This is a genomic window from Microbacterium sp. NPDC055502 (genome assembly GCF_053643635.1).
This window is the reverse complement of the sequence record NZ_JBSHKJ010000001.1, coordinates 1,730,631-1,786,362: the sequence shown is the minus strand read 5'-3', so window position 1 is coordinate 1,786,362 and position 55,732 is coordinate 1,730,631. Positions and strand designations below refer to the sequence as shown.

53 protein-coding genes (2 of these 53 only partly in view) are annotated in these 55,732 nt (G+C 71.9%); 18 read left to right on the top strand and 35 right to left on the bottom strand.

Translation table 11 applies throughout. The annotated features are described in order from the left end of the window. Positions 1-145 carry the end of a uracil phosphoribosyltransferase gene (upp, locus tag ACWH95_RS08715; protein WP_136032000.1) on the top strand. Its footprint begins 488 nt before the window's first position, so 145 of the gene's 633 nt are visible here — the last part of the coding sequence; the start codon falls outside the window, past its left edge; the stop codon is at positions 143-145. A gap of 115 nt (positions 146-260) precedes the next feature. Here the strand turns inward: upp and ACWH95_RS08710 are convergent, their stop codons facing one another. The 3 genes from ACWH95_RS08710 to nadE all read right to left on the bottom strand — a co-directional run bounded on the left by ACWH95_RS08710 (position 261) and on the right by nadE (position 5,448). Next, a complete protein-coding gene (locus ACWH95_RS08710; RefSeq protein WP_454120544.1) occupies positions 261-1,064 on the bottom strand; it encodes a GNAT family N-acetyltransferase in 804 nt (267 codons plus the stop codon). Then, a complete protein-coding gene (locus ACWH95_RS08705) occupies positions 1,061-4,540 on the bottom strand; it encodes a TM0106 family RecB-like putative nuclease (RefSeq protein WP_454120543.1) in 3,480 nt (1,159 codons plus the stop codon). The genes ACWH95_RS08710 and ACWH95_RS08705 overlap by 4 nt, the downstream gene beginning before the upstream one ends. Positions 4,541-4,629: 89 nt before the next feature. Further along, a complete protein-coding gene (nadE, locus tag ACWH95_RS08700; protein WP_136045442.1) occupies positions 4,630-5,448 on the bottom strand; it encodes an ammonia-dependent NAD(+) synthetase in 819 nt (272 codons plus the stop codon). Positions 5,449-5,557: 109 nt separating this feature from the next. Here nadE and ACWH95_RS08695 point away from each other — a divergent pair, with 109 nt between their 5' ends. After that, complete coding sequence (locus ACWH95_RS08695; RefSeq protein WP_136032007.1) at positions 5,558-6,115, top strand: phosphorylase family protein; 558 nt, start codon at positions 5,558-5,560, stop codon at positions 6,113-6,115. A gap of 6 nt (positions 6,116-6,121) precedes the next feature. Here ACWH95_RS08695 and ACWH95_RS08690 read toward each other — a convergent pair whose 3' ends face one another. From ACWH95_RS08690 to ACWH95_RS08680, 3 genes are all read right to left on the bottom strand, one after another. Beyond that, positions 6,122-9,118 (bottom strand): AAA family ATPase, encoded by a 2,997-nt coding sequence (locus tag ACWH95_RS08690; protein WP_378822487.1) that lies wholly within the window; start codon positions 9,116-9,118, stop codon positions 6,122-6,124. Then, complete coding sequence (locus tag ACWH95_RS08685; RefSeq protein ID WP_378803396.1) at positions 9,119-10,288, bottom strand: exonuclease SbcCD subunit D; 1,170 nt, start codon at positions 10,286-10,288, stop codon at positions 9,119-9,121. It lies immediately after the preceding gene. A gap of 110 nt (positions 10,289-10,398) precedes the next feature. Beyond that, complete coding sequence (locus ACWH95_RS08680; RefSeq protein ID WP_136030613.1) at positions 10,399-10,707, bottom strand: GNAT family N-acetyltransferase; 309 nt, start codon at positions 10,705-10,707, stop codon at positions 10,399-10,401. 330 nt (positions 10,708-11,037) lie between these two features. Here ACWH95_RS08680 and ACWH95_RS08675 point away from each other — a divergent pair, with 330 nt between their 5' ends. The 3 genes from ACWH95_RS08675 (at position 11,038) to ACWH95_RS08665 (ending at position 13,053) form a co-directional block, all read left to right on the top strand. Then, a complete protein-coding gene (locus ACWH95_RS08675) occupies positions 11,038-11,745 on the top strand; it encodes a winged helix-turn-helix domain-containing protein (protein ID WP_378822486.1) in 708 nt (235 codons plus the stop codon). Between the two features lie 100 nt (positions 11,746-11,845). Then, the gene (locus ACWH95_RS08670; RefSeq protein WP_378822484.1) at positions 11,846-12,805 is read left to right on the top strand and encodes a DNA-3-methyladenine glycosylase family protein; all 960 of its coding nucleotides are present in this window, start codon (positions 11,846-11,848) and stop codon (positions 12,803-12,805) included. 50 nt (positions 12,806-12,855) lie between these two features. Beyond that, the gene (locus ACWH95_RS08665; RefSeq protein WP_136030607.1) at positions 12,856-13,053 is read left to right on the top strand and encodes a hypothetical protein; all 198 of its coding nucleotides are present in this window, start codon (positions 12,856-12,858) and stop codon (positions 13,051-13,053) included. Here ACWH95_RS08665 and ACWH95_RS08660 read toward each other — a convergent pair. The 4 genes from ACWH95_RS08660 to ACWH95_RS08645 are packed head-to-tail and all read right to left on the bottom strand — an operon-like array spanning position 13,050 to position 16,869. Further along, complete coding sequence (locus ACWH95_RS08660) at positions 13,050-13,805, bottom strand: iron ABC transporter ATP-binding protein (RefSeq protein ID WP_454120542.1); 756 nt, start codon at positions 13,803-13,805, stop codon at positions 13,050-13,052. The two genes, ACWH95_RS08665 and ACWH95_RS08660, sit on opposite strands and share 4 nt — an antisense overlap. After that, on the bottom strand, positions 13,802-14,845 hold the full coding sequence (locus tag ACWH95_RS08655) for an iron chelate uptake ABC transporter family permease subunit (protein WP_454120541.1): 1,044 nt from the start codon (positions 14,843-14,845) through the stop codon (positions 13,802-13,804). Before ACWH95_RS08655 ends, ACWH95_RS08660 begins: the two co-directional genes overlap by 4 nt. Further along, on the bottom strand, positions 14,838-15,824 hold the full coding sequence (locus ACWH95_RS08650; RefSeq protein ID WP_136036048.1) for an iron chelate uptake ABC transporter family permease subunit: 987 nt from the start codon (positions 15,822-15,824) through the stop codon (positions 14,838-14,840). The genes ACWH95_RS08655 and ACWH95_RS08650 overlap by 8 nt, the downstream gene beginning before the upstream one ends. Positions 15,825-15,873: 49 nt before the next feature. Further along, positions 15,874-16,869 (bottom strand): siderophore ABC transporter substrate-binding protein, encoded by a 996-nt coding sequence (locus tag ACWH95_RS08645; RefSeq protein WP_454120540.1) that lies wholly within the window; start codon positions 16,867-16,869, stop codon positions 15,874-15,876. Between the two features lie 105 nt (positions 16,870-16,974). On the opposite strand from ACWH95_RS08645, the gene ACWH95_RS08640 reads away from it, so the two are divergent. The 3 genes from ACWH95_RS08640 to ACWH95_RS08630 all read left to right on the top strand — a co-directional run bounded on the left by ACWH95_RS08640 (position 16,975) and on the right by ACWH95_RS08630 (position 18,606). Next, positions 16,975-17,742 carry a siderophore-interacting protein gene (locus tag ACWH95_RS08640; RefSeq protein ID WP_206251754.1) on the top strand — a complete coding sequence of 256 codons (768 nt, stop codon included), beginning with the start codon at positions 16,975-16,977 and terminating at the stop codon, positions 17,740-17,742. Positions 17,743-17,773: 31 nt separating this feature from the next. After that, complete coding sequence (locus tag ACWH95_RS08635; protein ID WP_136030594.1) at positions 17,774-18,175, top strand: VOC family protein; 402 nt, start codon at positions 17,774-17,776, stop codon at positions 18,173-18,175. 140 nt (positions 18,176-18,315) lie between these two features. Next, positions 18,316-18,606, top strand: a complete 291-nt coding sequence (locus ACWH95_RS08630; RefSeq protein WP_206251755.1) for a hypothetical protein — start codon at positions 18,316-18,318, stop codon at positions 18,604-18,606. 38 nt (positions 18,607-18,644) lie between these two features. On the opposite strand, the gene ACWH95_RS08625 is transcribed toward ACWH95_RS08630, so the two are convergent. The 3 genes from ACWH95_RS08625 to sigJ are packed head-to-tail and all read right to left on the bottom strand — an operon-like array spanning position 18,645 to position 22,411. Continuing rightward, positions 18,645-20,108, bottom strand: a complete 1,464-nt coding sequence (locus ACWH95_RS08625) for an MFS transporter (protein WP_454120539.1) — start codon at positions 20,106-20,108, stop codon at positions 18,645-18,647. Positions 20,109-20,163: 55 nt separating this feature from the next. Continuing rightward, on the bottom strand, positions 20,164-21,513 hold the full coding sequence (locus tag ACWH95_RS08620; RefSeq protein WP_454120538.1) for a M20/M25/M40 family metallo-hydrolase: 1,350 nt from the start codon (positions 21,511-21,513) through the stop codon (positions 20,164-20,166). A gap of 1 nt (position 21,514) precedes the next feature. Beyond that, positions 21,515-22,411: an RNA polymerase sigma factor SigJ gene (gene sigJ, locus ACWH95_RS08615; RefSeq protein ID WP_454120537.1), complete on the bottom strand. Its 897-nt coding sequence runs from the start codon at positions 22,409-22,411 to the stop codon at positions 21,515-21,517. Between the two features lie 124 nt (positions 22,412-22,535). On the opposite strand from sigJ, the gene ACWH95_RS08610 reads away from it, so the two are divergent. Together ACWH95_RS08610 and ACWH95_RS08605 are read left to right on the top strand one after the other, a co-directional pair. Further along, complete coding sequence (locus tag ACWH95_RS08610; protein WP_454120536.1) at positions 22,536-23,285, top strand: SDR family oxidoreductase; 750 nt, start codon at positions 22,536-22,538, stop codon at positions 23,283-23,285. A 135-nt stretch (positions 23,286-23,420) separates the two neighbouring features. Then, on the top strand, positions 23,421-23,831 hold the full coding sequence (locus tag ACWH95_RS08605) for a VOC family protein (protein WP_206251759.1): 411 nt from the start codon (positions 23,421-23,423) through the stop codon (positions 23,829-23,831). 12 nt (positions 23,832-23,843) lie between these two features. On the opposite strand, the gene ACWH95_RS08600 is transcribed toward ACWH95_RS08605, so the two are convergent. The 13 genes from ACWH95_RS08600 to ACWH95_RS08540 form a co-directional block, all read right to left on the bottom strand. After that, on the bottom strand, positions 23,844-25,358 hold the full coding sequence (locus ACWH95_RS08600; RefSeq protein ID WP_454120535.1) for a PucR family transcriptional regulator: 1,515 nt from the start codon (positions 25,356-25,358) through the stop codon (positions 23,844-23,846). Next, positions 25,355-26,383 carry an S-methyl thiohydantoin desulfurase domain-containing protein gene (locus tag ACWH95_RS08595; RefSeq protein ID WP_136031746.1) on the bottom strand — a complete coding sequence of 343 codons (1,029 nt, stop codon included), beginning with the start codon at positions 26,381-26,383 and terminating at the stop codon, positions 25,355-25,357. The genes ACWH95_RS08600 and ACWH95_RS08595 overlap by 4 nt, the downstream gene beginning before the upstream one ends. A 10-nt stretch (positions 26,384-26,393) precedes the next feature. Beyond that, positions 26,394-27,494, bottom strand: a complete 1,101-nt coding sequence (locus ACWH95_RS08590; RefSeq protein WP_247638361.1) for a DUF917 domain-containing protein — start codon at positions 27,492-27,494, stop codon at positions 26,394-26,396. After that, positions 27,491-28,591 (bottom strand): DUF917 domain-containing protein, encoded by a 1,101-nt coding sequence (locus ACWH95_RS08585; RefSeq protein ID WP_454120534.1) that lies wholly within the window; start codon positions 28,589-28,591, stop codon positions 27,491-27,493. The genes ACWH95_RS08590 and ACWH95_RS08585 overlap by 4 nt, the downstream gene beginning before the upstream one ends. A gap of 1 nt (position 28,592) precedes the next feature. Next, the gene (locus ACWH95_RS08580) at positions 28,593-30,140 is read right to left on the bottom strand and encodes a hydantoinase/oxoprolinase family protein (RefSeq protein ID WP_241115047.1); all 1,548 of its coding nucleotides are present in this window, start codon (positions 30,138-30,140) and stop codon (positions 28,593-28,595) included. 39 nt (positions 30,141-30,179) lie between these two features. Then, positions 30,180-31,520 (bottom strand): purine-cytosine permease family protein, encoded by a 1,341-nt coding sequence (locus tag ACWH95_RS08575; protein ID WP_136031737.1) that lies wholly within the window; start codon positions 31,518-31,520, stop codon positions 30,180-30,182. A 118-nt stretch (positions 31,521-31,638) separates the two neighbouring features. After that, the gene (locus ACWH95_RS08570; RefSeq protein WP_378803382.1) at positions 31,639-32,229 is read right to left on the bottom strand and encodes a TetR/AcrR family transcriptional regulator; all 591 of its coding nucleotides are present in this window, start codon (positions 32,227-32,229) and stop codon (positions 31,639-31,641) included. Positions 32,230-32,232: 3 nt separating this feature from the next. Continuing rightward, positions 32,233-33,516 carry an ABC transporter permease gene (locus tag ACWH95_RS08565; protein ID WP_454120532.1) on the bottom strand — a complete coding sequence of 428 codons (1,284 nt, stop codon included), beginning with the start codon at positions 33,514-33,516 and terminating at the stop codon, positions 32,233-32,235. Continuing rightward, positions 33,513-34,226 (bottom strand): ABC transporter ATP-binding protein, encoded by a 714-nt coding sequence (locus tag ACWH95_RS08560; RefSeq protein WP_136031731.1) that lies wholly within the window; start codon positions 34,224-34,226, stop codon positions 33,513-33,515. Before ACWH95_RS08560 ends, ACWH95_RS08565 begins: the two co-directional genes overlap by 4 nt. A gap of 112 nt (positions 34,227-34,338) precedes the next feature. After that, the gene (gene thrC / locus ACWH95_RS08555) at positions 34,339-35,742 is read right to left on the bottom strand and encodes a threonine synthase (RefSeq protein WP_454120531.1); all 1,404 of its coding nucleotides are present in this window, start codon (positions 35,740-35,742) and stop codon (positions 34,339-34,341) included. A gap of 90 nt (positions 35,743-35,832) precedes the next feature. Further along, positions 35,833-36,612: a 23S ribosomal RNA methyltransferase Erm gene (erm, locus tag ACWH95_RS08550; RefSeq protein WP_136031727.1), complete on the bottom strand. Its 780-nt coding sequence runs from the start codon at positions 36,610-36,612 to the stop codon at positions 35,833-35,835. Between the two features lie 221 nt (positions 36,613-36,833). Beyond that, on the bottom strand, positions 36,834-37,436 hold the full coding sequence (locus tag ACWH95_RS08545) for a response regulator transcription factor (protein WP_136031725.1): 603 nt from the start codon (positions 37,434-37,436) through the stop codon (positions 36,834-36,836). Next, a complete protein-coding gene (locus ACWH95_RS08540; protein ID WP_454120530.1) occupies positions 37,433-38,650 on the bottom strand; it encodes a sensor histidine kinase in 1,218 nt (405 codons plus the stop codon). The genes ACWH95_RS08545 and ACWH95_RS08540 overlap by 4 nt, the downstream gene beginning before the upstream one ends. Positions 38,651-38,808: 158 nt before the next feature. Between ACWH95_RS08540 and ACWH95_RS08535 the strand changes: the two genes are divergently transcribed. From ACWH95_RS08535 to ACWH95_RS08520, 4 genes are all read left to right on the top strand, one after another. After that, on the top strand, positions 38,809-39,360 hold the full coding sequence (locus ACWH95_RS08535) for a small multidrug efflux protein (RefSeq protein ID WP_136031721.1): 552 nt from the start codon (positions 38,809-38,811) through the stop codon (positions 39,358-39,360). A gap of 84 nt (positions 39,361-39,444) precedes the next feature. Beyond that, positions 39,445-39,780 carry an ArsR/SmtB family transcription factor gene (locus ACWH95_RS08530; protein ID WP_136031719.1) on the top strand — a complete coding sequence of 112 codons (336 nt, stop codon included), beginning with the start codon at positions 39,445-39,447 and terminating at the stop codon, positions 39,778-39,780. After that, entirely contained in the window at positions 39,780-40,463 is a 684-nt protein-coding gene (locus tag ACWH95_RS08525; RefSeq protein WP_454120529.1) for a cation transporter, read from the top strand. The genes ACWH95_RS08530 and ACWH95_RS08525 overlap by 1 nt, the downstream gene beginning before the upstream one ends. Before the next feature lie 58 nt (positions 40,464-40,521). Continuing rightward, positions 40,522-41,427, top strand: coding sequence for an arginase family protein (locus tag ACWH95_RS08520; RefSeq protein WP_454120528.1), 906 nt, complete (start codon positions 40,522-40,524; stop codon positions 41,425-41,427). Between the two features lie 24 nt (positions 41,428-41,451). Here the strand turns inward: ACWH95_RS08520 and ACWH95_RS08515 are convergent, their stop codons facing one another. Both ACWH95_RS08515 and ACWH95_RS08510 read right to left on the bottom strand, forming a co-directional pair. Then, entirely contained in the window at positions 41,452-42,738 is a 1,287-nt protein-coding gene (locus ACWH95_RS08515; RefSeq protein ID WP_454120527.1) for a hemolysin family protein, read from the bottom strand. Positions 42,739-42,832: 94 nt separating this feature from the next. Beyond that, positions 42,833-43,846, bottom strand: coding sequence for a TerC family protein (locus ACWH95_RS08510; protein ID WP_136036781.1), 1,014 nt, complete (start codon positions 43,844-43,846; stop codon positions 42,833-42,835). Positions 43,847-44,203: 357 nt separating this feature from the next. Here ACWH95_RS08510 and aspS point away from each other — a divergent pair, with 357 nt between their 5' ends. Next, positions 44,204-45,505, top strand: a complete 1,302-nt coding sequence (aspS, locus tag ACWH95_RS08505; RefSeq protein WP_454120526.1) for an aspartate--tRNA(Asn) ligase — start codon at positions 44,204-44,206, stop codon at positions 45,503-45,505. A gap of 64 nt (positions 45,506-45,569) precedes the next feature. Here the strand turns inward: aspS and ACWH95_RS08500 are convergent, their stop codons facing one another. Together ACWH95_RS08500 and ACWH95_RS08495 are read right to left on the bottom strand one after the other, a co-directional pair. Further along, a complete protein-coding gene (locus ACWH95_RS08500; protein WP_136031707.1) occupies positions 45,570-46,220 on the bottom strand; it encodes a GntR family transcriptional regulator in 651 nt (216 codons plus the stop codon). 154 nt (positions 46,221-46,374) lie between these two features. After that, a complete protein-coding gene (locus ACWH95_RS08495; protein ID WP_206251770.1) occupies positions 46,375-46,776 on the bottom strand; it encodes an arsenate reductase ArsC in 402 nt (133 codons plus the stop codon). A 325-nt stretch (positions 46,777-47,101) separates the two neighbouring features. Here ACWH95_RS08495 and ACWH95_RS08490 point away from each other — a divergent pair, with 325 nt between their 5' ends. The 3 genes from ACWH95_RS08490 (at position 47,102) to hrpB (ending at position 52,069) form a co-directional block, all read left to right on the top strand. After that, on the top strand, positions 47,102-47,530 hold the full coding sequence (locus ACWH95_RS08490) for a MarR family winged helix-turn-helix transcriptional regulator (protein ID WP_136031703.1): 429 nt from the start codon (positions 47,102-47,104) through the stop codon (positions 47,528-47,530). A 190-nt stretch (positions 47,531-47,720) separates the two neighbouring features. After that, positions 47,721-49,331 carry a flotillin family protein gene (locus tag ACWH95_RS08485; RefSeq protein WP_206251771.1) on the top strand — a complete coding sequence of 537 codons (1,611 nt, stop codon included), beginning with the start codon at positions 47,721-47,723 and terminating at the stop codon, positions 49,329-49,331. A gap of 188 nt (positions 49,332-49,519) precedes the next feature. Further along, positions 49,520-52,069, top strand: a complete 2,550-nt coding sequence (hrpB, locus tag ACWH95_RS08480; protein WP_454120525.1) for an ATP-dependent helicase HrpB — start codon at positions 49,520-49,522, stop codon at positions 52,067-52,069. A gap of 15 nt (positions 52,070-52,084) precedes the next feature. Here hrpB and ACWH95_RS08475 read toward each other — a convergent pair whose 3' ends face one another. The 5 genes from ACWH95_RS08475 to ACWH95_RS08455 all read right to left on the bottom strand — a co-directional run. Then, the gene (locus ACWH95_RS08475; protein WP_136028994.1) at positions 52,085-52,819 is read right to left on the bottom strand and encodes an ABC transporter permease; all 735 of its coding nucleotides are present in this window, start codon (positions 52,817-52,819) and stop codon (positions 52,085-52,087) included. Beyond that, positions 52,816-53,598, bottom strand: coding sequence for an ABC transporter ATP-binding protein (locus ACWH95_RS08470; protein WP_247982796.1), 783 nt, complete (start codon positions 53,596-53,598; stop codon positions 52,816-52,818). The genes ACWH95_RS08475 and ACWH95_RS08470 overlap by 4 nt, the downstream gene beginning before the upstream one ends. A gap of 55 nt (positions 53,599-53,653) precedes the next feature. After that, positions 53,654-54,250 (bottom strand): TetR/AcrR family transcriptional regulator, encoded by a 597-nt coding sequence (locus ACWH95_RS08465; protein WP_136028991.1) that lies wholly within the window; start codon positions 54,248-54,250, stop codon positions 53,654-53,656. A 49-nt stretch (positions 54,251-54,299) separates the two neighbouring features. After that, positions 54,300-55,055 (bottom strand): AAA family ATPase, encoded by a 756-nt coding sequence (locus tag ACWH95_RS08460; RefSeq protein WP_454120524.1) that lies wholly within the window; start codon positions 55,053-55,055, stop codon positions 54,300-54,302. A gap of 108 nt (positions 55,056-55,163) precedes the next feature. Then, positions 55,164-55,732, bottom strand: partial view of an L-serine ammonia-lyase, iron-sulfur-dependent, subunit alpha gene (locus ACWH95_RS08455; protein ID WP_454120523.1) — the 3' end only. The gene runs 928 nt beyond the window's last position; only the last 569 of its 1,497 coding nucleotides appear in the window; the start codon falls outside the window, past its right edge — the gene reads right to left on this strand; its stop codon occupies positions 55,164-55,166.

Genomic DNA, 55,732 nt, shown 5'->3' with positions numbered 1-55,732 from the left:
CGAGGGCGTCGCCGCGATCGAGGCGATGGCCGGCGACCGCGATGTGACCCTGGTGCTGGGTGCCCTCGACGAACGCCTGAACGAGAAGGGCTACATCGTGCCCGGCCTCGGCGACGCGGGCGACCGCCTGTACGGCACCGTCTGACCCGGGCGGCCCGACCCCGGGGGGCCCGAGGCTACGTCAGCGCGTGAGCATGGCAGCACGGCAGCGCGTCAGCACGGCAGCGCGTCAGCACGGCAACGCGTGACGGGTCACCGCGTCAGCGCGTCAGGCGGTACGCGCGCTCGTCTCCGTACCGCGTGAATCCGGCCCTGGCGAGGATCGGCGCCGAGGTCGCGACGCGGCCCTTGACCAGCGCGGTCGCCGCACCGCGCGCCGCGCTCTCCCGCAGCCGCTCCGCGAGCACGGCCCGATAGGCACCACGCCCTCGGTCGCCGTCGAGGGTCGCCGCACCCCACAGTCGCGTGAATCCGTCGACGATCGTGCACCCGCCCGTGCTCACCGCGCGACCGTCGATGCGACCCAGCACCCGGAACCCGGTGCCCGCATCGAGGGCGGCCGTCAGCTCCGCGAACTCGGCGCGAAGCTCGTCGCCGTCGAGCGGCCGTTGCTCCCAGACGGGGACGTTGATCTCATCCACCTCCCGAAGCTGGTCGACCGTGCGCACGACCTCGACCGAGACGCCCGGCGGCACATCGACCGCGCCCTCAGTCGTCGGACGGGCGAACACCGTGACGGTGTCGACGTGCTCGGCCCCGCGGCCCACCAGCTCCTCTTCGAGGTCGGGCTCGTCGGCCGGGTTCGTCCAGAACGTGAAGACGGTCTCGCCCCAGGCCTCCACGCGCTCCAGCGCCCGCTCCACGACCTCCGCGGCGGAACGCGTCGACGACACCTGCGAGCCACGCACCCCGCCCCCGAAGCGCTCCGGGTAGCGCACGAGGAGCAGGTCGTCGCGGACGTGCTCGCTTCCCCGCGGGAACCACGCCCACCCGGCGGCGGCACGGAGGACGTCTTCTGCCGCGGGTATGCCGTCGGCACTCGGCCGCGCATCGGCCGGCGTCACGAGTCCTCCTCCGCCGCACCCACGAGCCGCGCGAAGGCGCTCAGCCGCGCGACGCCCTCGGGCGTGTAGGGCAGATCGTCGAGCAGCGCGGGCGAGTGGATGAGGTAGGCCAGCACCTGGGCGCGCGAGATCGCGACGTTCAGCCGGTTCTGCAGCAGCAGGAACTCCGGCCCCCGGGGCGCGTCGCGGCCGCTCGACGCCGCGAGTGAGGTGATGGAGACCACGGCCTCCTTGCCCTGGAAGTTGTCGACCGTGCCCACCGGCACCTCACCGAAGCCCGCCGCCTCGAGCGCGTCGTGCACCAGCTGACGCTGGGCGTTGTACGGCGCGACCACGATGATGTCCGCCGGGGTGAGCGGCCGCGCGGAGCCCGCCGGATCGTTGTCGCGGAAGGGGCGACCGACCAGGTCCCGCACGATGCGGACGACCTCCGCAGCCTCCTCGGGCGACTGGGTCGCGTTGCCGCGATGGCGCAGGGGGACGATGTGCAGCCCCGGGTCGACGCCCTCGATCGACCGCCGCTCCGTACCTGGCGCGGACGCGAGCTTGCCGGCGTACGCGAGCTGCGACACCGGGGCGGCCACGAACGGATGCATGCGCCACGACTGCGCCAGGAAGTAGCCGTACTCCGGTCGCACGACGGGATCGCCGTCCATCACCCATCCGAGCGCGGACGTGTCGACCGGCTCGGGGTGCGCCCCCTGACTCACCTGCGGAAGCTGCTGCGGATCGCCCAGGAGAAGCAGCCGTTGCGCTGCCGCTGCGACCGCGATCGTCGACGCGAGCGAGAACTGTCCCGCCTCATCGATCACCAGGAGGTCGAGGCCCCCGCGCGCCACGCGCTGCGTGTTGCTGAAGTCCCACGCCGTCCCGCCGACCACGGCCCCCTCATGCTCGTGCTCGGCGAGGAACGCCGCCATGCCGTTCTTGGGGATGACGGTGTACGAGGGATCGCCGCTGTCGTCTTTCGGGGCCTTCGCGACCTGAGCGGGCGCGACGCCGTCGGCCACGATCCGCTCCAACAGCGTCTCGATGATGGCGTGCGACTGCGCCACCACGCCGACCCGGAAGCCGTGCTCGTTCACCAGACGCGCGATGACCCGCGATCCCGTGTACGTCTTGCCCGTACCGGGAGGGCCCTGCACGGCGAGGTAGCTGCGATCGAGGTCGAGGACCCCGCGGACGATCGCGTCGATCGTGTCGCTCCCCGGCTCCGGCAGCGGAGCCCCGGAGACCGTGCGAGGCGGGCGCCGCCGGATGATGTCGGTCGCCGCATCGTCGGGGAACCCCGGGGCGGCCGCATGCACCGCATCGGCCCACTCGTCGATCGCCTGTTGCAGCGACACCACCCGCGGGGGCGCGGCCGGGGTGAGGGCGACCGGCAGCTCGTCCCACGTCTGCCCCTGCACCGCCGACTCGACGATCAGATAGCCGTCGTCGAGCACCTCCCGCACGCTCACGGTGTGCGGCACGTGCACGGCACGCGACGGCACCTCGGTGTCGAACGGCGCCGGCGCGTCGTACAGCGCGAACGGCTGAGCGCCGGGGCCGAGGGTCGTGCCCGGTGACACCTCACCCCGGATCTCGACCTCGCGCGACATGACCCTCCGGCCCTCGCCGATGCTCCAGTCGCTCCGCACGCGCGAGGATGGCGCATCGACCTTGACCACGTCGCGCGTGCCATCCCACATGGTCACGGGCTCGCGGAGTCGCTGGAAGTGCGACACCCAGAAGCTCTTCGCCTCCCGGGGGAAGTAGTCGATCGCCGCCGCCGCGATCCGATGCACGAGCCCGTCGCCGCCGGCCTCCACGTCCCTCTCGGCATCCCCGAGCAGGGCCAGCGAGCGAGGCGACGGCTCGTAGATCACCTCGTCGGCGTCGTCCGGAGGCGCGGGCGTCACCCCCTCTCGGCGCGCGATCTCGATCAGCCAGTTGCGCAGCCGCCTCGTCGACACGCAGTCGTAGCGGTTGTAGTCGGCGAGGTCGGCGAACACCGCGTCGGCCTCCGCCTGCGCGCCCGCCGCCGCCAGCTCCCGCGCGGCCACGTACTGCACGATCGAGTCGTCGCCCTTCTGCACGTCGCTCGTGCGCACGTCGTCGCCCATGTAGAGCGGCTCGAGCTTCTTGATCGAGTAGGAGCGCGACCCCACGCGGACCGTGCGCAGCACCAGCGGATACAGATCGACGAACACGCCCTCGCGCAGCAACCGGTCCACCTCGCCCTCGCGGACTCCGTGGCGGGCGGCCATCGCGACCAGGTGCGACGTCTCGTACGGCGCGTAGTGGTAGATGTGCATGCCCGGGTGCGCGGCCCTGCGGAGCTTCACGAAATCGAGGAACGTCTCCAGCGCCCGGCGCTCCTCGGCGAACGTGTGCGCCCACAGCGCGGTGTACTGATCGGCGTTGTCGACCCACCCGAACAGGTAGTCGATGCCCCACTCCGACTCTCCGTCTGGCGCGGGTTCGGTGTACAGCGGGTCTCCCTCGAAGTCGAAGAAGATGTCGCCGTGGCTCGGTACCGGCAGCGTGTGGATCGCAGCGGCGTAGTGCACGTCGTACGTCGGTGCGCCCTCGACATCGGCGCGGAGCTGGAGCTTCGCCTGCGACCGGAGGTTCTCGAACGTGTCGACGTTCATACCCTCCGGGGCCCCGGACGCCGCGGCCAGGTCGTCGATCGTCTCGATGCCCGCCGCGCGCAGCCGCGCGCGCTGGACGGGCCGCATCCGCGCGACCATCAGCAGGTCGCGGTGGGCGATCACCTGCTCCTCGCACGTCGCACAGCGTCCGCACGCCACGATGCGGAGATCGCCGCGGTCGTCGCCCCACGCCAGCGGCTCTCCCTCCTGTCCCTCGGCCACGGCCCGATCCGCGATGAGCGCGCGCAGCCGCGCCCGACGCACCCGGAACAGCGGCAGCAGATCGTCAACCGCGTGCGTGCTGACGCTGTGGTCGCCCAGGATGAGGTCGACCTCGTCGGCCCGGGGGATGCCGAGGCGATCGAGCTGATCGACATATGCCGCGAGCTGCATGAGCGCCGTGACGCGGGCTTTCCGCGCCAGCTTGGAGTCCTGCACGCGCCACCGCCCGTCGGCGTCTTTACGCAGGAAGTCCGCGAAGCCGACGAAGTCCTCCGTCGCGAACGCCGCCTGGAACACCACCAGCGCGTCGGAGCGCAGGGCCTCGATCGTCTCGCCGACGGCCGCGGCCAGAGCTTCAGGATCGTTCGAGCGGATCTTGTCGACGCGGTGCACCCGCTCCGGCCCGAGCTCGCTCAGGTACCGGTCGAGCACGTTCTGCTCGTGCACGTCTCCCAGCTGCGCGGCCCGCTGCAGCGTCGCATCCTCCGGCTCCTCGACCACCGGCACGCGGCCGAGCTTCGCGTCGATCGCCCGACACCAGGCGAACTCGCACTCCGCCGCCGCCTTGAGGTCGCTCGCGCTCCAGACGACCCGCTGCGCCTCCGTGTCGATCCGCACGATTCTCCCGTTCTCTCGGATGCTTCGACACTATCCGCGGCATCCGACACGGGCGAAAGCGAGCGCGACCGCGCCCTTCCCTCGACGCCTCAGCGCCACCAGGTGTCGTCGGGAGTGACGGGGAGGTGGCGCTTGTGCTGGGTCGCGAGGTAGCGCGACTCGATGCGACCGGCGACGTCAGGGTCGACCTCCTCCCCCTCCAGGAACGCGTCGATCTGCTCGTACGTCAGCCCCAGCTCGTCCTCGTCGGCTCGTCCGGGCTGGCCATCGAGGAGGTCGGCCGTGGGCACCTTGAGCGCCAACCGGTCGGGCGCGTCGAGGAACTGCAGCAGCGAGCGGCCCTGTCGCTTCGTGAGGCCCGACAGCGGCAGCACGTCCGCGGCGCCGTCGCCGAACTTCGTGTAGAACCCCGTCACGGCCTCGGCCGCGTGGTCGGTGCCGATCACGATCAGGCCGTCGTGTCCCGCGAGGGCGTACTGCGTCACCATGCGCAGTCGCGCCTTGATGTTGCCGCGGTTGAAGTCGGTGATGTCGCCGGAGACCGCCGCCTCGATGTCGCGCTCCACGCCGTCGACGCCGTTCTGGATGTTCACCTCGACCGAGGAGTCCGGGGCGATGTAGTCGAGCGCGGCCTGCGCATCGTCCGCGTCGTGCTGCACGCGATAGGGCAGCCGTACCGCCAGGAACGTGGCCTCGCCGCCTTCGGCCCGCACGCGCTCGACCGCGAGCTGCGCGAGCCGGCCGGCGAGGGTCGAGTCCTGACCGCCGGAGATGCCGAGCACGTACCCCCTGGCACCCGTCGTGCGCAGGTAGTCCGCAAGGAAGCCGACCCTCCGCTCCACCTCCGACTCGGGGTCGATGTCGGGCCGGACACCCAGGTCTTCCGCGATCTGCTTCTGCAACGACACGTGATCCTCCGCTCTTCGCCTGGCCCCAGTATCCTCCCTCCGCGCAGCGGCGGGGCGGCGGCGCGGCGCTCGCACGCGGCATCCAGCCGAGACCTGAGAGAATGAGGCAGTGAAACTCCTCGTCGCCGCGCTCGCGTCCGAACTGTCCGCCTTCCCCGACGAGCTCGACGGCTTCGACCGGCTGGTCACCGGCCCCGGCAAGCTGCAGGCCACCTACGCGCTCACCCGCGCCCTCGACGCCCGGCGCTACGACGAGGTCGTCGTCGTCGGAACGGCGGGGGCCATCGAGCCGGGGCTCGAGGCCACCGTCCACGAGATCGGCTCCGCATTCCAGCACGACGTGACCGACCTCGACGGCGTCTCCGGCCAGCACGTTTCGCTTCCCGCACGCGTGAGCACCGGCCGTGACGGCGTGCTGATCGCGACCGGAGACCACTTCGTGGAGGACGCCGAGGTGACCGCGGTCATCCGGCCCACCGGTGCCGCCCTCGTCGACATGGAGACCTACGCGTACATCTGGGTGGCCGGGCAGTTCGGGGTGCCGATCCGCGCGTTCCGTGCCGTCTCCGATCAGGCCGAAGACGGCGCCCTCACCGACTGGCGCGCCGCGGTCGCGCGATGCAGCGTCCAGCTGCGCGACGTCATCCGCGCCGAGTACGGGGTCTGACCCGCGTCAGCGCGCCTCGATCACGCTCGGACCGTTCGCCAGCGCCCGCACGGTGAGCTGTGCGGGGATCTGCTCCTGCATGGCCTCCACGTGACTGATCACCCCCACCGTGCGACCGCCCTGGCGCAGTTCGTCGAGTGTGCGCATGGCGATGTCGAGCGTGTCGCCGTCGAGCGAGCCGAAGCCCTCGTCGATGAACAGCGTGTCGAGGCGGATCCCTCCGGCGCGCGCTGTGACGACCTCGGCGAGTCCGAGCGCGAGGGCGAGCGACGTGAGGAACGTCTCGCCGCCGGACAGCGACTGCGGAGGTCGGGTCTGGCCGGTGAAGGCGTCGGCCACCACGATCCCGAGGCCCGACGCGGCCCCTCGCGCCGCCAGTGCGTCGGAGTGGCGCAGCTGGTAACGCCCCTCCGACATGTCGTGCAGGCGACGGTTGGCCGCCTCGACGATCTCCTCCAGCTCCGCGGCGAGCACGAAGGTCTCGAGCGTCATCTTGCGGGTGTTCGCGCCGCGCCCGGCGATCGTGTCGGCGAGGTTCTTCAGCACCTCGAACTCCGCCGCGTCCTCGGCCGTGCGCGCGTGCTCGTCCCCGGCCGCGGCGAGGAGTCCGGACAACCGGGCGGCGTCTCCAGCGGCGACGGTCGCGGCGTCGACGGCGGCCGACCAGAGCGCCCGGGCCTCGCTCGACACGCGTTCTGCGGCCGCGGTGTCGATCGGCTCCTCGGGCAGCGTCTTCAGCTCGAGGTCGAACAGGATCTCCCGTTCTTTCTCCCGCTGCACCGTGTGCTGGGTGATGCGGGCGTCGAGCGCCTCCTGCTCCGCCGACGAGCGGAGAGCCTCCTCCGCATCCGTGACCTCGGCGAACACCGAGGCGAGCAGCGCGGCATCGCGCTCCCGGTCGGCCTCGACGACCGCCCTCTCTCGACGAGAGCGCTCCGCGCGCGCGCCCGCCAGCCGCCGGGCGACCTCGGTGCGGGCGGTGGTCTCGGCGATCCGCTCGGCGACCGATGCCGCGTCGCCACGGGCCTGCGCGATCTGCTCGTCCGCGTCGCCGTTCCGTTGCACCAGCAGCGCCAGGTGCTCGCGCGCCTGGGCCAGCGCCGCTGCGGCCGTCGCGACCTCGGAGTCCTGACGCTCCTTCCGAGCAAGAAGGTCGGCGCGCACGGCCTCGAGCTCTGCCGCTCGCTGCTCCGCCTCGACCGCGGCGGTGTGCTCGTCCTCGGCGGTCCGGTACTCGCGCTCGGCGCGCTCAGGATCGCGTCCGTCGGCCTTCGCCGTCGCGGCCGCGAGCTCGGCACGGAGCCCGGCGCACGTGTCGCCGGCGGCGCGCTCCCCCGCCGCCGCCGCGTCGCGGGCGGACTCGGCCAGGGCGATGTCGTCGACCGAGACGGGGTCGGTGTGGGTGGCCGGCGCGGGATGCTCCGTCGAGCCGCAGACGGCGCAGGCCTCACCCTCCACCAGGGCCGTGGCGAGCTCCCCCGCCATCCCGTCCATGCGGCGCTGGCGCAGCTGCGCGAGCCGGGACTGCGCCGTCGCGTGCTCCGAGGTCACCCGTGCGAGCTCGGCCTCCGCTGCGTCGCATGCCGCGGCGAGACGCTCGGCCGTCCTGGCGGCATCCCACCGGTCCTTCGCGGCGAGCAGTGCGGCCTCCCGCCCCGGTCGACCCGCGGCGAGGTCTCTGGCGGCGGCACGCTCCGCCTCCACCTCGGCGAGCTGGACCGGAAGGGCGTCGCGCTCGGTCTCGGCCGTCTCGACCCGCGCCTGCGCCGAGGCCGCATCGGCCTCCGCGGCCCGCTGCTCGGCGTCGCGCTCGGTCGCGTGCCGCTCCAGCACGACCGCGCGTTCCCACCCGCCGATCTCGCGCAGGCGCTCGGTGACCCACGCCTCCAGGTCGTCCACCTCGATGCCGTACGCCGTCCACTCCTCCGCGGCGCGCGATTCGCCTGCAACAGCCTCCGCCAGGGCCTCGCGCGCGCGAGCCGCGGCCGCGATGGTCGGTCGCAGCGCCTCAGCGGCACGCGCGTTCCCGAGCTCGACCCTGGCCTCCGCGATCCGGGGCTCCTCGGCGTCGAGGCGGGCGAGGGCCGCGCGTGCCCTGTCGCGCTCGACCTGGGCACGGCGATCCTCCCGCCGCGCCGCCAGCGCCGCGTCCGCCTCCGCCGACCGCCGCTCGGCGTCGGCACGCTCCGAGGCCCGACGCTCGGAGCGGTACTCGGCGCGAGCGAGTGCGCGCCCGAGCGCGTCGAGCCGATCCTGCACAGTGGGCGTCGTCGCGGTCTCCGTCGTTTCGCCGCCGATGTCCTCACCGCCGCCGTTCTCCCCGCCCAGGCCCGCGTCCGTCACCAGGCGCTCGGCCTCCTCGAGTCGCGCGACGACCGTCGCCAGCCGCGAACCCAGCGCCTGCTCGGCCTGTCGGCGCCGCTCGTCGAAGCGCGCCTGCACATCTTCGAAGCGCTCGGTGCCGAACAGCCGCCGCAGCAGCGACTGCCGGTCCCGGCTTCCGGCCAGCAGGAACTCCGAGAACCGGTTCTGCGCGAGCAGGATCACCTGCAGGAACTGCTCCCTGCTCAGCTGGAGGATCTCATCGAGCTCCTGCGCCACATCGACGGCGCGCGCCGCTCGGCCGACCCACCCCGACGCGGTCGACTCCTCGAGCGAGACGGCTGCGGCCTGCTTCGTCATGCCCCCACCGCGGCGCGCGGGGCGGAGGTACTCCGGCGACCGGGTCACGCGGTAGCGGCCGGACGGCGTGCTGAACTCGACCACCACTTCCGACGGGTCGTCCGGCTCGCAGTGGTCGCTGCGCAACCGCTTCTCGCCACCCTCGTACCGGGGTACCCCGCCGTACAAGCCGAAGCACACGGCGTCGAGGATGCTCGACTTCCCGGCGCCCGTGCGACCGGCGATCAGGAAGATGCCGTCGTCGGCGAACGCGTCGAAGTCGACGATCTGGCGTGCGCGGAAGGGTCCGAATCCCTCGACCTCCAGGCGGTGCAGACGCATCTAGACGAGAGCCTCCGCTCGGACGCGGTCGTCGAGCACCTCGCGGATCAGCTCGCGCTCGACCTCCGTCACGCCCTGCCCGGCGCGCACGTGCTCGAGGAAGGCCCCGATCCGGTCGGCGTCGGTGACCGCGGAGCGCAGGCGCTGTGCGTACGAGTGCTCCGCCGTCTCACCCGTGGCGATCGGCTGGTGCTGCACCATGGCGCAGTGCGGGTACGCCTCGCGCAGTCGTCGCATGGGCTCGGACTGCGGCACGGCATCGGTGTACACCGCGCACACCCAGTCGTCGGCATGGGCGGTGATGTTCTCCGTGGACAGGATCTCCGCGAAGCTGCCGGTGAGCGTGACGAGACGCCGCGGCACCGGCAGCTCCCGCCACTCGACCCGGGCGAGCCCGTCGGCGTCGAGGTCCACGAGCCAGGACCCTCGGGGCTTGTGCTGCTCGCCGAAGCTGTAGTGCAGGGGCGCTCCGGCGTACCGCACGCGCTCGCTCACCTGCTGCCGCCCGTGGATGTGGCCGAGCGCCACATAGTCGGGGCCGTCGAACACGCTCAGCGGGACGACGTCGAGGCCGCCCTGGCGCACCTCGCGCTCCAGGCCCTCGGTGGGCTCGACACCCGCGGCGAAGCAGTGGGCGATCGCGACGGAGCGCCCGTCGTGCTCCTGCATCCCCGCGCGGACGAGATGCATCGCATGGGCCATGGTCTGTGCCTGCGTGCGCAGCTGCCGCCCGTCGGCGTCACCCTCCGGCCAGTGTTGCCGCACGATGGCGGGCTCGAGGTACGGGATGCCGAAGAAGTGCACGGGGCCGTGGTCGTCGGCGATCGTGACGGGCCGCCCGATCGCGAGCGGATCGGTCAGCACATGGATGCCGTCGCGGAGCAGCCGCGACTGGAAGCCGAGTCGCGCCGCCGAGTCGTGGTTGCCGCTGGTCACGATGACCCGCGCGCCCGTGGCGTGCAGCGCCACCAGCGCGTCGCCGAGGAGCGTGTACGCCGCGGCGGACGGCGTCGCCGAATCGAAGACGTCGCCCGCGACGACCACGACGTCGACCCCCTCCTGCTCGACCTGGACGGTCAGCGCGGCGAGCACCTCGGCGAGCGCCTCCAGCGTGGAGTTGCCGTGGAAGGTCCGGCCGATGTGCCAGTCCGAGGTGTGCAGGATCCGCATACTCACACCGTACGAACGACCTCCGACATTCGGTCTGAGGCCCGCCGCGGGCAGCCGAGCCGGCCGGAGGAAGCACGACCGTGCACGTAACACGGCGTCATACTCGCGCCTCAGCGGCGGCGGAGGACTCCGGCTCGCTCGGGGTGCGCGGCGAACCACTCCGCCACGTACCAGCAGACCGCGTCGACCGTGCGGTCGCCCCGCTCCTCGATGTCGGCGACCGCCCCGTCGACCACGATTCCCGCGTAGCCATGGCCGCGGAAAGTCGGCACGGTGAAGGCGCGGGTCAGGGCGATCGTGTGGCCGTCGTCGCGATAGTCCAGCACGCTGACCAGCTTCCCGTCGCGCGTGAGCGTATACCGCGATGCGTCCTTCTCGTCGGTCAGGATGAAGCCGCCGACGGTGTGCGAGATCGTCATCCGTGCCACGTTACGCCCCTCCGCCACGCCCGGGCGTTTTGACATGCGTCGTCACGATCGGACATAATCCCCCCATGACCACCAACGCACGCCCTTTGTCCGCCCAGGAGGCGAACGGGACTGCCGGGATGATGATGCCCGGTCGCGTTGGCATGTGTTGCCGAATGTGTCGCTGAACGAACAGCCACCCCGCCTGACCTGACTCCTCGCCATCTGCGGGAGCAGCGTCTCGAGCATCCACCCTTGCTCGCTTCCCGGCTCCGCCGGTCATTCATGCAATGCATCCGAGCCCCCGTCGCTTCGGGCTCACGTCTTGAGGACTCCATCATCATGTCGAACTCCGCCCTTCTCGAGCGTCCCGCCACCACCGCCCCCGTCCGCACCGTCCACCCCGGCAGCGACTCCGCCGCCACCGCCGGTGCCGACCTCCCCGCCGTCCGCTCTCCGCGCGGCTTCGCCCTCTACGTCGGCCTCGACGAGATCAAGGCAGCGGAAGCCGGCGTCAGCCTACCGCTCCTCGTCGACGCCCTCCGCCGCACCCTCGCCGAGCTCGCGCCCGGCGCCGAGACGCACGCGACCGTCGCCCTCGCCCCGCACGGCTCGGGTGGCCGCGACCTGGACGTCGTCCGGCTCGCCCTGCAGGAGCCCGGCGCGATCGCCAGGACCAAGGCCGCAGCCGAAGAGGAGGCGGTGCCGGAGGAGACCGGGGTCACCGTCGACATCTCCCGCAAGCGCGTCCTGATCGACGGCGAGTCCGCCGCCTTCACGTACAAGGAGTTCGAGCTGCTGCAGTACCTCGTGCTCCGCGAGGGCCGCACGATCGAGCGCAGCGAGCTGGTCTCCGCCCTGTGGCAGGCGCAGGACGACGAGGCCCCCGGCGAGCGCACGATCGACGTGCACGTGCGCCGGCTGCGGGCCAAGCTCGGCCGCTACGAGGACATCGTCCGGACGGTCCGCGGCATCGGCTACCGGTTCGATCGCCACGCCGACGTCGTCATCCGCTATGGCCACGGCACCCCCTCGCCCGACCGCTTCTGAGAGCACGCCCGCGCGGCTCGGCCATCGTGCCGAGCACGGCCCCCGCGGGCCGCGGCGCACGCCGGGAGCCGATGTCAGGAGCGCCGCGTAGGGTGGGCGCATGACCCTCACCGCTCCGTCAGCGCCCCCTGCGGCCGTGCCGGCGGACCTGCGGCGGGAGACCACCTACCGTCCGCCGCATCCCCTCGACCTCCGTCGCACGGTGGGGATGCTGCGCCGCGGTGGCACCGACCCGACCACCGTGTTCGACGGTCACGTCATCTGGCGCGCGGTGCGCACTCCGCAGGGCCCGTCCACGCTCGCGCTGCGCATGGCGGGGAACGCCGTGACGGCGACCGCATGGGGTCCGGGCGCCGACCACGCCCTGTCCCTCGTCCCCGCGCTCTGCGGCGCGACCGACGACCCCACCGGGTTCGACCCGTCGCACCACCCCCTCGTCGCCGAAGCCGCCCGGCGCAACCCCGGCATCCGGCTCGCCCGCACCGACGAGGTGTTCGACGCGCTCGCCTGCGCGATCCTGGAGCAGAAGGTCACCTCGATGCAGGCGTTCGGCGCGTGGCGCTACCTGGTCTCGCGCTACGGCGACCGCGCACCCGGCCCCACCCCGCGCCCCATGGCCGTCGCGCCGACCGCCGAGCAGTGGCGGCGCATCCCGTCGTGGGCGTGGCACCGCGCGGGCGTCGAACCCCCGCAGTCCAGGACGATCGTGCGCGCCGCCGAACGCGGCGACCGCATCGCGCGGGCCGTGCAGGCGGCGGAGACAGGAGCGGACCGCGACCGCGTGCTCACGAGCCTGCCCGGCGTGGGCGTGTGGACCGCGGCCGAGACGAGGATCCGCGCGCTGGGCGACCCGGATGCGGTCAGCGTGGGCGACTACCATCTCGCGCACGAGGTCGGCCACGCCCTCGCGGGTCATCGCACGGACGACGCGGGGATGATCGAGCTGCTGGAGCCGTGGTCCGGCCACCGCCAGCGCGTGATCCGGCTCATCTTCGCGAGCGGCCTGGTCGAACCGCGACGCGGACCCCGGCTCGCCCCCGAGGACCACCGTCGCCGCTGAGCCGCGATACGGCCGCACGCCCACGGGGCGCCGGGACGTATGCTGAGGCCATGTCCCGCGCCGCGCTCCGGATCACCGTCACCCTCGGCCTGCTGATCGTCGGCGTGGTCGTCGGTCTCATCTTCCAGAACGTGTGGCTCGGGGTGCTGCTCGCCGCGATCGTCTGGCTCGGGTGGTTCCTGGGCTACGAGTCGCGCCGCGGCCACAACGCCGGCGTGAACGACGAAGACCACGGCATCGAGCTCTAGTAGTACACCGCGAGGGGACCGGAGGGTCCCTCGACCACCCACACCTCGGTGTCGAACACGCGGGTCAGCACGTCGTCGGTCATGATCTGCGCGGGCGGGCCGAACTCCACCACCCGCCCGTCCTTCATGGCGCAGATGTGGTCGGCGTAGTGACCGGCGAAGTTGATGTCGTGCAGCACGATGACGATCGTGCGCCCCAGCTCCTCGGCCGCCCGCCGCAGGTGCTTCATCATCTGCACCGCGTGCCGCATGTCGAGGTTGTTGAGGGGTTCATCGAGCAGCACGACCTCCGTGTCCTGCGCGAGCACCATCGCCACGTAGGCCCGCTGTCGCTGCCCTCCGGAGAGCTCGTCGAGGTAGCGCCCCTCCAGCGCGCCGAGGTCGAGGAAGTCGATCGCCTGGCTGATGACCTCCTCGTCGTGCCGGTTCAGGCGCCCCTGGGAGTGCGGGAAGCGCCCGAACCCGACGAGCTGGCGGACGGTGAGGCGCGTGACGAAGTGGTTCTCCTGCCGCAGGATCGACACCACCTTCGCCAGGTCCTTCGACTTCGTGGACGCCACATCCAGTCCGGCGATCTCGATGGCGCCGGCGTCCATGCCGTTGAGCCGGCCGATCATCGTCAGCAGCGTGGACTTGCCCGCGCCGTTGGGTCCGATGAGGGCGGTGATGCCGCCCGCGGGGATGCGGAGGTCGACGGGTCCGATCGCGACCTCGCTGCTGTAGTCACGGCGCACGCCGTCGAGTGCGATCACAGTCTGCCCTTTCGGAGGATGACGAGGAGGAACACGGTGCCGCCGACGATCTCGATCAGGATCGACACCATGCCCTGCGCGTAGAACACGTTCTTCATCACGAAGTACGCCCCGGCGAGGATCGAGAACGCGGTGAGCACCGCGACCGGGAAGATCAGCCGATGGTCGTGCGAGTCGGCGAACTGGTAGGCGAGCGTCGCGACGAGGAACCCGAGGAACGTCATCGGACCGACCAGGGCGGTCGAGGTCGCCATGAGCACCGCGACCAGCGTCAGCACGAGGAACTGCTCGCGTCGGTGATCGATCCCGAGGGAACGGGCCGCGTCGGGACCGAGCGCGAGCACGTTGAGCAGACGCGACCGCGACCACAGCAGCAGCGAGGCTCCGGCGACCAGCGGGATCGCGAGGGGGAGGTACGCCGGGTCGGCGTTCGACACGTTGCCGAACAGGCGGGCCGCGAGCACGTCGAACTCGCTCGGCGTCAGCAACCGCTGCATGAACGTGGCGATCGCGCCCAGCCCTCCGCCGATCACGATGCCCACGAGCAGCATGATCTGGAGATTGCCGTAGCGCCCCGAGAGCAACCACCCGTAGAGGACCACGGCGAGGCCCACCATGATCACGACCTGGAGGGCGAACTGTCCCGCCCCCTGGACGGCGACCAGCCCCGCGACGCCGAACAGGTACACGATGGTGGTCTGCACCACGCGGTAGAGCGACTCGAACCCCATGATCGACGGCGTGATGATGCGGTTGTTCGTGACGGTCTGGAAGCTCACGGTCGCCACGGCCTGGGCCACGGCGACGACGGCCATCACGACCACGGCGGTCGCGCGGTGCTGGGCGATGCGCCAGAACCCCGGCGTGTCGACGGGCATCGGGTTGTCCCACGCCAGGAGCCCGAACGCGGATCCGGCGGCGATCACGGCGAGCACGACCAGCACCACGACGTAGCGGCGACGCGCGCGCGGCGTCGTGAAGGAACCGGCCGACCGGGTCGTCGCGTCCGGCCGGGACTCCGTCGCCGTCCGCTCAGCCACGACGACGCTGCCTCAGCAGGAGGAGCACGAACACGACCGCCCCGACGACCCCGAGGATCAGCGACACGGGCACCTCGAAGGGCATGATGATCGTGCGGCCGATGATGTCGCACACGGTGACGATCGCGATGCCCAGCAGGCAGACCCAGGGCAGGTTGCTGCGCAGGTCGTCGCCGCGCACCATCGACACGATGTTGGGCACGATCAGCCCGAGGAAGGGCAGGTTGCCGACGACGACCGTCACGACGCCGGTCGTGACCGCGATCAGCACGGTGCCGAGCAGGATCATCCGGTTGTAGTTCACCCCGACGTTCGTCGCGATCTCCTCCCCCAGTCCGGCGATGGTCAGCCGATCGGCGACGAGGAACACGATCACCCCGATGAGCGCGACGATCCACAGCATCTCGTACTGGCCGCGCATGACCGACGTGAAGCTGCCGGCGAACCACACGCCGATGATCTGCAGCGAGTTCGTGACGAGCGCGAGGTAGGTGGTGATCGCGCCGACGACCGCCCCCAGCATGATGCCGACGATGGGGACGATGAGCGAGGACTTGAGCGCCACCCGCCGCAGGAAGGCGAAGAACACCATCGTGCCGACGAAGGCGGCCAGCACGGCCCCGGCCATGCGCAGCGGCAGGGACGGCTGCGGCACCAGCAGCATCACGGCGAGCAGGCCGAGGCCCGCCCATTCGGTCGTGCCGGTCGTGGTCGGCTCGACGAAGCGGTTCTGGGTGAGCAGCTGCATCACCAGGCCCGCCATCGCCATCGCGGCCCCGGCCAGCACGAGGGCGATCGTGCGGGGCACGCGGGTGATCTGGAACATCTGCGCGCCGTCGTCAGCACCGGCGATGTCGTAGACGCCGGTGACGAGCGAGAGCGCCAGGAGAACCGCGACGACGAGCACCCCGAGGAGCAGCTTCGGGTCGAACAGCCGCGCGGACGATCGCGGCGTGGGGGCGAGGAGAGGAGAGGTCATGGGGGATGCCGGTGGCGGCGCCCTGATCGCGGGCGCCGCCACCCGGCCCTTACTTGTCGGCGCTCTTCTCGAGCGCGTCGGCGAGGTCGTTCAGGAACGCGGTGTACGTCTGGATGCTCTCGTTCAGGTACGTGTCGGTGGGCATGTAGACGATCTGCTCGTCCTTCACCGCGGTGACGCCGGCGAGGGCCTCGGAACTCTCCAGGATCTCGGCGGCCTGCACGTAGTCGGGCGTCTCCGCCGCGAACACCGCGTCGCGATCGAGCACGAGGATCCAGTCGGGGTTCGAGGCCGCGATCGCCTCGACCGAGATCTCGTCGCCCTGGTGGTCGTCGCTCGCGTCGTCGACCTCGAGGGCCGGCGTGAGGCCGAGGATGTCGTAGATCGGGCCGAGCGAGCGGCCGACGGTCGGAGCGAGGTAGCCGATCTGGCCGCCCGAGGTGTTGACGGCCATGACGGTGTCGGCCTCGTCGTAGGCGGCCTTGGCCCGCTCGACCGCGGCGTCGAACTCGTCGACCAGCTTCTGCGCCTCGTCCTGCTTGCCGAAGATCTCGCCGAGGACGGTGGTCTGTCGCTTGAGTTCGGCGTCGAACGCCTCGCCGTCGCGCGGTTCGAGGTCGATGATCGTGGCGTCGGGGACGAGCTCGGCGATCGCGGCATTGTGCTGCGTGAAGCGCTGACCGCTGATGATGAGGTCGGGGTCGGCCGCGACGATCGCCTCCAGGTCGGGCTCGGTGTGCAGGCCGATGTCGACGATGCCGTCGTCCTTCGCGTACGACACGGTCTCGGGCATGAGGGAGACGGCGCCGGCGGAGAGCTCGATGCCCCAGTCGGACAGGGTCTGGAAGGTGCGGTTGTCGAGGGCGACGACCGAGGCGGGCGGGGTGGCGATCTCGTGTTCGCCCGTGTTGTCCTCGACGGTCACGGTGCCGGAGGCGGCGGCGGTCTCCTCGGGTTCGGCTTCGGCGCCGGTGGCGCAGCCGGAGAGCGCGAGCAGGCCGACCAGGGCGACGCTGGTGGCGGTGAGGGTTCTGGGCACGGACATGGAGAGACTCCTGTTCTGCGGGGTGGTCGCGCACTCGAGGGCGCCGGTCGGACGGAGCGGATCGCAGGGAACCATCCGTCGTGCTTTTTAGGTTAGCCTTACTTTATGAGCGATACGAAATCCGGCTTCACGATCGAGCGTCGCGGCCTCGAGCTGCGCTTCCGCACCGTCACCCTGACCGCGCGCGAGTGGCTCGCCCCGGACTTCGTGCGCGTGCGCCTCACCGGGCCGGACCTCGCCGGATTCGACTCCCCCGGCGCCGACGACCACATGCGCCTGTTCTTCCCGGACGGCCCCGTGGAGTCGGTGGAGGAACTGCGCGCCGCGCCCAGCCGCGAGTACACGCCGCTCGCGTGGGGCGAGGACTGGCTCGACGTCGAGTTCGCGGTGCACGGCGACCAGGGCGTCGCCGCACCGTGGGCCGCCACCGCGCCCCTCGGCGCCGAGATCGGCGTGGGCGGTCCGCGCGGCGCCGCCGTCGTCACCGGCACCCCCGGCTCCTGGCTGCTCGTCGGCGACGAGACCGCGATCCCCGCGATCCGCCGTTTCGCCGCGCTGATCCCCGACGACGCCCCGGCCCGCATCGTGATCGAGACCGTGGCCGAGAGCGGCGAGCTCGACCTCGCCGCCCCGGTACCGGTGCAGTGGCTGCACCGCGGGGACGACCCGGCCGGCTCGGCGCTGATCGCGTTCCTGGAGTCGCTGTCGGGAGACGACCTCGTCGGCACCGATCCGTTCGTGTTCATCGCGGCGGAGCAGTCGATCGTCAAGCCGGGTCGCGCGCTGCTCGACCGGTGGGGCGTCGACACCGCGAAGGCCGTCGTGAAGGGGTACTGGAAGCGGGGCGAAGCCGAGTATCACGCTCCCCACTGACACCGTCCGCGATCGCTGACAGACTGGGCCGATGGCACTCCTCGATCACCTGGGCATCACCGTCGGCGACCTCGAGCGGGGGCGGGCGCAGTTCCATCCCGTCCTGACCGCGCTCGGCTACGAGTCCGGCGGGGAGGACGACCACTCCATCTCGTGGCACAACGGCGACGAGACCGAGATCATCCTCTACACGTGGGACGAGGACTCGGAGCCGCACCGGCACGGACGCATCGGGTGGCAGCACCTCGCCTTCGCGATGCCGTCGCGCGCGGAGGTCGACCGATTCCACGCGCTCGCGCTCGACGCCGGGTGGAGCGCGGTGCGGGAGCCCAAGGAGTACCCCCGCTACTCGGAGCGCTACTACGCCTCCTTCGTGGAGGACGCCGACGGCATCCGCGTCGAGTTCATGTACAACCCGCCGAAGGACGCCTGACCGCGACGTCGCAGGACCACTCTCGCTGCACCGATACGCGCCGAGCACCCCGTCCCGCGGTTCTCGGAGACGTGGTCGGGCCCGGCACCAGGATGCTGGCAGGGTGGATCATCCGATGCGACGATGAGGAGATGGAATCGATGGATGCGGCACAGATCTGGACGATGATCGGCGCGTTCACCGCTCTGATGTGCGGCACCCTGACCGTGATGTCGACGATGTTCGTCCGCGTGCTCCGCAGCGAGGTCGGCGGGCTCCGCAACGAGATGAACGGCCGCTTCGATGCGGTCGACGCCCGCTTCGCGACGGTCGACGCCCGGTTCGACGCCGTCGACGCGCGCTTCGATGCCGTGCACACCCGGATCGACGGTCTCGACCGCGACGTGCAGGCCCTGGTGAAGCGCACGTTCGGCCTCGACCGCGACGCCTGACGCGGCCGATCCGTCCGACCGCGCTGCTCGCCCGGCCGTCAGGCGACCGGTGCCGCCTCGGCCTCGACCGCGCGATCCGTGAAGGCCTGCTTCGGCACGAACAGCAGGAGCACCGCAGCGGCGAGCGCGGTCGCCCCGCAGACGACCCACACCGTGACATAGCCCGCGAGCGACCCCGCCGTCCCGTCGGCGACCGCGCCCGCACCACTCGCGACGCCGTGCAGGAGTGCGATGCCGAAGACGCACGAGGCGATCGCGCCGCCCACGGTCTTCACGGAGTTGGTGAGCCCGGTCGCGACGCCCGTCTGCGTCGCCGGAGCCGCCGACGCCGCCGCGGCCGGCAGCGCCGCCACCAGCGCTCCGGAGCCGAGCCCCACCACGACCATGTTCGCGATCACCTGCCCATAGGCGTCGTGGAACGGCAGGAACAGCAGGAACCCGATGCCCACCAGCACCGATGCCCCGAGGAGCGTGATCCGCGGCGACGCCCAGCGCGCCACGACCGGGAACAGCAGCGCGCCCGCGATCATCGCGACCAGGTACACCCCGATGATCAGCGACGTCGCGAAGCCGGTCGTCCCCAGCCCGTAGCCGTACACCTCGGGGTCGGTGCGCGCGAAGGTCGACAGCGGCGCCTGCGCGCCCAGCACGCTCACCCCGAACAGTCCCGCCGTGAGGAACACGGGGCCGAGCGCCGGCGACCGGAACATGCGCACGTCGATCAGCGGGTCGTCGCAGCGCAGCTCCCACCGCACGAACGGCACGACCAGCAGAAGCCCCAGCGCCACGACCGCCCACGACCACGGGTTGCCGAGGCCGCCCTCGAGGCGCAGCAGGCTGAGCCCGCCCGTGAAGCACAGCAGCGCGAGGGAGATCAGCACCAGGCCGACCGTGTCGAACACGCCGCCGGTCGGCTCGGGCGACTCCCGCACGCCGAACAGGATCACGAAGAAGCACACCACGATCAGCACGGCGGGCACGAGCAGCACGATCGTCAGCGGGAGCGCGTCGATCAGCGCACCGCCGACGAGGGCGCCGATGATCGCCCCACCCTCCAGGGCGGCGACCAGGAGGCCCGCCGCCTTCGCCGTGATCGACGAGCGTCCCTCCATGCGCCGTGACCGCGACCAGATCAGGGCGATCTCCAGCGGCAGCCACACGACGTAAAAGCCCATGAGCGACCAGGCGAGCAGGAACACCGCGAACGAGTCGGTGAACGGCAGCACGAGCGCGGCGGCCGCGGTCACGGCGGTCGAGATCAGCAGCATGCGCTTGTGGCCGAGCATGTCGCCGAGCTTCGCGAACGCGGGCACCACGAGTGCCGACAGCATCAGCTGCGACCCCTCCAGCCAGTTCACGTCGGCGTCGTGGATGCCCAGGTGGCGGGCGATGTCGCTGAGCATCGGCGTGTAGTACCCCTGGAGCACGCCGCTGGTGAACTCGACGAACGCGAGGAAGCCGACGACCACGGCGAGGGTGCCCAGGGTGCGGGTGCGCGTCATCGCGTCTCCTGCTTCGAGAGGTCGGGTGCCGGGGTGGATCCCGGAGGGGGTGAGATCACCCTAGTCGTTCGAGGAGGGCGCGATGGAACCGCTCCCCCCGCTCCAGCGCCGCGATCTCCACGCTCTCGTCGACGCCGTGGATCGATGCGCGCTGCGCATTCGACATGTCCAGCGGCGCGAAGCGGTACACGGCAGGGGCGAAACGGTGGAAGTGCCGGGAGTCGGTCGCCGCCATCATCACGTACGGCACGGCGGGGACGCCGGGGTGCGAGACCTCGAGCGCCGCGGCGAGCAGGGCGAACTGCGCGTTCTCGGTCGACGACTCCGGCGACGGCTCACTGGCCTCCACCACCTCCACGGAGACGAGCGGATCGCGCACCCGTCGACGCACGCGGTACACGGTCTGCTGCGTGGTCTCGCCGAGCGCGATGCGCAGGTTCACCGTGGCCGACGCCTGCGAGGGCAGCACGTTCGCGGCGGTGCCGCCCGACTGCATGGTGGGCGCGACCGTCGTGCGCACTAGCGCCGCGGGCTCGCCGCCCAGCGCCGCGAAGAGCCGCGCGGTGAGCGGTGGCGTCGCGGCGAGCAGTCGCAGGAGGTGTCGCGCGGGTCCGGGTGTCTGCGTCGCGAGCACGCCGAGCATGCGCAGCACCGCGGTCGAGGCGCGCGGCCGGAAGGTGTCGGGGCCGAGGCGGTCGACCGCGCGGGCCATGCGGCGCACGGCCGTGAGCGCGGGTGGGGCCGAGGCGTGCCCGCCGTCGCCGCGCGCCGAGAGCCGCAGCGTCATCACGCCCTTCTCGCCGACACCGATCATCGCGGCACGCCCGGGGACGAAGGGCAGGGGCGCGTCGACGACCGCCCCGCCCTCGTCGATCACGAGCCACGGCACGATGCCGCGGTCGCGCAGCACCCGCGCGATCTCCTCGGCCGCCCGCCCGTAGGTCTCCTCGTTCCCGCCGAACGACAGGTACACGTCGCGCGGAGGCTGGAAGCCGTCGGTCAGCAGGTTCTCGACGGCCTCGAGCACCACGATCAGCGGCCCCTTGTCGTCGAGCGCTCCGCGCCCGTGCACCGAGCCGTCGGCGATCACCCCCGCGAACGGCGGGTGGGTCCAGGCGTCGCTCTCGTCGACCGGGACCACGTCGTAGTGCGCCATCAGCACGACGGGTCCGCCCGTCACCGCTCCCGTGCCCGCCCAGTGGAACAGCAGCCCGAGGTCGGTGTGCCGCTCGAGCGTCAGCGCCGCGTGCGTGCGCGGGTACAGCTCGGCGAGCAGCGCCGCGAACTCCTCGAACGGCGCGAGGCCGCGTTCATCCAGCTCCGCGGAGACGGTGGGGAGGCGGATCATGCGGGCGAGGCGCTCGGCGATACCGGGACGCACGGTGGGGGTCGTCACCCTCGTCATGCTAGCGACCGCGAGGATCCCGCCACTGCGTGAGCTTGTCGGGGTTGCGCACCGCGAAGACCTCGGCGATCCGGTCGCCGCGCACGACGAACGAGAACACCGCGTCCGCATCCCCATCGAGCGTCGCGAGCAGTGCGAGCCCGTCCGGCGCAGGCACGAGGGCGACCTCGGCCTCGGGGTTGCGGCGCGCGATGCCGAGCACGAACCGGGCCACGTGGTCGGCGCCCACCACGGGTCGCAGCGCCGCGGTCTTCTTGCCTCCGGCGTCGGAGCGGAGCACCACGTCGGGGTCGAGCAGCCTCACGAGCCGGTCGAACTCACCCGTGGCCGCCGCGCCGAGGAACGCCCGCACCACCGCGTCGTGCTGACCCCGGTCGGCGACTCCGGATCGCCCAGCCCGCACGCGTCGGCGCCCCTGCGAGGCGAGCTGCCGGACCGCGGCGGGGGTGCGTCCGACCGTCTCGGCGATCTCGGCGAACGGCACGCCGAACACGTCGTGCAGCACGAAGGCCACACGCTCGGCGGGCGTGAGCGACTCCAGCACCACGAGCAGGGCCAGGCCGACGGACTCGTCCAGGGTGACGCGGTCGAGCGGGTCGGGGTGCGGTGGCCCGGCGAACGGGGAACCGTGCGGCACCGGCTCGGGCAGCCACGGACCGACGTAGGTCTCGCGGCGGGCGCGCGCCGATCCGAGCACGTCGAGACAGACGCGCCCGGCGACCCTCGTCAGCCACGCGGCCGGGTTGACGATCGCCGCACGCTCCGCGGGCGACATCCGATACCAGCGCGCGTAGGTCTCCTGCACGGCGTCCTCCGCGTCGGCGACCGTGCCGAGCAGGCGGTACGCGAGGGCCAGCAGCGGTCGCCGCTCGGATTCAGGGGCTTCGAGGTCGTCCATCGTCTCCTATCCTGGCCCTGCGCGACGCACGCGGGCACGGCGGATGTCGCCGATCGCCTCACATTCGGGCGGGCTGCATCGTCGGAGAGGCAGGACCATTCCCGAGACGAAGGAGAACGCACGCATGAGAATCGCTGTCGCCGGTGGCACCGGCGTCGTGGGCAGGCACACCGTGGACGCGGTCCGGGAGGCGGGGCATGACGCGGTGGTGCTCAGCCGCTCGACCGGCGTCGATCTGGTGAGCGGGAGAGGGCTGTCCGAGGCGCTGCGCGGAGCGGACGCGGTGATCGACGTCGCGAGCATCGAGACGCTGAAGGCGAGCGCGGCGATCGAGTTCTTCACCGCGGCGACAGGCAACCTGTTGTCGTCCGCCGCCGACGCGGGCGTGCGACACGCGGTGCTCCTCTCGATCGTCGGCATCGACCGCATCCCCTACGACTACTACGCGGGCAAGGTCGCGCAAGAGAAGATCGTGGAGGCGTCGCCCGTGCCGTGGACGATCCAGCGCGCCACCCAGTTCCACGAGTTCGCCGCGCAGATGTTCGCCCGCGCGACGCTCGGCCCGCTCCACGTGGCACCCCGGGCCCGCACGCAGCCGGTGGCCGCCCGCGAGGTCGGCGAGCGTCTCGCAGCTCTCGCCGTCGGGGAGCCGCGGGGTCGCGTGGCGGACTTCGCCGGGCCGCGAGAGGAACAGCTGGCCGACATGATCCGGGCATTCGCGCGACACCAGGGCTACCGCGGCTGGGTTCCGGCGCTGAGCGTGCCCGGCCCGCAGATGACGGGGATGCGGGAGGGCAAGGCGCTTCCGGGACCCGACGCCGACCTCGGCCGGCAGACGTTCGCGGAGTGGCTCGGGGAGACCGCGCACCCCTGACCCTCCCTCCGGCACCGCACCTCCGGGACGGGGTGTCGGCGCGGTCGTGCCCCTGCTCTTGCGGCGGCGCGCGACGGAGCGGAGACTGAGGCGCGGCGGGGATCCTCAGCAGTCCGAACACGACCAGGAGCAGTCATGCCCAACCTCAACCCGTACCTGTCGTTCCGCACCGAGGCCCGGGAGGCGATGGAGTTCTACCGGAGCGTCCTCGGCGGTGAGCTCGACATCAGCGTCTTCGGCGAGTTCCCCGGCATGGTGCAGAGCCCGGAGCAGCAGGACCTCGTGATGCACGCGCAGCTCACCACCCCGGACGGGCTCGTGCTGATGGCCTCGGACACCCCCGACGGCATGACCTACGAGAAGCCGCAGGGCATCTCCGTGTCGCTGAGCGGCAACACCCAGGAGGTCACGCAGCGCGTGTGGGAGGCGCTCTCCGAGGGCGCGACCATCACGATGCCGCTGGATGTGCCGCCGTGGGGCGGGACGTTCGGCATGCTCGTCGACCGGTTCGGCATCGCCTGGATGCTGCACGGCGACCCGGAGTAGGCAGCGGCGGGGTCAGCGCGGCAGCACGGCCCGGCACGCCAGGTGCAGCGCGAGCCGGGCCTCCGGATCGCTCATGTCGATCCCGAGCAGCTCCTGCACCCGGCGGATGCGCACCATGACGGTGTTGCGGTGCAGGCCGAGGGCGGCCGCGGTCGCGGCGATCCCCGACTCGTGGTCCAGGTAGGCCGACAGCGTCGTGAGCAGCTCGCCGCCCCCGTCCGCGAGCGGCGCCAGGAGCGACTGCGCCGCCGGCACGAACGTGTCGTTCCCGGTCCAGGCGAGCAGCAGCTGCTCCAGACCGAGACTGTCCACCCGCACGAACCAGCCCGTGGCGGAGCGGTCGGCCGCGATGCGTGCCGCGTCGCCCGCCTCGTCGAGCGTGGCGGCCAGCCCCTCCGGGCCGCTCTGCAGCGAGCCGACACCGGTCGCCACCGCGAAGTCGCGCAGCGCGCCGAGGTGCACGTCGCGCAGCGCCCCGACCGCGCGCTCCACCCGGTCAGGCCCCGGAGCCTCGGCGAACGACAGCCAGCCGCTGACGCCGCGCCCCGCGGTGGTGGCGTGCGCCTCGGCGTCGATCGCGCTGAGGGCCGGGCTGATCGAGCGCAGCAGCGCGAGCGGGTCGAGCCGGCCGCGCGCGACCGTGCGGAAACCGAGGTGATGCCCGCCGGTGCGCCACCCACGCTCCGCCATCCGCCGCTCCACGTCGGTGTCGGCCGTGCCGCGCAGCTCCACGAAGTCGCGCAGCAGCCCCGACGATGCGGCGACGTCGTTGACCGCGGCGATCTCGTCGATCAGGATCCGCGCGGCGACGGCGGGCATCGCCACCTCGGCGGCGACGATGAGCGACTGCAGCTGTGCCTCGCCGAGACCGCGACCGAACAGCACGAGCCGCAGTCCGGAACGGCCGGGACTGTCCACGCGCACCGAGGCCGCAGCGTCGCCGTCGGCCCGGGCGGCATCGGTCCACGCGTCGAAGCGGATCCGGTGGCGGAGTGCATCGGCCAGGTGTCCCCCGGCTTCGCGCAGAACCCCCGCGCCGTCGATGAGCGCGACGCCGAGGCCGAGGTTCGCCGCGAGGTGCCCGAGCAGGTCGCCGAGGTCGTCCGCCGCGTACTCGAACGACTGCGCGACCTTGCGCACGCGGGTGAGCGTGAGGGCGTCACGCGCCTCGATCAGCATCCAGCAGGCCCGGGCGAGCTGCACCGGCCGCTCGACGTCGAGCAGGGTGAGCCCGAGCCTGGCCGCGAGCCGGACGGCGCCGCGGTCGACGTCGGCCGCGCCGGGCAGCGCGAGTCCGGTGAAGCCGCGGTCGCGCACCCGGCGCAGCATCGCATCCTGCTGCCAGGTCGCGCGCGGCGCGGCGGCCGTGAGGATCGCGAGGCCGCCGCGGCTCTGCGCCGGGAGGTCCACCTCCTCCGCCTCCACCGACACCGCGTCCCACTCGGCGTCGGCGGGCCCGGCGACGAGGCGCACAGCGCCGTTCTCGCCCTGCGCGAGCAGTGCGGTGAGGGGAAGCGCGGCGCTCATGCCGCGTCCAGCCCGTCGAGACCGTAGGCCGACGGCACGATGCGGGCGCGGCGCTCGGGGCGCTCGCTCCACCAGTCGGGCGCGGGCAGGGCGAGCACGACGACGTGCCGCGCCAGGCTGAGGTCGGTGACCTCGAGGATCTCGCGGGACACGGCGTCCAGCACCACGATCACCTCGGGGGCCGCGGCGACCAGCAGCCCGTCGCTGAGCACCGCGAGCGTCTCCGACCGCGCGACCACCCGGTGCACGGTACCGCCGATGCCCGCGACCTCGATGGCGCTGACGTGCGGGTCGGTCACGGACGGCGCGACCGACAGGATCCGGCCCTCGGCGAGCAGCTCGCCCCCCAGGGCCTCCGCCAGCAGCGGCGGCGCGAGCCGGGCGTGCGCGAGGAACGCCCGCCCCAGGTCGAGCGCCCGAGCCAGGTGCCCCTCGATCGCGTGCTCCCGCAGGTCGCCCACCGTGAAGCCGGCGAGCACCGCGCAGCCCACTCCCCCGGCCTGGATGATGGCCGACCGCACCACCCGCTCCGCGTCGATCGCCCTGGTCGCCTCGACCAGGGCGACTCCGTCCGCGCCGGTCTCGCACGCGAACACGAGCCCGGGCACGCGGTCGACGAACAGCGACATCTGGTCGAGACCGGGCACCGCGCGACCCGTGCAGTCGGCGTCGACCACGGTGTGCGTCTTCGCGAGGGTGAGGGGCGCCAGCCCGTTCATCCCCCCGCCCTCGAGCGAGCAGACCGCCGGCACGGGGTGTCCGAGCCAGCGCTCGACCGCCCGCAGCAGTGCGCCGAACGGCTCTGCGCCCGGCATCCGTTCGCTCAGGAGCATGGTGGAGCCGACGAACGCGACACCGAGGCACGGGGTCGCGGGGTCGAGCGCCGACACCGGCGTGACATCGATCGGCCCGTGGTCGGCGGCGCCCAGCATGAGCTCGAGCATCGTGGTCGAGCCACCGCCGCCGGAGCCGAGAAGCGCGTAGCCGCGGGCGAGCGCCGCCACGTCGTCCCGCTCCAGCCTCATGCCGTCCAGCCTAGGACGCGGGGGTCCCCTCGACCGGGCGGAACGGCTCCGTCAGGCCGAACGCCGTGGGACCGAACGCGGCCAGCGCCTCGGGCGTGCGCATCATGTCGGGCGTGGAGATGCCGAGCACGCGCACCCGCTGCCCGTAGCGCAGTCCCTCGGTCGTGATCGGTTCCGCGGTCTCGTGATCGACCACGCAGATGAGGTCGGGCACGATCGCCAGCAGCTCCCCGCCGCGGTAGGCCGTGAGGTTCTCGTTCTGGAACGCGATCTCGACCGCGTCGCCCTCGGCCCCCAGCGGAGCGATGACGGCCCGGCCCTTCGCGAAGCCCTCCGTCGTCCGCCGCTCGACGTCCACGACCTTCCCGACGCCCAGTTCGCGCACGTGCGGGTAGAGGGTGGTCGCGAGGGTGTCGGCGATCGCCTCGAACGGGGACCGGTGCTCCTCGCGGGCCAGGCGGATGGCGCGGCCGAGGGCGAGCGCCATCGAGATGGTCCGGGGCACGGCCGTGCGCCGCACGTCGGCGCCGGTCATGGCGTACTCGGCGATGTGGCCGACGCCGCCCAGCCGGATCGTGATGCCGCGGGCGAGCCACTCCATCTGCCGGTCGTCGTCGCCCGTGTCGATCACGACCTTCTCGCCCCGCTCCCCGGCGAGCGCGAGCGGCGAGCCGTGCACGCCGTACACCGCGAAGGTCTCCATCGACAGCTCGGGGAACGCTCGTCCCATGCCGTCCGCGTCCACCACGGGCAGCCCGGTCTCGGCCGCGACGATCAGCGGGATCATGGAGTTGATGCCGCCGCACTCGATGGGCATGGTCGCATCGGCCGTGCGCCCCAGGTGCTCCTCGAGCGTGCGCAGCGCCAGCGTGGGCTCGGTGCCAGCGGGGATCTTCTCCACCATCACCGTCGGGGCGCCCATCTGCGCGGTGGGGATCACGAAGAGGTCGTCCGCCAGCTCGTCCGGGTCGAGGATCGTGATGCTGCCGTCGCCGAGCACCCGTTCCACGAGCATCTTCCCGATGTACGGGTCGCCGCCCCCGCCCGTGCCGAGCAGCGTCGCGCCTCGGGCGAGGTCGGGGAGGTCGGCCGCGGTGAGCTGCCAGCTCATGCGGCCGCCCCCGTCGAGGCGTCGGCGGCGGAGACGGTGCCGTCGAAGCGGTGGGCCGCGAGGTCGTAGCCGAAGTAGCCGGGGCCGACCATCGCGAGGGCCTCCGCGGAGTGCCAGCGCTCGTCGGCGGGGGCCGCGATCACCCGCACGCGCTGGCCGTAGCGCAGCCCCTCGGTGGTGATCGGCTCGCCCGACTCGCCGTCGAGCACCATGATGAGGTCGGGTGTGGTCGCGAGGACCGCGCCGTCGGCCTCGGCCACCAGGTGCTCGTTCTGGAACCGGAGGGTGAGCGTGGTGCCGCCGTCGCCGTCGATGCGGGCGCGCCCGCGGGCGAACCCGGTGGTGGTGGCGCGGTTGACGTCGACGACCTTGCCGTCGAACAGCTCGCGCCCGCCGAGCAGTTCGACGACCGCCGCGACCGGGTCGGTCTTCTCGTCGCGCGCGGTGGCGATGCTCCGGCCGATCTCGATGCAGCGCGACAGCGACCCCGCCACGAGCGACTCCCGCGCGGCGGTGCCCGACATCGAGAAGCCCGAGATCATGACGGAGCAGCCCATCTCGACGCACGCGACTCGGGCGATGCGCTCGGTCCAGGAGTTGTCGGCCGTCTGCAGCACCCCGGTGTTGCCCTTCTCGTCGCTGAAGGCGAGGGGCGACGCGGTCACGCCGTACAGCGTCGGCAGCACCATCTGCAGCTCCGGGAACGCGCGCCCCATGCCGTCGGCGTCGACCAGCGGCAGGCCGAGCGCGGCGGCCGCGGCGATCGGGATCGTGGAGTTGACGCCGCCGACCTCGGCGCACGCGATGTGCGTGACCGGGCGGCCGAGGTGGATGCCCAGCGCCTTCACGGGCTCGATGACCTCGGCCAGACTCGGCAGCTTCTCGACCATGACGGTGGGCGCGCCCATCATCGCGACGAACAGCACCAGGGCGTCGTCGGGCACCTCGTCGAGGGCGACCACGGTGACGTCGCCGCTCGCGAGGGCCTGCCGGGCGAGGAGCGCGCCGATGTACGGGTCGCCGCCGCCACCCGTGCCGAGCACGGCGGCCCCGCGCGCGAGCCCGTCGATGTGGGCGGGGGTGATCGTCCAGCTCATGTCAGACCCCCATGTCGAGGTCGCCGACGGCCTTGACGCGGATGCGCGTGGCGTTGCCGGGAAGGTACGGGATGGGCACCTCGTCGAAGTCGATGATCGACACGGTGGACGGCTTGGCGCCCGCGGCGATGGCCTTGTCCACGGCCTCGGCCCGCACCTCGGCGAGGGTCTCCTCGCGGCGGCCCGGCTCGATCGCGTACACCTTGTCGATCTCGCCGCCGACCTGGGCGATCGAGGCGCCGATGGCGTTGGCGACCGCGTAGTTCTCCGGGCGGTGCACGGTGCCGAACAGCGGCAGCTCGTCGGGCAGCAGGATGGAGCCGCCGCCGACCGCGACGACCGCGATCGGCTCGGGCGAGGTGCGCATGCGGTCCACGGCCTCGGAGACCCGCTCGGCGATGCGGTCGAGCACGCGCTGCACGAAGGCGGGGTCGAGGTGGGCCACGCGGCTCGGGTCGCCCACCTGTGCCCGGCCGGCCGCGACCGCGATGTCGGTCGCGGTGAGGGTGGAGCCGCCGAACACCAGCGCCTCGGTCGTCAGCTTGTACCCGACCGATGCGGGGCCGACCTCCGCGGTCTCCTCGTCGACGATGCTGCCGCCGCCGATGCCGAGGGAGAGCACGTCGGGCATCCGGAAGTTGGTGCGGATGCCCGCGACCTTCACCTCGTTCGCGGTCTCGCGCGGGAAGCCGTTGATGAGCAGTCCGATGTCCGCCGTCGTGCCGCCGACGTCGATCACGGCGCAGTCGTCGAGGCCGCTCGTGGCGGCGGCACCGCGCATCGAGTTCGTGGGTCCGGAGGCGAAGGTCGCGACCGGGTAGCGGCGCACGTAGTCCTCGTCCATGAGCGTGCCGTCGTTCTGGCTCAGGAAGATGGGCGCTTCGATGCCCTGCGCGCGCACGGCCGAGGTGAGCCCGTCGACGATCTCGGACGCGAGCTCGCGCAGCGCCGCGTTGATGATGGTCGCGTTCTCCCGCTCCAGCAGCCCGATGCGTCCGATCTCGTGCGACAGCGAGATCGCCGCATCCGCCCCGAGCACGTCGGCCACGATCTCGGCTGCCCGCACCTCGAGGTCGTGGTTGACCGGGCTGAACACCGAGGAGATCGCAACCGAGCGGATGCCGTGGGCCTTCATGTCCTCGGCGTGCGCACGGATCTCCTCCGGGTCGAGCGGCGAGATGGGTCGCCCGTCGAACTCGTATCCGCCGTGGGCGAGGTAGCTGCGCGCCTGCGTGGCCTCCACCAGCACCTCCGGCCAGTCGATCAGCGGCGGCAGCGCGCGCGTGGCGGGGAGCCCCAGCCGGAGCGCCGCGACCGGCGCGAGCCGGCTGGCCTGCACGAGCGCGTTGATGAAGTGCGTCGTGCCGATCATGACCGCATCGATGTCTGCACCCTCGAAGGAGTGACCGGCGCGCAGGTCCTCGATGGCCTGCACGATCCCGCGGGTCACGTCGGGGGTCGTGGAGTGCTTCACCCCCGCCAGGGTGCGGGTGCCGTCCATGAGGACGGCGTCGGTGTTGGTGCCGCCGACGTCGATGCCGATGTGCATGATGCTCGCTTTCGTGTGGGGTGGTTCTGTCGCGGTCGCTCAGACCGCCGCGGGGGCGCTGTCGACGGGGCTCGCCTGGCGCGTGGTGGCGACGCCGACGCCGCGCACCCAGCCGAGCTTGCCGACGACGATGTACAGCACCATCGACAGGAAGAGGCTGAGCAGCGACGGGATGCCCCAGGTGACGAAGTACCCGACGAGGGACGAGACCAGCCAGACGACGATGGTCGCGGGGACGATGCGCGGAGCGGTGGCCGGAAGCGTGCCCTGCTCGCGGGTCGCGTCGAGCTCGGGGCGCCAGCGCCGCACCACGTAGTACTCGGCGACCATGATCCCGGCGATGGGCGGGAACGCGACGCTGAGCACGATCAGGAACTCGGTGAACTGCCCGAGGATGCCGACCGCGGCGAGCACCGAGCCGACGACGCCGAGCACGATCGTGGTGGTCACGCGGTGCAGGTTCTTGCCGAACGCGGTGGAGATGAAGTTCACCAGGCCGAGGGTGGAGGAGTACAGGTTCCAGTCGTTGATCTTCAGCGTGCCGGTCAGCACGATGAACAGGCCGATGAAGCCGACCGACGACGTGACGATCGCGACGATGTCGCCGGTGGCGGCGGCGTGCGCGAGGAGAACGCCGGCCAGGCCGATCACGAACTCGCCGAGCGAGACGCCCAGCACGGTCTGCTTGACGACGTCGGCGCGCGAGCGGTTGAAGCGGGTCATGTCGCCGGTGATGATGGCGCCGACGATGAGGCCGCCCGCGACGATGCCGGTGCCCGCCCACACGCTCATGGTGGGGCCGGGGGCCGGACCGGTCAGCAGTTCGCCGATGTCGTGGCGGCTCAGCTCGGAGATGACCGACCATCCGACCAGGATCAGGAACAGCGGCACCGTGATGTTCGCGAGCCACTGCATGCCGACGAAGCCGAAGGCCACGATCGCGGTCACCGCGAGGCCGAAGATGAGGCTCCACGCCCACACCGGCAGGGCGCCGGGCATGAGGGCGTCGAGCGACTGCGCCGAGATCGCCGACTGGATGCCGAACCAGCCGATCAGGCTGATGCCGATCGCGAGGCCGACCAGCGAGGCGCCGATCTCCCCGAAGCCGGTCCAGCGGGCGAGGAGGGCGGTGTTCAGGCCTTCGCGCTGGCCGATGAAACCGACCACGCACATGATCACCTCGAGGATGATCGAGCCGAACAGGAAGGCGAGGACGGCCTCGCCGAACGTCATGCTGTAGCCGAGGGTCGCGCCGAGGAGGAACTGCGAGAGGGCCGAGACCTGACCGAATCGCTGCACTGCGATTCCGAACCAGGGCTTGCGGGCCTCCGGCGTGACTCGGGAGAGCGCGAAGTCGTCTGCGTGCGCCGTGCGTGCCATGAGGATCCTTTGGGAGGAGGGGGGAACGGGTTGCCGCCACCGTAGCCACCGCGCCTCACCGCCCGACATGTGCGATCCGCACGAACATCGCCCGTCGCTGTGCACTCTGCACGCGACGTCAGAGCAGGCGGTCCCAGATCCACCGGAGATCGTCGAGGCCGGGCTCCGCCTCGCCCGCCCGCCCGGCTTGCAGTACGAGCGCGCTCGCGATGCGGGTGAGCACGGACGCGGCGGCGTCGATGCGCTCCGCCGCCTGGCCGGGGCCGACGGCACGCAGCTTGAGGCGGATGACCTCGTTGACCTCGCGCGCCAACGGCAGCAGCCGACTCGCCTGGCGCTCGGCGAGGGCCGGCGAAGCGGCGAGGACGCGCATGCGAGCTGCCGCGAGGTCCTCCTGCCCGTCGGGGGACGCCGGCAGCTCGACCAGACCCAGAGCGCCGCTGAGCACACCCACCGTCGCATCGCTGAGGTACTCGCGCACCCGCTGCTCGTTGAGCCGGGGCAGCGCGCTGCCGAGGAGCGCGTCCTCTTTGGTCGGGAAATGATTGAAGAACGTGCGCTGCTTGACGCCGGCCGCCGCGCAGATCTCGTCGACCGTCAGCGCGGCCGGCCCCTTCTCCAGGGCCAGCCGCACCGCCGCGGTCTCGATCGCGCGCGCCGTCGCCCGTCCGCGGGCGTTGCTGCTGTGCGGGGTTGCGGGCGCGGGCATGCTCTATTCGTATCGCAGCGCGTCGATGGGTGACTTCAGCGACGCGCGTCGCGCCGGTAGCGTGCCCGCCAGGAATGCGATGACGACGATGAGCGCGACGACGCCCAGCATCCCCTGCGGCTGGAAGAGCAGCAGGTCAAGACCGGCGAGACCCGAGAGCGGCCCCTGGGCGAGAGCCGCATTGAGCGGCAGTCCCACCAGCACGGCCACGACGACGCCGAGCACGCTGCCGAGCACGCCGATGATCGCCGCCTCGATGCTGAAGAGCGCGAACACCCGTCCGTTGCTCATCCCCATGGCCTTCATGAGCCCGATCTCGCGCGTGCGCTCCTGCACGCTCATCAGCAGCGTGTTGATGATGCCGAAAGCGGCCGCGAGCAGAGCGATCACGGCGAACGCGTTGAGCACACCGGTGATGCCGCCGATGACCGTCTGCACGATGCCGAGCTGGTCCTGGATCGTCTGCGCGGTCATCCCCGCGTCAGCGACCCGGTCCTTCAGGTCGCGCACGTCGTCGGCGCTGGCGTTCGGGTCGAAGGAGGCCACCGCGACCTGGAAGCGCTCCGGCGCCGACGACCCGGCGCGCTGCTCCGCCGCGATCGCGTCGACCAGGGCGGCGTTGGCCCCGGCGCCGGCATTGAGCAGGCTCGTGTTCGAGACGCCCACGACGGTCGCCTCGATGGTGTGGGGGCCGCCGAGCACGTCGGTGAACCCCAGTTCGACCCGTGCACCGACCGCGTCGCCGGGGTCGGCCCAGCCGAGCGGCTCGACGTCGTCGAGCGCGAGGGTGATCTGGTTCTCGGTGGCCTCGGCATCCAGCTGCGAGCCGGCGACGAGGTCCGCCCGCGCGATCGACGAGGTGGGCGCGATCGCGAACTCGTACTTCTGCGACCCCGGTCCCTGGATCCAGTCGACCGCGACGGCCGAGACGGGCGACACGTCACGCAGTCCGTCGATGCCCTCGAGCGCGGAGATGTCCTGCGGCGTCAGCGCTCCCCCGCCGGTGAGTGGATTGGCAGGACCCCCGGAGGCCGTGGAGGTCGCGGGATCGTACGGCTGGGGCCCGGCGTCGGTCGCCGTCCCCGTCCCCGCCGAGATGAGCAGCACGTCGTCGGCGCCGAGCGACGCCACCTGCTTCGCGACGTAGTCGGAGACACCGGCGCCCAGTGCGGTCGTGAGGGTGAGCGTGAACGCTCCGACGAACAGCGCCAGCACGGTCAGCGTGGTGCGCAGCTTGCTGCGGAACGTGTGCGACACGGCGGTGCGCACCAGGTCGAGCGCGTTCATGCCGCCACCCCCGTCGCATCCTCCAGGCGCCCGTCGCGCACCACGACCCGGCGGTCGCATCGTGCGGCGAGGTCGTCGTCGTGCGTGACGATGACAAGGGTGATTCCGTGGTCGCGCTGGAGCGCGAAGAGCTCATCTTCGACGACGGCGCCGGTCGCGCTGTCGAGGTTTCCCGTCGGCTCGTCGGCGAAGATGACCTCGGGCTCGGACACGAGCGCCCGAGCCAGCACGACGCGCTGCTTCTGCCCGCCGGACAGGTCGTTCGCACGGCCCCGCGCCTTGTCCTCCAGGCCGAAGCGGCGCAGGGCCTCCATGCCGCGGCGTCGCCTCTCGGCGGCGGGGATCCCCGCGATCGTGAGCGGGAGGATGACGTTGTCGAGCACCGAGGCACCGGGGGTGACGAAGAACTGCTGGAAGACGAAGCCGAAGCGGCGGTTGCGGATCCGGTTCACCGCCCGCGGCGACAGCGTCGCCGCATCAGCGCCGTCTACCCGCACCTCTCCGGCGTCGGGGCGGTCCAGAAGCGCAAGGAGGTGCATCAGCGTGGACTTGCCCGACCCGCTCTTGCCGACGATGGCCAGGGACTCGCCCCGCCGCACCCGCAACGACACGTCGTCGAGAGCCAGGAATCTGCTCTCGCCCTTCCCGTAGGACTTGGACAGATGACGCGCCTCGATGGCCGTCGGGACGGAGTCCGCACTTTCATTCATGCAGATACAGTAACAACTCTTGGCAGTTACTGCCTGATAAATTCCCCTAGAAGGACGAAGACCCCCGACCGCGCCGGCGGTCGGGGGTCTTTCGCGATGAAGGGCCTCGGTGTCAGTGCAGGGCGTTCTCCGCGATGAACGCGCGCAGGGCCTGCTCGTCGTCGGCCATCTCCGTCACGTGCTGGGGGGCGTCGAGCATCGCGCGCAGCTCGGGCGAGTAGCCGAGCTCGACGCCGATCGCCTCGTGGATGGTCTCCGCGAACTTCTCCGGCTTGGCGGTCTCCAGCACGAGCATCGGAACGCCCGGCTCCACATACTCGCGCGCGACCTTGACGCCGTCGGCGGTGTGCGGGTCGATCACTTCGCCCGAGGCCTCGTACACGGAGCGGATGGTGGCCAGCCGGTCCTCATGGGTCGAGGTGCCGCTGACGATGCCGAACTCCTCCGCGAAGCGCTCCTGCTCCGCCGAGAAGTCGACGTAGCCCTGCGCCTCCAGGTCGTCCCACGCGCCGACCACCCGCGCCGGGTCGCGGTCGACCAGCTCGAAGATGAAGCGCTCCAGGTTCGACGCCTTCGAGATGTCCATCGAGGGACTCGAGGTGGCGAGGGTCTGCGCGGCGCTGCGCGGCCGGTAGACGCCCGTGCGGAAGAACTCGTCGAGCACGTTGTTCTCGTTCGCGGCCAGCACGAGGCGGCGGATCGGCAGGCCCATCTGCTTCGCGAAGAAGCCCGACAGGATGTTGCCGAAGTTGCCCGAGGGCACGGTGAACGACACCTCGGCCCAGCCGCCCGCGTCGGTGGCCCGCAGCCACGCCCAGAAGTAGTAGACGGTCTGCGCGGTGATGCGCGCGAGGTTGATGGAGTTGACGGCGCCGAGGTGCTGGGTGCGCTTGAAGTCGAGGTCGCCGGCGAGCTTCTTGACCAGGTTCTGGCAGTCGTCGAACACGCCCTCCACCGCGATGTTGTGCACGTTGGCGTCGTCGAGCGAGAACATCTGCGCCCGCTGGAACGCGCTCATGCGGCCCTGCGGCGACAGCATGAACACCGACACCCGCTCCTTGCCGCGGAGGGCGTGCTCGGCCGCCGACCCCGTGTCGCCCGAGGTTGCGCCGAGGATGTTCAGCACCGATCCCTGACGCTCGAGGGTGTACTCGAGCACCTGCCCGAGGAACTGCATCGCCATGTCCTTGAACGCCAGCGTCGGCCCCTCGGAGAGACCGACCAGCGTGAGGTCGTCGTCGATGCGGCGCAGCGGCACCACCCCGTCGGGGAAGTCGGCGTAGGCGGCGGCCGACATGCGCGCCAGATCCTCGCGGGGGATGTCGGTCGCGAACAGCCCCAGCACCTCGGTCGCGAGCTGCGGGTACGTGAGTGCGCGCCAGCGCTCCAGGGTCTCACCGTCGACCTCGGGCATGACCTCGGGAACCGCCAGGCCTCCGTCGGGCGCGAGCCCTTCGAGCAGGGTCTCGCTGAAGGACTGCGGCTGCATGCCGCCACGGGTGGAGATGAACGGCACGGTGGCTCCTCGGCTCGGGACTCGGCGCCTCCATTCTCGCAGGCCGCGAAGACGCCGCCGGACGCGTGACGGAGGGGGCGCCACCACCCCTCATGGCCTCCGCCCCGCCTCGCGCCACAGCCCCGCCCACTGCTCCGGGCCCAGGTCACGGGGGAGGCGGCGGTCCTGCGCTCGCACCGAGGCGACGGCCCGGCGCGCCTGGGGCATCGACAGGCCGCCTGCGGAGGCCACGATCGCGGGGAGCGAGCTCCCGCGCCCGGTGAACATGCGCCGAACGAAGGCCTCGTACGCGCGGCGATCCGTCGCGGGCACGAGCGGCGACCCGCGCCGGGCGATCGTCAGCAGCCCCCCGTCGACGCTCGGCTGCGGCCGGAAGCCCCACGCCGGAACACGGCCCTCCAGGGCGAACACGAACCACGGCGCGGACTGTGCGGTCATCAGGGTCCCGCCGCCGACTCCGGCGCGTTTCCGAGCGACCTCCCACTGGGTCAGCAGTACCGCGTGTCGCCATCGCCCCGTCGCCAGCAGACGACGGAGGATCGGCGTGGTCAGGTGGAAGGGGACGTTGCCCACCACCACCTCGGCGTCGAACGGGTGACGTGTCGCATCCGCGGCCTCGACGCGTACCTGCGGGAGGTCGGATCGAAGCCGACGTACGCGGTGCTCGTCCACGTCGATCGCGGTGAGGGGACGACCGAGGCGGGCGAGGGGACGCGTCAGGGCACCGTCACCGGCGCCGAGCTCGAGGATGGGGCCGGACGTGCGCTCGACCAGCGAGAGGATGTGGTCGAGCGTCGGGGCGTGATGGAGGAAGTTCTGGCCGAGTTCGTGGCGGCCGCCGTGGATCGAACGAGGACGGTTGCGAGGCATGGGTGCGCTCCGGGAAGAGGATCGGAGCACCTCGGCGAGGGACGCGTGAGCGGAGTCGGCGAAAAGAGCCCGTCCCGAGGTGCGATGACATCTCTGTGGACGGCGCGCGGAGGCGTGCGGAGAGCGAGCGCGCCGTCAGGCGCGGCGGTCGCGGAACACGAGAGTGCGCCCCATCACGGGCGCGGCGCATATTGTTCCCATGCGAGCCAGCATATCGGGAGTCAGATCCAGCCGCGCTCCTCCGCGAGCAGCACCGCCTGCTGACGTGTGGCCACCGACAGCTTGCCGAGGATCACCGAGATGTGGTTCCGCACCGTTCCGGGTGCGAGCGACAGCGCCCTGGCGATCTGCCCCGTCGTCTCACCCCGCCGTCCGGCCCGCAGCACGTCCAGCTCGCGGTCGGTCAGCGGCGAGCGCTCGTCGCTCAGCGCATCCGCCGCGATCTCCGGGTCGACGTAGCGCGCTCCCGCGGCGACCCGCCGGATCACCGCCGCGACCTCGTCCGCCCCGCGCGACTTCGGCAGGAACCCCGACACCCCGGAGGCCAGTGCACGCCGCAGCACGCCCGGTCGCGCGTGACGGGTGACCACCACGCACCGGGTCGCGATCTCCCGGCCGAGCCGCTCCGCGACCTGCACGCCGTCGAGCCCCGGCATCTCCAGGTCGAGCAGGCACACGTCCGGTCGCAGCCGCAGCGCCTCCGCCACGGCCTGTTCCCCGTCGGCGCACTCCGCGACGACCTCGATGTCGTCCTCCAGCCGCAGCAGCGCGGCGAGTGCCGACCGGATCATCCCCTCGTCGTCCGCCAGCAGCACCCGGATCATCGCGCGCCCTCCCCCGCGGACGGCACGGTCACCACGACCACGAACTCGTCCGCGTCGCGACGCACGTCGAGCGTGCCGCCCGCGTCCGCGATCCGCCGCCGCACACCCTCCAGCCCCGAGCCGCCGTGCCCGTCCTCCACGCCGTCCGCGCCCCCGTCCCCGTCCGTGACCCCGTTGGCGATCTCGTACCGCCACCCGTCGCGCGTGCGCTCGAGCACCAGCCGCGCGCGCTCTCCACCGCCGTGGCGCAGCACGTTCGTGGTCGTCTCCCGGATCACCGGGCCGAGGTCGGCCGCGGGCGCCGCATTCGCGTCGGTCGCGATGCGCGCCTCGACGTCCAGCCCTGCCGCGCCCAGCAGGTCGCGCGCGTTCGCCAGCTCATCGCCCAGCGGGACCGACCGGAACCGCGTCGCGAGGTCCCTGGTCCCCTGGCGCGCCTCGTCCACGCTCACCCGCGCCGCGCGCAGCTGCTCCATTCCGGCGGGCGCGTCCACGGGCAGCAGCCGCTCCGCGAGCTCCAGCTGCAGCGCGATCACCTGCAGGTGATGCCCCTGCAGGTCATGGACGTCGGTGGCGACCCGCAGCCGCTCCTGGGTTGCGGCGAGCCGGGCCTCCGAGGCTCGAGCCCGGTCGAGCGTCACCAGCACGTCCCACCACCACAGCGAGCTGACGGTCATCCCCGGCAGCATCGCCGCGTACACGATCGGCAGCCACCACGGGATGCCCACCCCGAAGCCGTCGGCGGCGGTGTCGATCACGGCGAGCCCCACCAGCACGACCGTCGCCGCGACGACCACCCGCGCGCGGACACCGCGCGGCCACCGCAGCAGCACGAAGAACTGCACGATCGGCATGCCCGCCAGCTCCCAGCTGCCCACGAGGAGCCCGGCCGTGCCCCCGTAGGCCACCGCCACCGCGAACGGCAGCACCAGGCGCCGCCACTCCACCCCCGGACCGGCCTCCAGCCGGTGGCGGTAGTCCAGCAGCAGCAGCAGCGTCGACGCGCACCACACCACGCCGCCCAGCCCCACCACGAGCAGCACGCCGCCGCGCAGGTCGACCGCGGCCGCGATGCCCGTCCATGCCCCGACGAGCATGAGCTCGATGAACAGCACCGCGGTCACCGTGTACCACCAGGTGGCGGTGATGCCACGGGCGAGCTGCCGGGAGCCGGGCGCTGGTTCGACGGTGGAGGCCGGGGGGATGCGGGTCACGCTCCCCACGATAGGGCCGTGACAGATGTCACGGGATCGGCGGGTGAAGCGCCCGGAGAGAGGTGACGCCGCGGCACTGTCACAGCCGTCCCGCCTCCGGTGGACTGGGGGTCATGGCGACGGAGAGCCCGTCCGCCGAAACTCCCGGAGGCCCTCCCATGAACCTCGTCGAGACGTTCCAGAACCTCGTCGCCCAGGTCCCCGACCTGGTGCAGCCCCTCATCGTCGCTCTCGCCGGCGCGGTGCCGTTCATCGAGGGCGAGGGTGCCGCGGGCATCGGGATCATCGGCGGCATCCCCCCGGTGGTGGCGGCCGTCGCGGCGATGGTGGGCAACTTCGTGTGCGTGGCCGTCCTGGTGCTCGCGAGCTCGGGGGCGCGGCGCGCCATCGTCGACCGGTCGAGGGCGCGGCAGGCCGCACTCGCGGGCGGCGGGAGCAGCCTGGAGGATGACGTAGCACCCGCGCCCGCGGCCGAGCAGGGGCGCGGCTCCGCACGGCGCGAGAAGTTCCAGCGGGCGTTCGAGCGCTACGGCGTCCCCGGCGTGAGCCTGCTGGGACCGCTGCTGCTGCCCACGCACTTCACCGCGACCATGCTCGCGGCGTCGGGCGTCGGCAAGGGACGGATCCTCGTGTGGCAGGCGGTCGCGATCATCGGCTGGACCACCGTGGTGGCCGTGATCGTCGGCGGCGCGGTGTACGCGATCCGCTGAGATCGCGGCGGGAGGGGCGGTCGCATCCGTTGCCCCTCCCGCTTCACTCTTTTCTGAATTCACGACTTTCTGTACTGTTCAGGGGTGACCACTGCGCTCGCCTCGACTCCGCACACCGCCGCCGTCGCCCGCCTCGGGCACGCGCTGTCCGACACGACGCGCGCCGGGATCCTGCTCGCCCTCCGGTCGTCGCCGCGGTACCCGGCCGAGCTCGCGGAGGCGCTCGGCGTCTCGCGGCAGGCGATGTCGAACCATCTCGCGTGCCTGCGCGGCTGCGGACTCGTCGAGAGCACGGCCGACGGGCGACGCAGCCTCTACCGCCTGTCGGACCGCCACCTCGCTCCCGCGCTCGACATGCTGATGCGGGTCACCCTGATCGTCGACCCGGACTGCTGCGACGGCGAGGGGTGCACCTGCTGATGGCGGCCGCGGTCGCCGAGCCCCGCCGGCAGACGCTGCATCGCCGCATCCGCGTGATCGTGGGCGTCACGATCGGCTACAACGTGATCGAGGCCATCATCGCCGTCGCCGCGGGCTCCGTGGCCTCCTCCGCCGCACTGATCGGGTTCGGGCTCGACTCCACGATCGAGGTGCTCTCGGCGGCGGCGGTCGCCTGGCAGTTCACGCGGCCCGATCCCGAGCGCTGGGAGAAGCCGACGCTGCGGGTGATCGGGGTCGCGTTCTTCGCGCTCGCGCTGTACGTGACGGCGAGTTCCGTCCTGGCCCTGATCGCGCAGGAGCGGCCGGAGCACAGCACGGTCGGGATCGTGCTGACCGCGGTGAGCGTGGTCGTGATGCCGTTCCTCTCCCTCGCCGAGCGCCGGGCGGGGCGCGAGCTGGGGTCGGCCACCGCGGTCGCGGACTCGATGCAGACGCTGATCTGCACGTATCTGTCCGCCGCCGTGCTCGTCGGACTCGTGGCGAACTCGCTGCTGGGGTGGTGGTGGGCCGACGCGGTCGCGGGGCTCGTCATCGCGGGCTTCGCCGTCCGCGAGGGGATCGAGGCCTGGCGCGGTGACGCGTGCGCGACCTCGGTCGGCATGCTCCTCGAGGAGCACGACCACGAGCACGATCACGACCACGAGCACGACCACGAGCGCTGAATCCACTCCCCTCGCGCGGGCGGAGCGAATGTCGGTCGCCCCCGCCAGAGTGGACCGCATGATCACTCTTCTGTCCGCTCCCAGCAACCTCGGCCTCCGTCCGCCCGAGCCCGGGAGCGTGCCCGGCTCGGCGAAAGCGCCGGAGGCGTTGCGCGAGGCGGGGCTCTACGAGCGGTTCGCCGCCCGGGGCGCGACCGACTCCGGCGTCGTCCTCCCCGGCCGGTACGTGGCCGACGACGACGTGCGTCCGGCCGGTCGGGTCCGCAACGAGGCCGCGTTCGTCGACCACTCGCTGCGCCTGGCCGCGCGCATCGGCGACGCGATCGACGCGGGGCGGGCACCCCTGGTGATCGGCGGCGACTGCGGCATCCTCGTCGGCGCCGGGATCGCTCTGAAGAGACGCGGCGGAGCGGGACTCGTGCACATCGACGGCCACACCGATTTCCGCCACCCCGGCAACAGCGAGGAGTGCGCGGCCGTCGCCGGCGAGGCCCTGGCGGCGGCGATCGGCCTGCACTGGCCGGCCATCGCCGACATCGACGGCCTGTCCCCCTACTTCCCGGCGGGGCGCACCGCCCACGTCGGACACCGCGACGACGACGAGGAGCAGGAGGAGGTTCGCGGCCTCCTGGCACGCGTGACCCCCGCGGCCGAGGTCTCCGCGCGCGGAGCCCAGGCCGTCGCGTCCGAGTCTGCCGCAGCCGCGGGCGAGGCGTACTGGCTCCAGCTCGACGTCGACGTGCTCGACCCCACGGTGATGCCCGCGGTGGACAGCCCCGATCCCGGAGGGCTCACCGCCGACGAGCTGACGGCGCTGCTGCGGGGCCTCGCTCCGCGGGCGATCGGTGCGAGCATCACCGTGTTCGATCCCGACCTCGACCCCGACGGCCGCTATGCGCGGCTGCTGGTCGAGGTTCTGAGCGAGGGCCTGAGCGAGCTCGGCAGCGCGGTGCGTCCGGCCTGACCATGCCGGCCGGACGCCCCGCGTTCAGTGCTCCGCGGCGGGCTCCGGCTCGGCGTGCAGCGTCACCCGCACCCGGGCGATCCGGCGCCGATCCACCTCTGCCACCTGGATGGTCGCGCCGGGCACCTCGACCGTGTCGCCGACCACCGCGAGGCGTCCGAGCTGTTCCGTGACGAATCCGGCGATGGTGTCCGACGATCCGCGCGGCATGGCCAGCCCGGTGGCCTCCTCGAAGTCCTGCAGGTTGAGGCGTCCGTCGAGCCCGTCGTCGGCCGAGATGAACACCTCGGCGTCGTACTCGTCGAAGATCTCGCCGACGACCTCCTCCACCAGGTCCTCGAGCGTCACGAGCCCGTCCGTGCCGCCGTACTCGTCGACGACGACCGCGATGTGGTGGCCCTCCGCGCGCATGCGGGTCAGCGTCGGCAGCACCCGGGCGGTCGAGGGGATGTAGGGGATCCGGCGCACGAGGGCCGCCAGCGGTCGCTCCGGGTCGTCGGCCGCGGCCTCGAACAGGTCGCGCACGTGCACGAACCCGGTGATGTCGTCGATCGAGGTGTCCGACACCGGGTAGCGCGAGAACGGCAGCTCCCGCACCTGCTGCATGGCAGCGCCCACGGTGGCGGCCTGGTCGAGCGCCACCACCTCGGGTCGCGGTCGCATGACCTCGCTCACCTGGCGGCCGCGCAGCGACAGCACGTCGTCGAGGATGCGGCGCTCGTCGTCGGGCAGCCCCTGGTGCGTCGCGACGATGTCGCGCACCTCCTCGTCGGTGAGCTCATCGCTGGTCTTGTGCGGGTCGCCGCCGAGCAGCCGCACGAGGGCGTTCGTCGACACGGACAGCAGCCAGATCACCGGTCGCATGACGGTCGCGAAGCCGTTCAGGGCCGGGGCGACGGCATACGCGAACTGGGCGTTGCGCTGGATCGCGAGACGCTTCGGCACGAGCTCGCCGAGCACGAGCGACAGGTACGCGATCACGAGGGTGAGCACGAGGGTGGCGACCGTGAGCGCCACGGCGGGGGCGAGTCCCCAGCTCTCGAACAGGGGCGCGAGCGACGGAGCGATCGAGGTGGCGCCGTAGGCGGCAGACGCGAAGCCCGCCACGGTCACGCCGATCTGCACCGCCGAGAGGAAGGTGTTGGGGTTGCGGGCCAGCCCGGCGACCTTGGCGCCGCGCTTCCCGCGCTGGCCGATCGCGTTGATCTGGCTCTCTCGCAGCGTGACCAGCGCCATCTCGGTCGCCGCGAAGACGCCGCCGATCAGCACGAACACGAGGACGAGGGCGATGTTCAGGAGCAGGTCGCCCATCAGCGGGCTTCCTCTCCGGGTGCGGGGTGAGCGCCCGGGATGAACCGGGCGCTCGTACTGTCAGAGTCCGAAGAGTCAGAACAGCGCTGCGCGCTCAAGAGTGCTCCTTGTCGATGGGGGTGGTGCCGGTCGTGGGGGGAAGGGACGAGGTCTTGCGGGTCTTGAGGAGACTCGCGACGGTGGCGACGGCGATGGTCGCGGCGATGAAGAGCAGCGAGAACCAGATCGGGATCTCGGGCGCCCACAGCATCGGCTCGCCGTTGTTGATGAAGGGGACCTCGTTGACGTGCAGCGCGTGCAGCACCAGCTTCACGCCGATGAACGCGAGGATCACGGCGAGGCCCTGGGCCAGGTAGACCAGGCGCTCCAGCAGTCCGCCGATGAGGAAGTACAGCTGGCGCAGCCCCATGAGGGCGAACGCGTTGGCGGTGAACACGATGTACGCCTGATCGGTGAGACCGTAGATCGCGGGGATCGAGTCGACGGCGAACACGAGGTCGATGAACCCGATCGCGATGATGGTCAGCAGCATCGGGGTGACGAAGCGCTTCCCGTTCTTGACGACGGTCAGCCGGTCGTTGTTGTACTCCTCGCTGACGGGGAGGTGACGGCGCACGAAGGTCATGAAGCGGCCGTTCGCAGGGTTGCTCTCGTGGTTGCTGAACGCCTGGCGGTAGGCGAGGAAGAGCAGGAGCGCGCCGAACACGTAGAAGATCCAGGAGAAGTTCTCGATCAGCGTCGCGCCGACCGCGATGAAGATGCCGCGCAGGATCAGGGCGATCACGATGCCGATCATCAGCACCTTCTGCTGGTAGATCTTCGGCACGGCGAACCCGGTCATGACGATCAGGAACACGAAGAGGTTGTCGATCGACAGGGCCTTCTCGGTGAGGTACCCGGCGAAGTACTCGCCGCCGTACGTCCACCCGGAGACCATGCCGATGCCCACGCCGAAGAGCAGCGCCAGGCTGATGTAGAAGATGGACCAGCGGGCGGATTCACCGATGGTCGGCTCGTGCGGCGTGCGCACGTGGGCGAAGAACTCGTACACGAAGAACGCGATCGTGACCGCGATCGTGATGACCCAGATGAGAGGGGTGACGTCCAAGGGATTCTCCAGATTCGGCGTGGCAGAACAGCGCCAAAGTCTTCTCCATCCCGAATCGGGACCGGTGGGCCGGGATGCGATGCATCCGTAATGACGACCAGACCGTGTCGGAGTACTCCCCTTGGAGGTCCCAGAGTACGAGACGCCCATATCGGAATGCTGTGGATCTGCCGAGAACCCGGTCCCCTAGACTGGCGGTGGCGACTGCGGGGCGTGACGACCCCCGGCCTCGACGGCAAGCGGTCCCCGCGCGTCCGGCGTACCGACGAGAGGCCGGTGTCTCACCGGCGAAGGTGTGGTGGCACCGCGATCTAGCCCCCGCCCGCACCTCCAGGGCTTCCACAACCTGGAGGAAGAATGAGATCACCCGACCCCGGTCGCACGCTCGCGACCGAACTGTCCCGCACCGCGCCGGGCCGGAGCGTCACGCTCCTCGGCCACGTGCACCGCCGCCGCGAGCTTGCCTCTGTCGCCTTCCTGATCCTGCGCGACCGCTCCGGGCTGGCGCAGGTCGTGCTGCGACCGAGCGAGCTGCCCGACGGCGGCCTGCCGCCCGAGGAGACCGTCGTCCGCGTTACGGGCACCGTATCCGCGAACCCGCAGGCGCCCGGTGGCGTCGAGGTCGCCTCGCCTCGGATCGAGCTGCTGTCCGAGCCCGCAGCGACCCCCGTGGTGGACCTGTGGCGGCCGACCCTCGACGCGACGCTGCCCACGCTGCTCGACCACGCGCCGGTGCTGTGGCGCCACCCCGCCCGCCGGGCGACGTGGGAACTGGCGGCCGCGAGCCTGCGGGCCTTCCGCCGCACGCTCGACGCCGCCGGCTTCACCGAGGTCCACACGCCGAAGATCGTGGGGACCGCGACGGAGTCGGGCGCGAACGTGTTCCCCGTGGACTACTTCGGCCGTCCGGCGTACCTGGCGCAGAGCCCGCAGTTCTACAAGCAGCAGCTCGTCGGGGTGTTCGAGCGCGTGTACGAGGTGGGGCCGGTGTTCCGCGCAGAGCCCCATGACACCGTGCGGCACCTGGCCGAGTACGTGTCGCTCGATGTGGAGTTCGGCTTCGTCCGCGACCACCGCGACGTGCTGTCACTCCTGGGGGAGGTGCTGCGAGGAATGCTCGACGGGATCCGCACGGAGGCGGCCGCGGCCGTGGCGCAGCTCCGGGTGCCGCTGCCGACGATCCCCGAGGAGATCCCGGTCGTCCACTTCCGCGACGCGCTGCGCCTGGTGGGGGCGCCCGACGACGAGCCCGACCTGGCACCGGCGCACGAGCGCGCGCTCGGCGAGTGGGCCATGGCCGAGTTCGGCAGCGACGTGCTCGCGGTCGAGGGGTACCCGATGGCCAAGCGTCCGTTCTACACGCACCCGCAACCCGACGACGAGCGCTGGAGCAACAGCTTCGACCTGCTCTTCCGGGGGCTGGAGCTGGTGACGGGCGGGCAGCGGCGGCACCGTCACTCCGAACTGGTCGCCGCGATCGAGGCCGGGGGCGAATCGCCCGACGCTTACCGCGGCTACCTCGAGGCGTTCGCGCACGGGATCCCGCCGCACGGCGGGTTCGCGATCGGCCTGGAGCGCTGGATTGCGCGACTCGTCGACGCGCCCAACGTCCGCGAGGTCACGCTGTTCCCGCGCGACCTGCACCGCCTGACGCCGTAGCGCGAGAGCGCCGGACACGACGAGGGCGGCCGCACCGCGGCCGCCCTCGTTCGGTGTCCTCGTCCTACTCGGCCGTCGTGCCGGCGAGACCCTCGGCCTCCGCGCGGTCGATGATGGAGGGCAGCACCTCGTCGAACAGCGTGACGAGCACGGCGCGGATCTTGACGGCGTCGCGCTCCTCGAGGGCGTCACGGATCGAGGCGACCACGTCGCCCACCGCCGCCCAGTCGAACACGTCTTTGGAGTGCTGGCTGAAGCGGCGGATCTGAGGACCGAGCCGCTCGATCACCGTCGCGCGCGCCGCGTTGCCCTCGATGCGAGCGAACCCGGTCGCTGCACCGCGCAGCGCGGCGCCGAACCCGATGACGTCTCGGGAATTGACCGCCGTCGCCATGTCGTCCGCGAGCTCGACCAGATACGACACGTCGTCGTCCTGGATCACCGGCAGCACGTGACGCACCGAGCCGATCCAGATGTCGCCGAACAGGTCGACCGCATTGCGGACCCGGTTGAGATCGATGGGGGCGACCCGCGTGTAGCGGTTGCGCTGCATCTCGACGAGCCCGTTGTCGGCCAGGCGGTCGAGCGCATGACGGATCGGTGTCTTGGAGGTGCCGAGGCGTTCCGCGAGTTCGTAGTCGCGCAGTCGCTCCCCCGGGGGCAGCTCTCCGCTGATGATGGCGTCCTGCAGCCGCACGAACGCCTCGTCGCTCATCGACCGACGCTCGAGCGGACCACCTGAGAGTGTCACGCGTTCCTCCAGTTGGGGAGTATTGGAGAGTGAAGTTCTACGTTTCAGCAATATATCCCACTTCGGGGGAAAGGGCGAGGAACGCCCGCGTCCACGGACGGTGAGCCCGGAGCTCGGCTCAGATCAGCTCTCCCACGAGCGTCTCGATCCGCGTGCGGATGTCATCGCGGATCGGCCGCACCGCCTCGATCCCCTGCCCTGCCGGATCCTCGAGCGTCCAGTCCTCGTAGCGCTTTCCGGGGAAGATGGGGCACGCGTCGCCGCATCCCATCGTGATCACGACGTCCGACGCCTTGACGGCGTCCACGGTGAGCACCTTCGGCTGCTCGGCGGTGATGTCGATCCCGACCTCGGCCATGGCCTCCACCGCGACGGGATTGATGCGGTCCGCGGGCAGCGACCCCGCGGACCTCACCTCGATGCGGTCACCGGCGAGCTCGCGGAGGAACCCCGCGGCCATCTGCGAGCGCCCGGCGTTGTGCACGCAGACGAAGAGGACGGAGGGGGTGGTGGCGGTCATGGCGCTCCTGGGTGGATGGGTCAACGGGTGGTTGAGACCGCGAGGTGGGCGTGACTCCATATTGATGACTATCGATATAAAGGGCAAGCCGCGAGCGCCCCGCGGCGGGTTCCGGCCGACTCGGTCGGATCGGCCTCGCGCGTCGCGCCAAGATTCCGTGATCAAACCGTTGCATTCGTTACCTCGTCGTTATACAGTGATCGCACGGTGAATGTTTGCTGTGGCATCCACCGCATGTGATTGCAGGACACTCTTGGTGCAAGGGACAAGGGCCGGTCGGGAGCCTCTCCGACCGGCCCTTTACTGTGGCCGCTACGCTGTGAGGATGACCGATCGCAAGCTCGCCCTGGAGGCCTGGGAGAGCCTGTTCCGCGCGCAGCACGAGCTGTTCACGGACATGATGGCCGACTTCGATCACAACGAGCTCGCGCAGGCCGAATACGACGTGCTCCTCACCGTCACCCGCTCCCCCGACATGACGGCGCGACTGCGCGACATCACCGCGAACATGCTGATCAGCCAGCCCAGCGTCTCCCGCCTCGTCGATCGCATGGTCGCCCGCGGGCTCGTCGCCAAGTGCCCCGACCCGGATGACGGCCGCGGTGCACTGATCCGCGCGACCGACGCCGGTGCCCGGGCCTTCCGTTCCCTCGCCACGGTGCACGGCCGCTCCATCGCGTCACGCATGTCCCGGCTCGACGACGACGAGCTGCGCCAGCTGCGCGACCTCGCGGAGAAGCTCCGCAACCGCTGACCGCGACCGCGTGAACGGGGAATGAGCCCTTCTCCCCACCCCGCCTCTGCCGCATCTTCTCCCCGATGTGTCGGCGATCACCCCCGCGCAGAGCGGGCCCTCCGGGGTTTCTGGCAGGGTGGAACCGAGTCCCGGCACACCGCGCGGGCCCGTCAGACCGCCCCCTCGGGGGGACCAAGGGAGGTCATCCATGGAGATCGCCGGAATCGTCGGCATCCTCATCATCATCGGTATCGCCGTCGTCGCAGCGGTCATCCTGCTGCTGATCCTGCTGCTCTTCGCCCGCAGCTGGATCAAGGTGGCCAGGGCCGATGAGGCGCTCGTCATCTCGGGCCGCAAGCAGAAGGTGCAGCGCGCGGTGATCGCCGCCGACGGCACGAGCCGCTCGGAGCTGTCGGAGTCGCCGGTCACGGTGATCGTCAACGGCAAGTCCCTCGTCAACCCGATCACGCAGCGCCACGAGATCATCTCCCTGCGCTCCCGTCAGGTCTCGCTCAACGCGGAGGCGCAGTCGCTCGACAACGTCACCCTCAACGTCGACGGCGTCGCGATCGTGAAGATCGGCTCCGACCCGCTGCTCGTGCGGCGTGCCGCGGAGCGCTTCGCGTCGCAGGACAAGGCGATCGAGCAGTTCACCACCGAGCAGCTCGAGGGTGCGTTGCGCGGCATCGTCGCGACCCTCTCGGTCGTCGAGCTCATGCGGGAGCGGAAGAAGTTCTCCGACCAGATCGCGGCCGACGTCTCGCAGGAGCTCGCGGAGCAGGGCCTCATCCTCGACTCCTTCCAGATCAAGGGCATCACCGACAAGGTCGGCTACATCCAGTCGCTCGGGGCGCCGGAGATCCAGGCGAAGCGACAGGCCGCCGAGATCTCGCAGACCAACGCCGACCGCGCGATCAACCAGAAGAACATCGCCAACCAGGAGGCGAACCTCGTCGAGCAGACGGCGCTCGACACCAACACCGCCAACGCGAACGCCGGCATCGGACGAGCGCGTGCCGAGGCGGAGCAGGCCGAACAGCTCGCCCGCGCGCAGGCCGAGCAGGCCGTGCTGCAGCAGCAGGCGGAGAACAAGCAGGCTCAGCTCGACGCCGACGTGAAGCGCGTGGCCGACGCCCAGCGCTACGAGGCCGAGACGCGCGCGCAGGCCGAGCTCTACACGCGTGAGCGCGCCGCCGAGGCCGCCGCGATCGAGCAGGTCAAGCAGGCCGAGGCCCGCACGCGCATCGCCGAGCAGCAGGCGCAGGCCGACAAGGCCCGGGCCGACGGTGAGGCCGCGGCCGCCATCGCGAAGGCCACGGGTGACGCCGATGCGCTGCGGGCACAGGCCGAAGCCGAGGCCGAGGCCCGCCGCCTGCGCGCGAACGCCGAGGCCGAGGCCATCCGTGCCGAGGGTGAGGCGCGCGCGGCCGCCGTCGAGGCCGAGGCCAAGGCCATCGCCTCCAACCAGGACGCCTTCCTCTCGCAGCGGGTGCTGGAGGTGCTGCCGTCGATCATGGCCGAGTTCGCCAAGGGCTACGCCGCGATCGGCAACGTCTCGATCGTGGGCGGCTCCGGCGACGACGGGGCCTCCCAGGTCGTCGGCGCCGACAGCGCGAAGGCTCTGCGCTCGGTGTTCGACAGCGTGCACTCCGCGACCGGGCTCGACCTCGCCGGGATCATCCAGGGCCAGGCCGTCGGTCGCGGCATCGGTGCCGGCGTCGCGGAGGCGGGTGCCCCCGCCGCGCCCGCGTCGGCGCCGCGTACGCCCGCCCCGACCACACCGCCGCCCCCCGCGCCCCCGGCAGCCGCCGCGGAGTAAGCGCGATTGCCACCGCGGAGTAAGCGCGACAGGACAGCGGATGCCGCGGCCCACCGGGTCGCGGCATCCGCTTTCTGCGTCCGGCGACGTACACGACTCCTCGATTCCCGAGCCTCGGGTGGGCTGAGGGCCCGATCGGAGGCCGGCGGCGCAGGAGGGGACACGTCGTGAACCGGCAGACTGGGGCGATGACGTCCGCCGCCTTCGACCTCGCCGCGATCGGCACTGGGCTCTCGTTCGCGGCCGCCCTCCCCGACGTCGCTGCGGCCCTCGACGCCGACCATGCGGTCGTGGTGAGCGCTCCGCCCGGCACCGGCAAGACCACACTCGTCCCGCCCCTGCTCGCCTCTCGCGTTCCCGGCCGCGTGATCGTGACACAACCCCGCCGCGTGGCGGCACGCGCAGCGGCCCGACGACTCGCGCAGCTCGACGGCTCCACCCTGGGCGAGCGCGTGGGATTCACCGTGCGCGGCGAGCGCTCCGTCGGACCGTCGACCCGGGTCGAGTTCGTCACGGCCGGGGTGCTGCTGCGGCGGCTGCTCGACGACCCGGGCCTGGACGGCGTTGACGCCGTGATCATCGACGAGGTGCACGAGCGAGCTCTCGAGACCGACCTGCTGATCGGACTGCTGTCGGAGGTGCGGCAGCTGCGCGACGACCTGACGCTCGTCGCGATGTCCGCGACCCTCGACGCCGCCCGCATCGCCGGCGTCATCGGCACAGACGAGCGTCCGGCTGCCGTCGTCGAGCACGCGGTGCCCGCCTTTCCGCTCACCGAGCGGTGGGCGCCGAGCCCCGGCCCGCGGCTCGACGAGCGCGGGGTGACGTGGGGGTTCCTGGATCACGTCGCCCGCACCACCGTCTCCGCCGCGCGCGACCTGACCCGCGACGATCCGACCGCCGACGTGCTGGTCTTCGCACCGGGAGCTCGCGAGGTGGCGGAGATCGCCCGCCGCGTCCGTGACGCCGACGGCTCGTACGACGTGCGCGAGCTGCACGGTCAGCTCCCCGCCGCCGCGCAGGACGCCGTGATCCGCGGGAGGCGCGCCTCCGAGCCGCCGCGCATCATCGTCACGACGTCGCTCGCCGAATCGTCGCTCACCGTGCCGGGGGTGCGCCTGGTGGTGGACAGCTGCCTGGCGCGACAGCCGCAGCGCGACGCCGCCCGCGGGATGACGGGACTCGTCACGACCGCCGCACCCCGCTCCTCGTGCGTGCAGCGCGCCGGCCGCGCCACGCGTCAGGGACCGGGCATCGTGGTGCGCTGCGTCGACGAACGCACCTACGCCGCGGCACCCGCCCGCCCCGCCCCCGAGATCGCGGTGGCCGATCTGACGGATGCCGCACTGCTGCTCGCGTGCTGGGGTGCGCCCGGCGGCGCGGGACTGCGCCTGATCGACCCACCGCCGGCCGACAGCCTGGCGGACGCCCTGACGGTGCTGGGCGCACTCGGCGCGATCGACGACGAAGGACGCGCCACCGTCGAGGGCCGTGACCTGGCGCGGATCCCGACCGACCCGCGGCTCGCCCGCGCGCTCCGCGACGGCAGTCCGCTCGTGGGTGCGGCGCTGGCGGCCGATGTCGTCGCCCTGCTGAGCGGCGACGTGCGCATCGCCGATGCCGACGCGGCGCAGGCGCTCGTCGCTCTCCGCAGCGGACGCACTCCCGACGCCCGGTGGCGCACCGACGCGGATCGCCTCCGACGACTGGTCCCCGCGACGCCGGGACTCCGCTCCGGTCTCGACGGCACGGGTCTCGTGATCGCCCTCGCCTTCCCCGAGCGGATCGCGCAGCGGGTCGAGCGCACGGCGGACGGGGCGACGTTCCTGCTCGCGTCCGGCACCAGGGCGGGGATGCGCGGACCGCTCGCGGCGTCGGAGTGGATCGCGGTCGCCGACGTCACGCGCGCCGCGGGGCGTGCGGCGGCAGGGTCGGGAGCGATCATCCGTGCCGCCGCGGCGCTGTCCGAGGCGCAGATGGAGCGGGCCGCACAGCACCTGATGACCGACCGGGTCGAGGCCGCGTTCACGAACGGACGCGTGCAGGCCAGGCGCGAGCGCCGCATCGGCGCGATCCTGCGAGCTTCGGTGCCGGTGCGTGCCTCCGCCGACGAGGGCAGAGATGCCGTTCGCCGGGCGCTGCAACGCGACGGGCTCGGCGTGTTCGCGTGGTCGGAGGCGGCCGACACCCTGCGTCGTCGTCTGTCGCTGGTGCGGCGCGAGCTCGGCGACCCGTGGCCCGACGTGTCGGATGCCGGCCTGCTCGCGACCCTCGACGCGTGGCTCGGGCCCGAGCTCGACGCCCTCGCCGCCGGCACTCCCGCGGCGCGGATCGACCTGGCCTCGCCGTTGCGCCGGCTGCTCCCCTGGCCCGAGGCGTCGCGCCTCGATGCCCTCGTCCCCGAGCGGCTCGAGGTGCCCAGCGGCTCGCGCGTGCGGATCGGCTATCCCGACGCGGACGACGCGTCCGCGCGCCCCGTCGTGGCTGTGAAGCTGCAAGAGTGCTTCGGCTGGGCCGAGACTCCCCGACTCGTCGACGACCGCGTGCCCGTGCTGTTCCACCTGCTGTCCCCCGCCGGGCGTCCGCTCGCAGTCACCGACGATCTCGCGTCGTTCTGGTCGGGGCCGTACGCGCAGGTGCGCGCCGAGATGCGCGGACGCTACCCCAAGCACCCCTGGCCGGAGGACCCGTGGTCGGCCGCCCCCACCCGCCATACGAAGAACCGCACGCCGCGCTGAGCGGAGGCCGCCTGGTCAGGCCGTGCGACGCCGCAGCGTGAGCGACGCGAGCACGAGCGCTCCGACGCAGAACGCGACCACCACGAGCAGCGGGCGGTACACGTCCCACCCGCCGTCGCCCGCGGCGACCGCGTTGATCGTGTCGATCGCGTAGCTGAGCGGCAGCCAGTCCGAGATCGTGTGCAGAACGTCGGGCATCTGGTCGCGCGGCATGAACAGCCCGCCGAGGATGATCTGCGGGAACACCAGCACCGGCATGAACTGCACCGCCTGGAACTCCGTCTGCGCGAACGCGCTCGCGAGCAGCCCGAGCGCGGTGCCGAGCAGGGCGTCGACCACCGCGACCAGGCCCAGCTGCCACAGCTCGCCCTCCACGTCGAGCCCGCACACCCCCACCGCGAACGACACCGTGATCACCGCCTGCAGCAGTGCCATGAGCCCGAAGGCCAGGGCATACCCGAGGATGAAGTCGGCCTTGCCGAGCGGGGTGGTCATGAGCCGTTCGAGGGTGCCGGAGCGGCGCTCGCGCAGCGTGGTGATCGAGGTGATGAGGAACATCACGATGAACGGGAACAGTGCCAGGATCGCCCCGCCGAACTGGTCGAACACGCCCTCCTGCTCCGCGAACAGCCAGGCGAACAGCCCGACCAGCAGGCTGGGGGCGACGAGCATCAGCGCGATCGAGCGGGGGTCGTGCCGCAGCTGCGTCAGCACGCGGGCCGCGGTCGCGAACATGCGGCGGCCGTTCATTCCCCCTGCTCCTCTCCGTGCTCCCGGGCACCGCGTCGGGATCGGCGCGTGATGTGCTCTGCCGCACGGTCCCGTTCGATCAGCGTGAGGAAGGCCGCCTCCGGATCCGCGGCGCCCGTGTCGGCCAGCAGCGACGCGGGCGTCGTGTCGGCGATGATCCGCCCGTCGCGCATCAGCAGCAGCCGATCGCAGCGCAGCGCCTCGTCCATCACGTGGCTGGAGACGATCAGGGTCACGCCGCGGTCGGCCAGGCCGCGGAACAGGGTCCACAACTCGGCGCGCAGCACGGGGTCGAGGCCGACGGTCGGCTCGTCCAGCACGATCAGCTCCGGCGCGCCGACGAGGGCCATCGCGAGGGAGACGCGCGTGGACTGCCCGCCGCTGAGCGACTCGACCAGCTGGCCGGCCTGGCCCCGCAACCCGACCTCGTCGATCACGCGCTCCACATCGCCCCGGGGAGCCCCGAGCAGCGCGGCGACGTAGACGAGGTTCTGCCGCACCGTGAGGTCGCCGTACACCGCCGCACCCTGGGTGCCGTAGGCCACCCGGTTCCGGAGCTGTCGCGATCCGCCGGGCTCGCCCAGCACGGTCACGTCGCCCGACTCGACGCGCTGGACCCCCACGATCGAGCGCATGAGGGTGGTCTTGCCGCAGCCGGAGGGACCCAGCAGTCCGGTGACCTGTCCGCGCGGGATGGTGAGGTCGACGCCGTCGAACACCCGCACCTTTCCCCGTCGCACCCGGAGCTGCGCGATGGCGACCGCCGCGTTATTCATCATGCGATGAATTATGCGCCCGCCGTGCCCCCACGGTCAACGGCGAGGAGCCGCGGTCTCAGTCGAACAGGTACCGCTGCACCGTGGGACCGACGCGGTGCACGAGGTCGCCGATGTCCGCCGCCGCGAGGGGCCCGAGCGCCAGAACGTAGCGCGTCACGATCAGTCCCGCGATCTGCGAGGCCACCAGCGTCGCGCGCAGCTCCGCATCGGGAACGGCCAGCAGCTTCGCGATGCGCCCGATCAGCTCGCGCGCCAGGAAGCCCGCGAGCAGCGGCGAGGTGACGCGGCTGCCGAGCGCCGTGCGGATCAGCATGACCCCGCGGCGCCGCACCTCGGGGCGCTCGAACGCCTCCAGCACGTAGCGCACCAGCCGCTCGCCCACCTCGTCCCGCGGCCCCGCGACGATGCCGGGCACGTCGATGTCGGGTCGCAGCGGTATCCCGACCGCCTCCGCGAAGAGGTCGGCCTTGGTGCCGAAGTAGTGGTGCACGAGTGCCGAGTCCACCCCGGCGCGCCCCGCGATCGAGCGGACCGTCGAGCCGTCGTACCCCTGCTCGCCGAACTCGTCGACCGCGGCCGCCAGGATGCGCTCGCGCGAGTCCGTCCCCCCGCGCGGGCGACCGCGTCGGCGGGGTGCGGTGTGCTCGGTCATGCCCGCCAGCCTACGACCCGCACGACGGCGGCCTCCCGCCGGACGCGGCTCAGTCCAGCAGGTGTCGCAGGTACCGGCCGGGCTCGCCGAGGAACGAGCGCCAGTGCCGCACGAGCTCCAGATCTTCCCAGGCCGCCGGGCGCAGACCCCACTCCCCCACCTCCAGGATCGTCGCCCCCGGAAGAGCGGCGAGGACCGGGGAGTGCGTCGCGCACAGCACCTGGCCTCCCTCGTCGGCGATGCGCCGCAGCACGGCCATCAGCGACAGCGTCGACGTGAACGACAGCGCGGCCTCCGGCTCGTCGAGGCAGTAGAACCCGGGATCGTCGAACCGGCTCTCGAGCACGGCCAGGAACGACTCGCCGTGACTCATCTCGTGGAACGACACCTCGGCGCCGCTCGTCGACGGGTTCTCCTCCAGGTAGGTGTAGAAGGAGTGCATCGTCTCGGCGCGGAGGAAGAAGCCCCAGCGATCGGCGCCGATACCGCGCTGCAGCCGCAACCAGCTCGACAGCTCGGACTCGGTCGCCCTGGTGCGGTGTCGCGCCTGCCGCGAGCCGCCCTCGGGCGACAGGCCGTACGCGATCGCGATGCCCTCCACCAGGGTGGACTTGCCGCTGCCGTTCTCACCGACGAGGAAGGTCACACCGGGGTCGAGGACGATGCCCTCCCGCAGCACTTGCGCCACCGCGGGGATGCTCGTGGGCCAGCGGCCATCGATGGGCGGGGCATCCGAGGACGCCCGGACCGAGACGACCGGCTGCTGCCTTCGCCGTGTGGACGTCGGCTCCCAGAACGAGTCCATCCGCACCCTCCCGCTCTCCGGCCCCGCCACGAGGGTATCCGCCGGGTCCGACAGCCCGCGCGTCGACGTCCGCTCCGAGGCTATCGACCGGCTCCGACACCCGCCCGCTCAGCACTCGATGACGTTGACCGCGAGACCACCCTCGCTCGTCTCCTTGTACTTGGTCGACATGTCCGCCCCCGTCTGCCGCATGGTCTCGACCACGGCATCGAGCGACACGTAGTGGCTGCCGTCACCGCGCAGGGCGAGGCGGGCCGCGGTCACCGCGGTCGAGGCGGCGATCGCGTTCCGTTCGATGCACGGGATCTGCACCAGCCCGCCGATCGGGTCGCACGTGAGGCCGAGGTGGTGCTCCATGGCGATCTCGGCCGCGTTCTCGATCTGGCGGTTCGTGCCGCCCATCACGGCCGTGAGCCCGCCGGCGGCCATCGCGCACGCGGAGCCGACCTCGGCCTGGCACCCGCCCTCCGCGCCGGAGATGGAGGCATTGGCCTTGAACAGCGAGCCGAGCGCGGTCGCGGTGAGCAGGAAGCGACGGATGCCGCGGCGGCGGTTGGCCTCGGCGACCGCCGGGTCTTCGCGTTCCTCGGCCGCGGTGACCGGCGGCGGCGTGCCCTCGAAGCCCAGCAGCGCGCTGCCGACGAGCTCGCCGTACGGGGTGACGGCGTTGCCGGCGC

Bases quoted from the DNA above. Each gene is read 5' to 3' on its own strand.
- ACWH95_RS08690 (WP_378822487.1), bottom strand. From the start codon at position 9,118: ATGCGTCTGCACCGCCTGGAGGTCGAGGGATTCGGACCCTTCCGCGCA.
- ACWH95_RS08685 (WP_378803396.1), bottom strand. From the start codon at position 10,288: ATGCGGATCCTGCACACCTCGGACTGGCACATCGGCCGGACCTTCCAC.
- ACWH95_RS08680 (WP_136030613.1), bottom strand. From the start codon at position 10,707: ATGACGATCTCGCACACCGTCGGCGGCTTCATCCTGACCGACGAGAAG.
- ACWH95_RS08675 (WP_378822486.1), top strand. From the start codon at position 11,038: ATGTCGAACTCCGCCCTTCTCGAGCGTCCCGCCACCACCGCCCCCGTC.
- ACWH95_RS08670 (WP_378822484.1), top strand. From the start codon at position 11,846: ATGACCCTCACCGCTCCGTCAGCGCCCCCTGCGGCCGTGCCGGCGGAC.
- ACWH95_RS08665 (WP_136030607.1), top strand. From the start codon at position 12,856: ATGTCCCGCGCCGCGCTCCGGATCACCGTCACCCTCGGCCTGCTGATC.
- ACWH95_RS08650 (WP_136036048.1), bottom strand. From the start codon at position 15,824: ATGACCTCTCCTCTCCTCGCCCCCACGCCGCGATCGTCCGCGCGGCTG.
- ACWH95_RS08645 (WP_454120540.1), bottom strand. From the start codon at position 16,869: ATGTCCGTGCCCAGAACCCTCACCGCCACCAGCGTCGCCCTGGTCGGC.
- ACWH95_RS08640 (WP_206251754.1), top strand. From the start codon at position 16,975: ATGAGCGATACGAAATCCGGCTTCACGATCGAGCGTCGCGGCCTCGAG.
- ACWH95_RS08635 (WP_136030594.1), top strand. From the start codon at position 17,774: ATGGCACTCCTCGATCACCTGGGCATCACCGTCGGCGACCTCGAGCGG.
- ACWH95_RS08630 (WP_206251755.1), top strand. From the start codon at position 18,316: ATGGATGCGGCACAGATCTGGACGATGATCGGCGCGTTCACCGCTCTG.
- ACWH95_RS08625 (WP_454120539.1), bottom strand. From the start codon at position 20,108: ATGACGCGCACCCGCACCCTGGGCACCCTCGCCGTGGTCGTCGGCTTC.
- ACWH95_RS08620 (WP_454120538.1), bottom strand. From the start codon at position 21,513: ATGACGAGGGTGACGACCCCCACCGTGCGTCCCGGTATCGCCGAGCGC.
- sigJ (WP_454120537.1), bottom strand. From the start codon at position 22,411: ATGGACGACCTCGAAGCCCCTGAATCCGAGCGGCGACCGCTGCTGGCC.
- ACWH95_RS08610 (WP_454120536.1), top strand. From the start codon at position 22,536: ATGAGAATCGCTGTCGCCGGTGGCACCGGCGTCGTGGGCAGGCACACC.
- ACWH95_RS08605 (WP_206251759.1), top strand. From the start codon at position 23,421: ATGCCCAACCTCAACCCGTACCTGTCGTTCCGCACCGAGGCCCGGGAG.
- ACWH95_RS08600 (WP_454120535.1), bottom strand. From the start codon at position 25,358: ATGAGCGCCGCGCTTCCCCTCACCGCACTGCTCGCGCAGGGCGAGAAC.
- ACWH95_RS08595 (WP_136031746.1), bottom strand. From the start codon at position 26,383: ATGAGGCTGGAGCGGGACGACGTGGCGGCGCTCGCCCGCGGCTACGCG.
- ACWH95_RS08590 (WP_247638361.1), bottom strand. From the start codon at position 27,494: ATGAGCTGGCAGCTCACCGCGGCCGACCTCCCCGACCTCGCCCGAGGC.
- ACWH95_RS08585 (WP_454120534.1), bottom strand. From the start codon at position 28,591: ATGAGCTGGACGATCACCCCCGCCCACATCGACGGGCTCGCGCGCGGG.
- ACWH95_RS08580 (WP_241115047.1), bottom strand. From the start codon at position 30,140: ATGCACATCGGCATCGACGTCGGCGGCACCAACACCGACGCCGTCCTC.
- ACWH95_RS08575 (WP_136031737.1), bottom strand. From the start codon at position 31,520: ATGGCACGCACGGCGCACGCAGACGACTTCGCGCTCTCCCGAGTCACG.
- ACWH95_RS08570 (WP_378803382.1), bottom strand. From the start codon at position 32,229: ATGCCCGCGCCCGCAACCCCGCACAGCAGCAACGCCCGCGGACGGGCG.
- ACWH95_RS08565 (WP_454120532.1), bottom strand. From the start codon at position 33,516: ATGAACGCGCTCGACCTGGTGCGCACCGCCGTGTCGCACACGTTCCGC.
- ACWH95_RS08560 (WP_136031731.1), bottom strand. From the start codon at position 34,226: ATGAATGAAAGTGCGGACTCCGTCCCGACGGCCATCGAGGCGCGTCAT.
- erm (WP_136031727.1), bottom strand. From the start codon at position 36,612: ATGCCTCGCAACCGTCCTCGTTCGATCCACGGCGGCCGCCACGAACTC.
- ACWH95_RS08545 (WP_136031725.1), bottom strand. From the start codon at position 37,436: ATGATCCGGGTGCTGCTGGCGGACGACGAGGGGATGATCCGGTCGGCA.
- ACWH95_RS08535 (WP_136031721.1), top strand. From the start codon at position 38,809: ATGAACCTCGTCGAGACGTTCCAGAACCTCGTCGCCCAGGTCCCCGAC.
- ACWH95_RS08525 (WP_454120529.1), top strand. From the start codon at position 39,780: ATGGCGGCCGCGGTCGCCGAGCCCCGCCGGCAGACGCTGCATCGCCGC.
- ACWH95_RS08520 (WP_454120528.1), top strand. From the start codon at position 40,522: ATGATCACTCTTCTGTCCGCTCCCAGCAACCTCGGCCTCCGTCCGCCC.
- ACWH95_RS08515 (WP_454120527.1), bottom strand. From the start codon at position 42,738: ATGGGCGACCTGCTCCTGAACATCGCCCTCGTCCTCGTGTTCGTGCTG.
- aspS (WP_454120526.1), top strand. From the start codon at position 44,204: ATGAGATCACCCGACCCCGGTCGCACGCTCGCGACCGAACTGTCCCGC.
- ACWH95_RS08500 (WP_136031707.1), bottom strand. From the start codon at position 46,220: ATGAGCGACGAGGCGTTCGTGCGGCTGCAGGACGCCATCATCAGCGGA.
- ACWH95_RS08495 (WP_206251770.1), bottom strand. From the start codon at position 46,776: ATGACCGCCACCACCCCCTCCGTCCTCTTCGTCTGCGTGCACAACGCC.
- ACWH95_RS08490 (WP_136031703.1), top strand. From the start codon at position 47,102: ATGACCGATCGCAAGCTCGCCCTGGAGGCCTGGGAGAGCCTGTTCCGC.
- ACWH95_RS08485 (WP_206251771.1), top strand. From the start codon at position 47,721: ATGGAGATCGCCGGAATCGTCGGCATCCTCATCATCATCGGTATCGCC.
- hrpB (WP_454120525.1), top strand. From the start codon at position 49,520: ATGACGTCCGCCGCCTTCGACCTCGCCGCGATCGGCACTGGGCTCTCG.
- ACWH95_RS08475 (WP_136028994.1), bottom strand. From the start codon at position 52,819: ATGAACGGCCGCCGCATGTTCGCGACCGCGGCCCGCGTGCTGACGCAG.
- ACWH95_RS08470 (WP_247982796.1), bottom strand. From the start codon at position 53,598: ATGATGAATAACGCGGCGGTCGCCATCGCGCAGCTCCGGGTGCGACGG.
- ACWH95_RS08465 (WP_136028991.1), bottom strand. From the start codon at position 54,250: ATGACCGAGCACACCGCACCCCGCCGACGCGGTCGCCCGCGCGGGGGG.
- ACWH95_RS08460 (WP_454120524.1), bottom strand. From the start codon at position 55,055: ATGGACTCGTTCTGGGAGCCGACGTCCACACGGCGAAGGCAGCAGCCG.